Source organism: Pelagibius sp., assembly GCF_028289705.1.
Classification (GTDB): Bacteria; Pseudomonadota; Alphaproteobacteria; order Kiloniellales; family Kiloniellaceae; genus Pelagibius.
On the sequence record NZ_JANQOI010000188.1, the window covers coordinates 1 to 56570 of the forward strand.

At 65.7% G+C, this 56570-nt stretch carries 55 protein-coding genes and 1 tRNA gene (1 of these 56 running past the window's edge); 39 read left to right on the forward strand and 17 right to left on the reverse strand.

All coding sequences use genetic code 11. From position 1 onward, the window contains the following. Positions 1-646 (forward strand): sigma-70 family RNA polymerase sigma factor (locus Q0996_RS24085; protein ID WP_299626263.1); only part of this gene is annotated, 646 nt, incomplete at its 5' end. A 360-nt stretch (positions 647-1006) separates the two neighbouring features. After that, positions 1007-2200: an adenylate/guanylate cyclase domain-containing protein gene (locus Q0996_RS24090; RefSeq protein WP_299626266.1), complete on the forward strand. Its 1194-nt coding sequence runs from the start codon at positions 1007-1009 to the stop codon at positions 2198-2200. A 52-nt stretch (positions 2201-2252) separates the two neighbouring features. On the opposite strand, the gene Q0996_RS24095 is transcribed toward Q0996_RS24090, so the two are convergent. Together Q0996_RS24095 and Q0996_RS24100 are read right to left on the reverse strand one after the other, a co-directional pair. Further along, the gene (locus tag Q0996_RS24095; protein ID WP_299626269.1) at positions 2253-2711 is read right to left on the reverse strand and encodes a septal ring lytic transglycosylase RlpA family protein; all 459 of its coding nucleotides are present in this window, start codon (positions 2709-2711) and stop codon (positions 2253-2255) included. A gap of 61 nt (positions 2712-2772) precedes the next feature. Beyond that, positions 2773-2991 (reverse strand): YMGG-like glycine zipper-containing protein, encoded by a 219-nt coding sequence (locus Q0996_RS24100; protein ID WP_299626272.1) that lies wholly within the window; start codon positions 2989-2991, stop codon positions 2773-2775. 410 nt (positions 2992-3401) lie between these two features. On the opposite strand from Q0996_RS24100, the gene Q0996_RS24105 reads away from it, so the two are divergent. The 23 genes from Q0996_RS24105 to Q0996_RS24215 all read left to right on the forward strand — a co-directional run bounded on the left by Q0996_RS24105 (position 3402) and on the right by Q0996_RS24215 (position 26410). After that, positions 3402-4124, forward strand: a complete 723-nt coding sequence (locus Q0996_RS24105) for a CHAP domain-containing protein (RefSeq protein WP_299626275.1) — start codon at positions 3402-3404, stop codon at positions 4122-4124. Between the two features lie 114 nt (positions 4125-4238). Further along, a tRNA-Ile gene (locus Q0996_RS24110) sits at positions 4239-4314 on the forward strand. Positions 4315-4734: 420 nt separating this feature from the next. Next, positions 4735-6072: an ABC transporter substrate-binding protein gene (locus tag Q0996_RS24115; RefSeq protein WP_299626278.1), complete on the forward strand. Its 1338-nt coding sequence runs from the start codon at positions 4735-4737 to the stop codon at positions 6070-6072. A 34-nt stretch (positions 6073-6106) separates the two neighbouring features. Next, complete coding sequence (locus Q0996_RS24120; protein WP_299626281.1) at positions 6107-7033, forward strand: carbohydrate ABC transporter permease; 927 nt, start codon at positions 6107-6109, stop codon at positions 7031-7033. Positions 7034-7036: 3 nt separating this feature from the next. Continuing rightward, positions 7037-7870, forward strand: a complete 834-nt coding sequence (locus Q0996_RS24125) for a carbohydrate ABC transporter permease (RefSeq protein ID WP_299626284.1) — start codon at positions 7037-7039, stop codon at positions 7868-7870. Then, positions 7870-8931: an ABC transporter ATP-binding protein gene (locus tag Q0996_RS24130; protein ID WP_299626287.1), complete on the forward strand. Its 1062-nt coding sequence runs from the start codon at positions 7870-7872 to the stop codon at positions 8929-8931. Before Q0996_RS24125 ends, Q0996_RS24130 begins: the two co-directional genes overlap by 1 nt. A 56-nt stretch (positions 8932-8987) precedes the next feature. Further along, positions 8988-9974, forward strand: coding sequence for an ester cyclase (locus tag Q0996_RS24135; protein WP_299626289.1), 987 nt, complete (start codon positions 8988-8990; stop codon positions 9972-9974). Then, positions 9971-10996 (forward strand): ester cyclase, encoded by a 1026-nt coding sequence (locus Q0996_RS24140; protein ID WP_299626292.1) that lies wholly within the window; start codon positions 9971-9973, stop codon positions 10994-10996. Before Q0996_RS24135 ends, Q0996_RS24140 begins: the two co-directional genes overlap by 4 nt. 50 nt (positions 10997-11046) lie before the next feature. Continuing rightward, on the forward strand, positions 11047-12024 hold the full coding sequence (locus Q0996_RS24145; protein WP_299626295.1) for an ester cyclase: 978 nt from the start codon (positions 11047-11049) through the stop codon (positions 12022-12024). Positions 12025-12154: 130 nt separating this feature from the next. After that, positions 12155-13210, forward strand: a complete 1056-nt coding sequence (locus Q0996_RS24150) for an ABC transporter ATP-binding protein (RefSeq protein WP_299626298.1) — start codon at positions 12155-12157, stop codon at positions 13208-13210. 49 nt (positions 13211-13259) lie between these two features. Further along, positions 13260-14474: an ABC transporter substrate-binding protein gene (locus Q0996_RS24155; protein WP_299626301.1), complete on the forward strand. Its 1215-nt coding sequence runs from the start codon at positions 13260-13262 to the stop codon at positions 14472-14474. 102 nt (positions 14475-14576) lie between these two features. Next, positions 14577-15599 carry a carbohydrate ABC transporter permease gene (locus Q0996_RS24160; RefSeq protein ID WP_299626304.1) on the forward strand — a complete coding sequence of 341 codons (1023 nt, stop codon included), beginning with the start codon at positions 14577-14579 and terminating at the stop codon, positions 15597-15599. Continuing rightward, positions 15596-16753: a carbohydrate ABC transporter permease gene (locus Q0996_RS24165; RefSeq protein WP_299626308.1), complete on the forward strand. Its 1158-nt coding sequence runs from the start codon at positions 15596-15598 to the stop codon at positions 16751-16753. Before Q0996_RS24160 ends, Q0996_RS24165 begins: the two co-directional genes overlap by 4 nt. A gap of 30 nt (positions 16754-16783) precedes the next feature. After that, a complete protein-coding gene (locus Q0996_RS24170; RefSeq protein WP_299626311.1) occupies positions 16784-17347 on the forward strand; it encodes an ester cyclase in 564 nt (187 codons plus the stop codon). Further along, entirely contained in the window at positions 17341-18654 is a 1314-nt protein-coding gene (gene hisD / locus Q0996_RS24175; RefSeq protein WP_299626314.1) for a histidinol dehydrogenase, read from the forward strand. The genes Q0996_RS24170 and hisD overlap by 7 nt, the downstream gene beginning before the upstream one ends. 62 nt (positions 18655-18716) lie before the next feature. Next, entirely contained in the window at positions 18717-19481 is a 765-nt protein-coding gene (locus Q0996_RS24180) for an SDR family NAD(P)-dependent oxidoreductase (RefSeq protein WP_299626317.1), read from the forward strand. Continuing rightward, positions 19478-20533: a LacI family DNA-binding transcriptional regulator gene (locus Q0996_RS24185; protein WP_299626320.1), complete on the forward strand. Its 1056-nt coding sequence runs from the start codon at positions 19478-19480 to the stop codon at positions 20531-20533. The genes Q0996_RS24180 and Q0996_RS24185 overlap by 4 nt, the downstream gene beginning before the upstream one ends. Further along, complete coding sequence (locus Q0996_RS24190; RefSeq protein ID WP_299626323.1) at positions 20530-21498, forward strand: ester cyclase; 969 nt, start codon at positions 20530-20532, stop codon at positions 21496-21498. Before Q0996_RS24185 ends, Q0996_RS24190 begins: the two co-directional genes overlap by 4 nt. A 10-nt stretch (positions 21499-21508) precedes the next feature. Continuing rightward, positions 21509-22591, forward strand: a complete 1083-nt coding sequence (locus Q0996_RS24195; RefSeq protein ID WP_299626326.1) for a cupin domain-containing protein — start codon at positions 21509-21511, stop codon at positions 22589-22591. A gap of 20 nt (positions 22592-22611) precedes the next feature. Further along, the gene (locus tag Q0996_RS24200; RefSeq protein ID WP_299626329.1) at positions 22612-23757 is read left to right on the forward strand and encodes a cobalamin-independent methionine synthase II family protein; all 1146 of its coding nucleotides are present in this window, start codon (positions 22612-22614) and stop codon (positions 23755-23757) included. Then, positions 23754-24455 carry an alpha/beta fold hydrolase gene (locus Q0996_RS24205; protein ID WP_299626332.1) on the forward strand — a complete coding sequence of 234 codons (702 nt, stop codon included), beginning with the start codon at positions 23754-23756 and terminating at the stop codon, positions 24453-24455. Before Q0996_RS24200 ends, Q0996_RS24205 begins: the two co-directional genes overlap by 4 nt. A 20-nt stretch (positions 24456-24475) precedes the next feature. Then, the gene (locus tag Q0996_RS24210) at positions 24476-25180 is read left to right on the forward strand and encodes an RraA family protein (protein WP_299626335.1); all 705 of its coding nucleotides are present in this window, start codon (positions 24476-24478) and stop codon (positions 25178-25180) included. Positions 25181-25396: 216 nt separating this feature from the next. Beyond that, the gene (locus Q0996_RS24215; RefSeq protein WP_299626337.1) at positions 25397-26410 is read left to right on the forward strand and encodes an arginase family protein; all 1014 of its coding nucleotides are present in this window, start codon (positions 25397-25399) and stop codon (positions 26408-26410) included. A 22-nt stretch (positions 26411-26432) separates the two neighbouring features. Here the strand turns inward: Q0996_RS24215 and Q0996_RS24220 are convergent, their stop codons facing one another. The 6 genes from Q0996_RS24220 to puuE all read right to left on the reverse strand — a co-directional run bounded on the left by Q0996_RS24220 (position 26433) and on the right by puuE (position 32352). Beyond that, complete coding sequence (locus Q0996_RS24220) at positions 26433-26879, reverse strand: Rrf2 family transcriptional regulator (RefSeq protein WP_299626340.1); 447 nt, start codon at positions 26877-26879, stop codon at positions 26433-26435. 143 nt (positions 26880-27022) lie between these two features. Next, positions 27023-28291, reverse strand: coding sequence for a M20/M25/M40 family metallo-hydrolase (locus Q0996_RS24225; RefSeq protein ID WP_299626343.1), 1269 nt, complete (start codon positions 28289-28291; stop codon positions 27023-27025). Positions 28292-28323: 32 nt separating this feature from the next. After that, on the reverse strand, positions 28324-29673 hold the full coding sequence (locus Q0996_RS24230; RefSeq protein WP_299626345.1) for an 8-oxoguanine deaminase: 1350 nt from the start codon (positions 29671-29673) through the stop codon (positions 28324-28326). Beyond that, the gene (locus Q0996_RS24235; protein ID WP_299626348.1) at positions 29670-30944 is read right to left on the reverse strand and encodes an allantoate amidohydrolase; all 1275 of its coding nucleotides are present in this window, start codon (positions 30942-30944) and stop codon (positions 29670-29672) included. Before Q0996_RS24235 ends, Q0996_RS24230 begins: the two co-directional genes overlap by 4 nt. Next, positions 30941-31447 (reverse strand): 2-oxo-4-hydroxy-4-carboxy-5-ureidoimidazoline decarboxylase, encoded by a 507-nt coding sequence (gene uraD, locus Q0996_RS24240; protein ID WP_299626351.1) that lies wholly within the window; start codon positions 31445-31447, stop codon positions 30941-30943. Before uraD ends, Q0996_RS24235 begins: the two co-directional genes overlap by 4 nt. Further along, positions 31444-32352, reverse strand: coding sequence for an allantoinase PuuE (puuE, locus tag Q0996_RS24245; protein ID WP_299626354.1), 909 nt, complete (start codon positions 32350-32352; stop codon positions 31444-31446). Before puuE ends, uraD begins: the two co-directional genes overlap by 4 nt. A gap of 294 nt (positions 32353-32646) precedes the next feature. Here puuE and uraH point away from each other — a divergent pair, with 294 nt between their 5' ends. The 14 genes from uraH to Q0996_RS24315 all read left to right on the forward strand — a co-directional run bounded on the left by uraH (position 32647) and on the right by Q0996_RS24315 (position 49287). Beyond that, positions 32647-33024, forward strand: a complete 378-nt coding sequence (uraH, locus tag Q0996_RS24250) for a hydroxyisourate hydrolase (protein ID WP_299626358.1) — start codon at positions 32647-32649, stop codon at positions 33022-33024. A 4-nt stretch (positions 33025-33028) separates the two neighbouring features. After that, positions 33029-34513 (forward strand): xanthine dehydrogenase small subunit, encoded by a 1485-nt coding sequence (gene xdhA, locus Q0996_RS24255; RefSeq protein WP_299626361.1) that lies wholly within the window; start codon positions 33029-33031, stop codon positions 34511-34513. 64 nt (positions 34514-34577) lie between these two features. Further along, positions 34578-35912 (forward strand): uracil-xanthine permease family protein, encoded by a 1335-nt coding sequence (locus tag Q0996_RS24260; RefSeq protein ID WP_299626364.1) that lies wholly within the window; start codon positions 34578-34580, stop codon positions 35910-35912. Between the two features lie 22 nt (positions 35913-35934). Further along, positions 35935-38271, forward strand: coding sequence for a xanthine dehydrogenase molybdopterin binding subunit (gene xdhB, locus Q0996_RS24265; protein ID WP_299626367.1), 2337 nt, complete (start codon positions 35935-35937; stop codon positions 38269-38271). Then, positions 38268-39125, forward strand: coding sequence for a xanthine dehydrogenase accessory protein XdhC (xdhC, locus tag Q0996_RS24270; RefSeq protein ID WP_299626369.1), 858 nt, complete (start codon positions 38268-38270; stop codon positions 39123-39125). The genes xdhB and xdhC overlap by 4 nt, the downstream gene beginning before the upstream one ends. Next, positions 39122-40693: an ABC transporter ATP-binding protein gene (locus tag Q0996_RS24275; RefSeq protein ID WP_299626372.1), complete on the forward strand. Its 1572-nt coding sequence runs from the start codon at positions 39122-39124 to the stop codon at positions 40691-40693. The genes xdhC and Q0996_RS24275 overlap by 4 nt, the downstream gene beginning before the upstream one ends. Next, entirely contained in the window at positions 40683-41792 is a 1110-nt protein-coding gene (locus Q0996_RS24280) for an ABC transporter permease (protein WP_299626375.1), read from the forward strand. Before Q0996_RS24275 ends, Q0996_RS24280 begins: the two co-directional genes overlap by 11 nt. Before the next feature lie 5 nt (positions 41793-41797). After that, positions 41798-42727: an ABC transporter permease gene (locus Q0996_RS24285; protein WP_299626378.1), complete on the forward strand. Its 930-nt coding sequence runs from the start codon at positions 41798-41800 to the stop codon at positions 42725-42727. Positions 42728-42796: 69 nt separating this feature from the next. Continuing rightward, positions 42797-43879, forward strand: coding sequence for a BMP family ABC transporter substrate-binding protein (locus Q0996_RS24290; protein ID WP_299626381.1), 1083 nt, complete (start codon positions 42797-42799; stop codon positions 43877-43879). Between the two features lie 291 nt (positions 43880-44170). Beyond that, positions 44171-45085, forward strand: a complete 915-nt coding sequence (locus tag Q0996_RS24295) for a retron St85 family effector protein (protein WP_299626384.1) — start codon at positions 44171-44173, stop codon at positions 45083-45085. Beyond that, complete coding sequence (locus Q0996_RS24300) at positions 45075-46025, forward strand: retron St85 family RNA-directed DNA polymerase (protein ID WP_299626387.1); 951 nt, start codon at positions 45075-45077, stop codon at positions 46023-46025. Before Q0996_RS24295 ends, Q0996_RS24300 begins: the two co-directional genes overlap by 11 nt. Before the next feature lie 179 nt (positions 46026-46204). Beyond that, positions 46205-47416, forward strand: coding sequence for an MFS transporter (locus tag Q0996_RS24305; protein ID WP_299626390.1), 1212 nt, complete (start codon positions 46205-46207; stop codon positions 47414-47416). A gap of 78 nt (positions 47417-47494) precedes the next feature. Beyond that, positions 47495-48313, forward strand: coding sequence for an SDR family NAD(P)-dependent oxidoreductase (locus Q0996_RS24310; protein WP_299626393.1), 819 nt, complete (start codon positions 47495-47497; stop codon positions 48311-48313). Between the two features lie 299 nt (positions 48314-48612). Beyond that, positions 48613-49287 (forward strand): cysteine hydrolase family protein, encoded by a 675-nt coding sequence (locus Q0996_RS24315; RefSeq protein ID WP_299626396.1) that lies wholly within the window; start codon positions 48613-48615, stop codon positions 49285-49287. Positions 49288-49337: 50 nt separating this feature from the next. On the opposite strand, the gene Q0996_RS24320 is transcribed toward Q0996_RS24315, so the two are convergent. The 9 genes from Q0996_RS24320 to Q0996_RS24360 form a co-directional block, all read right to left on the reverse strand. Then, on the reverse strand, positions 49338-49973 hold the full coding sequence (locus Q0996_RS24320; RefSeq protein WP_299626399.1) for an ABC-type transport auxiliary lipoprotein family protein: 636 nt from the start codon (positions 49971-49973) through the stop codon (positions 49338-49340). Next, the gene (locus Q0996_RS24325; protein WP_299626402.1) at positions 49970-51004 is read right to left on the reverse strand and encodes an MlaD family protein; all 1035 of its coding nucleotides are present in this window, start codon (positions 51002-51004) and stop codon (positions 49970-49972) included. Before Q0996_RS24325 ends, Q0996_RS24320 begins: the two co-directional genes overlap by 4 nt. A gap of 4 nt (positions 51005-51008) precedes the next feature. Further along, complete coding sequence (locus Q0996_RS24330; protein WP_299626405.1) at positions 51009-51848, reverse strand: ABC transporter ATP-binding protein; 840 nt, start codon at positions 51846-51848, stop codon at positions 51009-51011. Between the two features lie 4 nt (positions 51849-51852). Continuing rightward, positions 51853-52644: an ABC transporter permease gene (locus Q0996_RS24335; RefSeq protein WP_299626410.1), complete on the reverse strand. Its 792-nt coding sequence runs from the start codon at positions 52642-52644 to the stop codon at positions 51853-51855. A gap of 9 nt (positions 52645-52653) precedes the next feature. Continuing rightward, complete coding sequence (locus Q0996_RS24340; RefSeq protein WP_299626413.1) at positions 52654-52986, reverse strand: STAS domain-containing protein; 333 nt, start codon at positions 52984-52986, stop codon at positions 52654-52656. Next, positions 52983-53462, reverse strand: coding sequence for an ATP-binding protein (locus tag Q0996_RS24345; protein WP_299626416.1), 480 nt, complete (start codon positions 53460-53462; stop codon positions 52983-52985). Before Q0996_RS24345 ends, Q0996_RS24340 begins: the two co-directional genes overlap by 4 nt. Beyond that, complete coding sequence (locus Q0996_RS24350) at positions 53459-54523, reverse strand: PP2C family protein-serine/threonine phosphatase (protein ID WP_299626419.1); 1065 nt, start codon at positions 54521-54523, stop codon at positions 53459-53461. The genes Q0996_RS24345 and Q0996_RS24350 overlap by 4 nt, the downstream gene beginning before the upstream one ends. A 489-nt stretch (positions 54524-55012) precedes the next feature. Then, on the reverse strand, positions 55013-55936 hold the full coding sequence (locus tag Q0996_RS24355) for a hypothetical protein (RefSeq protein ID WP_299626422.1): 924 nt from the start codon (positions 55934-55936) through the stop codon (positions 55013-55015). A gap of 378 nt (positions 55937-56314) precedes the next feature. Then, a protein-coding gene (locus Q0996_RS24360; protein WP_299626425.1) for a LysR family transcriptional regulator crosses the window boundary here: on the reverse strand, positions 56315-56570 show its 3' end. Its footprint extends 749 nt past the window's final position; 256 of the gene's 1005 nt are visible here — the last part of the coding sequence; its start codon lies beyond the right edge, outside the window — the gene reads right to left on this strand; it ends in the stop codon at positions 56315-56317.

Consider the following 56570-nt stretch of genomic DNA (forward strand, 5'->3'; position numbering starts at 1 on the left):
GCAGTTCCTCGACCTGATCCAGGAAGGCAACATCGGCCTGATGAAGGCGGTCGACAAGTTCGAGTACCGCCGCGGCTACAAGTTCTCGACCTACGCCACCTGGTGGATCCGCCAGGCGATCACCCGCTCCATCGCCGATCAGGCCCGCACCATCCGCATCCCGGTGCACATGATCGAGACCATCAACAAGCTGGTGCGCACCAGCCGCCAGATGCTCCACGAGATCGGCCGCGAGCCGACGCCGGAGGAACTGGCCGAGCGTCTGGTGATGCCGCTGGAGAAGGTGCGCAAGGTCCTCAAGATCGCCAAGGAGCCGATCTCCCTGGAGACCCCCATCGGCGACGAGGAGGACAGCCACCTCGGCGACTTCATCGAGGACAAGAACGCAGTGATCCCTCTCGACGCGGCGATCCAGGCCAACCTGCGCGAGACCACCACCCGGGTGCTGGCCAGCCTGACCCCGCGCGAGGAGCGCGTCTTGCGCATGCGCTTTGGCATCGGCATGAACACCGACCACACCCTGGAAGAGGTCGGCCAGCAGTTCTCCGTCACCCGCGAGCGCATCCGCCAGATCGAAGCCAAGGCCCTGCGCAAGCTGAAGCACCCCAGCCGCTCGCGCAAACTGCGCTCGTTCCTGGATACCTGAGGCGACATTTATCCGTTCACGGGAAGGGCCGCTCATCCGGGCGGCCCTTTGTCATTGATCGATAGCGTCTGTATCCGGGCCATACCCAAGCTGTCACCCCGGCGAAGGCCGGGGTCCATGGTGCCACCGGGCTCCGTCCCGGCCATGGATCCCGGATCGCGGTCGCTTGCGCTCGCTTGTCCGGGATGACGGGTAGAGGGTCTCGCTCGTCGTGCGAAGAGACTCTTTTTCGTTGCGCGCGGCGGCCTCGCCCATGGTGACGCGCATCTCGGCCTGAGCGCGCTCGTCCGCCGAATCCGTTGATTTGTCCCGCTGTCTCGCCAAGTTTAAGGTCAAGCTTACGAAACGGGGCGACCTCCCATGAGCATCCGGGTGCCATCGCTGGATCAATTGGACCGCGACCTGCTGGCGAAGGCGTTGGCCATCCAGACCTGGCTGATCGGCGAGGCCCGCTTCCTCACCGATCCCGACGATGTCGTCGAGGGCTTCGTCCAGCGCGTGACCGACGCGGGCGTGCCCTTGGACCGCTTCACCAGCGTCATCCCCACTCTCTATGCCGCGCGCCGCGGCCTCGGCCGTCACTGGATCCGCGGCGAGGGGATCAAGCTGCTGGAATTCGGCTGGGGCAACGAAGCGGTCTACCAGTCAAGTCCCTTTGCCGTGGCACACCGCACCCGCGACTGGGTGACCTTTCGCCTCGACGAGGTCGATGACGAGGCTTTCGGCATCGTCGAGGAACTGCGCGCCGGCGGATACAGCCATTACATCTGTGCGCCGGTGTTCTTTCGCGACGGCGGCGAAGGCGGCCTTACTTTCGCGACGCGCCGCCCCGAGGGTTTCAGCCCTTCGGACCTCGCGCTGCTGCGGGCTGTTGAGGCCGCGACCGCCGCTACGCTCGATGTCAACCGCGTGTGGATCCTGCTCAACGAGACCCTGCGCATGTACATCGGCGAGGAGCCGAAGAACCGGGTTCTCTCCGGGCAGGTGCGCCGCGGCGACGTGGTGCCCATGCGCGCGGCCATCGTCTTCGCCGACATGCGGGGCTTCACCGGGCTCTCCGCGGCCATGACTGCCGCGCAGACCGTGGAGTTGCTGAACCGCTACTTCGACTGCGTCGTGCCGCCCGTCGAGGAGGCCGGCGGCGAGGTCCTGAAGTACATCGGCGACGGCGTGCTGGCGATTTTTGGCGCCGGCGACGACGAAACGGCGGCTTGCGCCAAAGCCCTCGGCGCGGCGCAGGCCATCGTCGAGCGGGTCGCGGCGCATCGCGCCGAAGCGCCGGCAGAACAGCGCTTCGACATCAAGATCGCGCTGCATTTCGGCGAAGTGGCCTACGGCAACATCGGCTCCGGTGCGCGCCTCGACTACACCGTGGTGGGCAGCGGCGTGAACCTGGCCAGCCGTCTCGCCGATCTGGCCGGCAACCTGGGTCCCCGCATCCTAGTCTCGGCCGACTTCGCCAAGCTGCTGCCCGGTCATGCCTTCCACGACCGCGGCGAACACGAACTCCGCGGGGTGGCCGAACCGCAGACGGTCTTCGAGCCGAGCCCCTAGAGTGTTTGGTGTTTTGACGGCTGGAACCGATTCGACGTCAGTCGAAGACGCTTTAAGATCCCACCGCGGCGAGCACGTCGATGCGCACGCGAGCGAGACCGGCGTCGATGAACATCAGTTCCTGGGCCGCGGCCCGGGAAAGATCGAGCACCCGTCCCTCGATGAAAGGCCCCCGGTCGTTGACGGTCACCACGATGGAGCGCCGGTTGGTCAGGTTGGTGACCCGCAAGCGGGTGCCGAAGGGCAGGCTGCGGTGGGCGGCGGTCAGCGCCGTCATGTCGTAACGCACGCCGCTGGCGGTCAGGCGGCCGTGAAAGGGCCTGCCGTACCAGGAGGCGATGCCGGTGAAGCTGCGCACCACTTGGCCCGAGGGTAGTGCGGCACCCGGCGCCGGCAGGGACGCATGGACCGTCGGGCCGCTGCAGCCGGCGGCATACCCGAGCGCCAGAAGGCACAGCCCGAGGGCGAGGCCCCGGCAGAGCCGGCCGGTCGTCGATTGCCACGCGTTCACGCCGCCGGGCGCCGCAGGTCAGTCGTCAGATCCAAAGGGTGAGCGGGGCGGCGTCGGGCCGCTAGTCCCAGAGCGGCTTGCCGAGATCGATGTCGTCTTCGTCGGTCAGCACGCCGGTCAGGCCGCCGGCGGCCGCGCCGATCAGCGCCCCTTCGACGACGGTGAGGCCGGTCACTGCGCCGACCACGGCACCGGCGCCGGCGCCGATGCCGGCACCGCTCAGACCGCGGTCGCCGGTGGAGGATCCACAGGCTGACAGGGCAAGGCTAGTCGCAAGCATGACAACTGATAAACGAATCATCTAACTCTCCTCAATCAGCAATCTCAGAGTGCCCCGTGATGTCGCTGTAGTGAGCCCCGTGGAGGGCATATAGGGGTCCGAATCCGAGCCTTGCTATGTCAATTCTGTGCCCTTAGAACCCTTTTGGGGGACAGCGTAATCCCGCTTTGCGTAAAATTCGTCGTCCGCACGGAGAACTGCCCGGCGTCTCGGGTTTTCACTCTCGCGGGCGCCGCAAGCGTTCGCTTCCACCGGAATTCCTGTCGGAAGGGCTTGAGCAAAAAACAATAAGAGCCGTATTGGCGGCTCAGGCAATGAAGGAGGAAGTGTCCGTGCGCCCCCCCGCCGAGGTCTCCTGCCTGCTGTGCTGCCGCTTGTGGCAGCGCCCCGGCCGCTGAGCGGCCCGCGCGATGCTTGTCCGTTGCCTTCTGCTTTGCCTGCTGGCCGCGCTGGCGGCCTGTAGCGCGCCGCAATCTGCCGTCGACCCGGCAACGCCCAAGGGCTCGTCTGTGAGCCAGCCGGGTCTGAACCAGACGGTGAACGCCGTCAGAGGAACCGTCGACCCGGTCGAGCGCAGTTGGGAGCGCGGGCTTGCCATGCGGGACGCAGCGGGCGGTCCCGGTGCCCTCGGCCCGCTGCTCGAAGCCGAACCGGCCAGCCTCGCCAGCCTGCCACGACTGCCGCTGCCGAGCCGTCCGCGCCCGGCGATCCTCTCCGCCGGCCGGCATCTGGAATGCGTGCCCTACACCCGCCGCCTCTCCGGGTTTTCCATCCGCGGCGACGCCTGGACCTGGTGGGCCAAGGCGACGGGGCGCTATGAGCGCGGCCAGACGCCCCAGGCCGGCGCGGTGATGGTGCTGAGCAAGACCCGGCGCCTGCGCTACGGCCATCTGGCCTATGTGGTGGACGTTCTGAACGAGCGGGAAGTCCTGGTGCATCAGGCCAACTGGCTGAACCGCGGGCGCATCCACCGCTATACCCCGGTGCGCGATATCTCCAAGAACAACGACTGGTCCGTGGTCCAGGTCTGGTACACCCCGGGCCGGCGCTACGGCAGCGGCCGCTATCCGATCTACGGCTTCATCTACCCGAAGAGTCCCGACGAGGTGGACCTGCTGCAGGCCGCCAACTGAGGCCGCCCGGCCGTTTCCGCGTGACTACCTGCCGGAACTCCGGGGGCCGGCGTGCGCCCCGGCGGCGCCCGGCAATTCGCTTGATCTGTCGGCGCGCGGCGGCACAATGGCGCCGGGCCCGTAGTTCAGCGGTTAGAACCCACCGCTCATAACGGTGTTGTCGCAGGTTCGAATCCTGCCGGGCCCACCACTCCGACCACGATTTCCCGAAACGTCGGCGGCGAAGGCTATCTGCTCTTGCCACAAGAGCGGCAACTCATTCCGGCGGGTGAGCGCTTCTTCTGTAACGCAGGCCGGCTGCCCACCACTGCGGATCTCTTGCACGAGCCGGCGCGATCGGACAGCCGAACGCAGCAGCCGTGTGACCTTCGTCCTATCGATGCTTTCTCTTGGCAATCACGCGATCAGACGTCGGTAGCCCGCGGCGCCTTGAGCGAGCGCTGTCTGAGAAGCGCATCAATGTCAGTGCTTTGCGCGCGTTTGGCTGAGGTTCTTGAGTTCGAACGCAAATCGTGGTATCCATTTTCTGCATACGTATGCAAAAAGAGGCATTGACCGGCGATGGTGATCGTTGAAACGGCCTTTCGCGGCGATGCACGGGGAGGAAACCATGACACTGTCTAGACGAGATCTCGTCGCAGCGGTTGCCGGGGCGGCCCTTGCGGGCTGCCTGGCCGGCGCCGCAGTGGCGGAGGAACTGCCCTACAATCTCAAGGCCGGAAAGCCCTACGCCGGTACTGAGATCAACATCCTTTCGGTGGTCACGCCGCAGTTCGACGGGCTGATGCTCCGCGACCAGGAGTTCACCGAACTCACCGGCATCGAGACCAACTGGACCTTCATTCCCTTCACCGCGCTACAGGAGAAGGTTGCTTCCGTCGGTGTCGCCGCGGACGGCAGCTTCGACGTGGTGAACTATCTCGATTCCTGGGGGCCGCCCAACGCCCACTGGCTGCAGCCCATCGACGACTGGCTGCAGCGCGACGGGATCTCCATGGAGCGCTACCCCGCCGCCTTCGCCAAGTCGGCCTCCTTCGACGGCAAGGTGCTGGGCTTTCCGCTGCGCGCCCATGCCATGCTGGTGTTCTACCGCAAGGACGTCTTCGACGACCTCGGGCTGGCGGCGCCGCAAAGCTGGGACGATGTGATCGCCGCGGGCGAGAAGATCCGCGCCTCGGGCAAGGATATCGAGCCGCTGGCGCTGTACTACCACAACGACGGCAACCGCCAGAATCTCTTCATCTGGCTGAACTTCCTCTGGTCGGCCGGCGCCACCGTCTTCGACGAGAACATGAAGCCGGCCTGGGCCAGCGACGCCGGCATCAAGGCGACCGAAGACTACATCGCTCTGCACACCAAGCGGAATGTGACCAACCCGGCCTCCCTCTCCTTCGTGGAGCAGGATGCCCGCCAGTCCTTCATGCAGGGCAAGTCGGCGATGATCCCGGTCTGGTGGTGGGCCTATTCGTCGATGATCAATCCCAAGTCCTCGGTGCTCGGCAAGGAACAGGTCGCCTTCACCGGGCTGCCCAGCTACCAGGGCCGTTCGGTCAGCTATGCCATCTCCATGCCGTTTTCGATCTCCAAGTATTCGAAGAACCAGGAAGCCGCCTGGGAGTTCCTGAAGTGGCTGTCCAACCCGGAGATGGACAAGGCCAACGCGACGGTGCGCGAAGTCGGCGGCAAGACCATCATCAACAACGTGGTCACCCATATCGCCAACCTGCAGGACCCCGAGGTCAACGCGGCCAACGACAACATCCAGAAGGCGGCCTGGGAGTCGCTGAAGGAGTCCGACATCATGCCGCAGATCCCGGAGTGGCCGGAGATCGGCGACCTGCTGTCGGCCGCCATCGCCAAGGCCGCGGCCGGGGGTGACGTCAGGGAGTTGATGACGGGTGCCGCCGAGCGGACGGAGAAGATCCTGAAGCGCGCCGGCTACTACTGACCGCAGCGACCCGCCGGGGACCGCTTTTCGAAACTTGAGCTGCCGGGCCCGCTCCTGGGAGCGGGCCGCAGGCGAGGGACGGGATTTCGTGCGCGACCGCCACCTCAAATACCTGCTGGTCCTGCCGGCCGTTGTCGTGGTCTTTGCGACGGCGATCTGGCCGCTGATCCAGTCCCTGATCCTGAGCTTCCGGACCTGGAAACTCTCCAAATCTCACGTGCCCGGGCCCTTTATCGGTTGGGAGAACTATAGCTGGGCGCTGCTGGAGGAGCCGGATTTCTGGAACGCAACGGTGGTGACCACTGTCTACACGGTGCTGACCGTGGGCTGCACCACCCTGATTGCCCTCGGCATCGCATTGCTGCTGGCACCGGGCGGCCGGCTGCGGCTCACGGTGCGTACGCTCTTGATCCTGCCCTTCGCCATGAGCCCGGCCCTCGTAGGCGTGTCCTTCCGCTTCATGTTCAATCCGGAGTTCGGGCTCTTCGATGCCTTCTTCGGCCTACTGATCCCGCCGCTGGCGGAGGTCTCCTGGCTCGCCGATCCGACCCTTGCCTTTGCGGTCTGCGTGATGGCGGACATCTGGGGCTGGATCCCCTTCATCACCCTGGTGCTCATCGGCGGCATCGCGGCCCTGCCCAAAGAGACGGTGGAGGCCGCCTATGTCGACGGGGCTTCCGGCTTCGAAGCCTTCCGCGACGTCATGCTGCCGCAGCTTGCTCCGGTGCTGGCGATCGTCATCATTCTGAAGTCGATCTTCTCCATCAAGACCTTCGACCAGATCTACATGCTGACCAACGGCGGCCCGGGCACCGCGACCCAGACCCTGGCCCACTACGCCTACTTCAACGGCTTCAAGTACTACGACATGGGCTTCGCCGCCTCGGTCGCCTGGATCATGGTCCTCCCGATGATCGTGCTGACCTACTTCTACACCCGCTACGTCTTCCGCAGGGGCTGAGGAATGGCGCTCACCAACAAGCAGAGAAAGCGCCTCTATGGCGCCTTGCACGTGGCGCTGATCCTCATCACCGCGGCGGTGATGATGGTGCCGATCCTCTGGATCTCCATGGCGGCCTTCAAGACTCACGTCGATGTTTATCAGTTGAAGGTGGTCTTCACGCCGACCCTGGAAAACTTCGAGACGGTGTTCCAGTCGCCCTACGACCTGCACCACAAACTCTTCAACAGCACGATCGTGGCCTTCGTCACCGTCCTGATCGCCATTCCGCTGGCGACCATGGCGGCCTACAGCTTCTCGCGCTTCCGTCTGTTCGGGGAGCGCATCATGTTCGTGATGATCCTCGCCACCCAGTTCGTGCCGGCGGTGGTGATCGTGCTGCCGTTCTTCATCATGTTCCGCCAGCTCGGCATCCTCGACACGCGCATCGGCCTCATCATCGTGAACCTCTCCATTGTGATGCCCTTCGCGGTCTGGATGATCAAAGGCTTCATCGACGGCATTCCCATCGACACCGAGGAATCGGCGCTCGTCGACGGCTCCACGCGGTTTCAGGTGATCCGCAACATCGTGCTGCCCATGGCGGCGCCCGGAATCGTCACCGCGGCCATTTTCTGTTTCATCATCGCCTGGAACGACTTCCTCTTTGCGCTGATCCTGACCACCAACAAGGCGGTGACCCTGCCGGTGGGCCTGGCGCTCTTCAAGGCGGAGGAGGGCGACCTCTGGAACCTTCTGGCGGCGGCGGGCATCATCATCATGGTGCCGATGTTCGTTCTGGCGCTGCTCATTCAGAAACACTTCGTGCAGGGTATGACCATGGGGGCGGTGCGCTGATGGCTGGGGTGAGGCTGAAGGACGTCACCAAGCGCTGGGGCGCGGTGATCGGTGTCCACAATCAATCGCTGGAAGTTCGTGACCGTGAGTTCCTGGTGCTGCTGGGCCCCTCGGGCTGCGGCAAGACGACCACGATGCGGATGATCGCCGGTCTGGAGGAGCCCAGTGAAGGCGAGATCTGGATCGGCGACCGCATGGTCAACGACGACCTGCCGAAGGACCGTGACGTGGCCATGGTGTTCCAAAACTACGGCCTCTACCCGCACATGACGGTGCGCGAGAACATCGCCTATCCGCTGAAGGTGCGCAGGGTGCCGAAGAGCGAGTGGGAGGAGCGCATCGACCGCGCCGCCGCCCGCGTTCAGCTCGGCGATCTCCTCGAGCGCAAGCCGCGGGAGCTCTCCGGCGGTCAGCGTCAGCGCGTCGCCTTCGCCCGGGCCACCGTGCGCGAGCCCAAGGTCTTCCTGATGGACGAGCCGCTCTCCAACCTCGATGCCAAGCTGCGGGTCTCGACCCGGGCCGAGCTGAAGCACCTCCAGCACGAACTGGCCACCACCACGATCTACGTGACCCACGACCAGATCGAGGCGATGACCCTGGCGGACCGGGTGGCGGTGATGAGTGACGGCATCATCCAGCAGTTGGCGACACCGGAAGAGATCTACGACAATCCGGCCAACCTCTTCGTCGCCGGCTTCATCGGATCGCCCTCCATGAACCTCATCGCAGGCGAGACCAACAACGGCTCCTTCCTGGCCGCGGACATCGAGCTGCCGGAGGTCGGCGGCGGGTCCCGGAAGGGGGTCGTGCTCGGCATCCGTCCGGAGGACCTGACGGTGGTGGAGGCCGGCAGCGGGCATTTCGATGCGCCGGTCTATGCCACCGAGCTCACCGGGGAAGCCATTCTGGTGACGGTGGTGGTCGGCAGCCAGCACGTCTGTGCCCGCGGACCGCGGCACATGCGCAAGGATATCGGCGAACTGGTCGGCATCCACGCCGACTTCAGCCATGCCCATCTCTTCGATTCGGCGACCGAGGAGCGTATTGCGCGCAGTTCCTGACGCCGGGCAGCCCCTCGGCAGTCCCAGCTCTCCAATTGATGCATCCGGTAGCGACGATGAGTGACCCTCGCAGTATGGCCTATGGCTTTCTGAACCGCATGATCGCGGCGCCGGAGTCGGCTTTGAGCGGCCTTGCCGAGGCCCACCTCACAGCCGATAGCGTTTGGGACCTCGCCTTTCCCATCAACCGGCTGGCGGGCCGCGAGGCTGTGTTGGAAGGCTTCCTGCTGCCGCTGCGCAACGCGCTTGCGGGGGCAAGGCGGCGCGACGAGATTTTCATCGGCGGGGAGAACCGCTGCCAGCCCGGCAGCTGGGTCGCCGCGGTGACTCATTACGTCGGGAATTTCCGGGAGCCCTTGCTGGGGATTGCGCCCAGCGACCGCCTAGCCTTCCTGCGCTCCGGCGAATTCTATCGCCTGGAGGAGGGGCGGATCGCGGAAGCGAAGCTGATTCTCGACTTCCCGGATCTGATGCGCCAAGCCGGCCGCTTTCCGCTGCCGCGCATGCTGGGCACCGAGATGCTGTTTCCCGGCCCGGCCAGCCACGACGGCGTGTTGCCGGCCAACCGGCCTCAGGGCGCGGCCTCCCTCGATCTGGTGGAGGCCATGCTGGGCGACCTGCATCACTACGACCCCGAAACCTTCCAGTCGAAGGACCAGACCGGTGCCGAGGGGTATTGGCACGACGACATGCTGTGGTACGGGCCCGGCGGGATCGGTGCCAACTATACCTGGGCCGGCTTCGCGAAAGATCATCGCCTGGCTTTCCTGAAGGCCTTTCCGGACCGCAAGGGCGGTAACCACTTCTGCCACATCGGCGACGGCGACTATGCGGCGGTGAGCGGCTGGCCCTCCATGACCATGACCCACAGAGGCGACTATCTGGGGGTGCCGGCGACCAACAAGGCGCTCACGCTCCGTGTCATGGACTTCTACCGCTGCGCCGGCGGCAAGATCATGGAGAACTGGGTCCTGCTCGACTACCTCGATCTCTTCGACCAGATGGGCGTCGACCTCATCGCCCGTGCCGGCGAGATGCCATGACGAGCGACCGCCACAGCCGCAACAAGGCGGCCGTGACGCCGTTCCGCCGGGCCCTCTACGACTACGACCCGGCAGGCCTGAAGGCTGTTGTGACCGAGCTCTTCGCCCCCCACTGCCGGATCCGCATGTCTTTTCCCTTCGAGGAGGTGGCGGGACCGGAGGGGCTGCTTGCGGCGGTCTATGGGCCCCTGGCCGAGGCCATCCCCGATCTCGAGCGCCGCGACACCATGGTCATCGCCGGCTCCGACGGGGTGCACGATTGGGTGGGTTGTGGCGGCTACTACACCGGCATCTTCGCCGCGCCCTGGCTGGGCATTCCGCCGACTTGCCAGCAGGTGAGCCTGCGTTTCCACGAGTTCTTCCGGATGCGCGACGGCCGCGTGGCCGAGGTGCAGGCCCTCTGGGACATCCCCGAGGTGATGATGCAGGCCGGCGTCTGGCCGATGTCGCCCAGTCTGGGGCTGGAATGGCATGTCCCGGGTCCGGCGACCCAGGACGGCATCCTTGGCGGCCCCCGCGACGAGGCAAAGAGTAACGCCAGCGCCAAGCTTGTCGAGGACATGCTGGCGGCGCTGAAGCGCCACGCCAGCGGCGGCGTGGCGGCCATGGAACTGGACCGCTACTGGCACCCGAAGATGAACTGGTACGGTCCCGCGGGCATCGGCACCAGCCGCCAGATCGTCGGCTTTCGCAGGGCCCATCAGATCCCTTTTTTGAACGCCATGCCCGACCGCCGTCGCGCCGTCGATGTGCCCTCTCATCTCTTCGGCGACGGTGACTATGTCGGTTTCACGGCCTGGCCCGGCCTGGCAATGACGCTGAGCGGTGACGGCTGGCTGGGCATCGCCCCCGCCGGACAGGAGATCACCATGCGCAGCCTGGACTTCTGGCGCTGCGAAGCGGGCCTGATCCGCGAAAACTGGGTGCTGGTCGACCTGCTCCACGTCTATCACCAGCTTGGCGTCAACGTTTTCCAGCGCATGACCGAGCGCACGCCCGCTTATCGCGATCCCTTCCGCTAGCGCACGGAGCGGCTATGGGCTTCCAAGACGCAAAGGAGCTGGTTTGGCGCTTGTGGCAAAGTCTCGAGGGGCGCCCGCAACCCTTCGTGCCGCCGCGCGAGGCCGCCTTCGATGAGCACGTCACCTTTCACGGACCGTTGCCCATCGGCAGGCTCGTCGGACGCGATGCGCTTTTCGAGCGAGTCTACCTGCCGCTGGCCCGGAGCTTTCCCTTTGCCCAGCGACAGCCCTATCTCTTCCTCGGCGGGCGCTTCGAGGGCGAGGACTGGGTGGCGACCTCAGGCGATTTGGCGGGAGTGATGGTGACGGACTGGCTTGGCCTGCCGGCACCGCAGAGGCCGGTGCGGCTGCGCTTCGGCGAGTTCTACCGCGTGGCGGAGGGCCGCATCGTCGAGATCCGCTGCCTCTTCGACATCCTCGGCCTGGCCGCGCAGGCCGGCTATCCCTTGCTGCCGCCCTTCGAGGGTGGAGCGGTGACGCCACCAGGACCTTGCGCCGGCAACGGGCTCTGCCTCCACCTGCAAGACGCCGACGAGACAAGGCGGACCCTCAATCTTGTCGAGGCGATGATCGACGGGTGCAACCGGCTCGACCGGCGGGGCCTGGACAGCATGGGCATGGAGGCCTTCTGGCACCCGGACATGGTCTGGCACGGGCCCTGGGGCATTGGTTCCTGCTATGGCTTTCGGGAGTTTCAGAACTATGCCCAGGGCCCTTCCGTTGCCAGCTTTCCGGACCGCACCGGCGGGCATCACCGCGCGCGCATTGCCGAAGGGGTTACGGCGGCCTTCACCGGCTGGCCGAGCCTCAAGGGCAGTTTCACGGGGGCGGCATTCCATGGGCTGGCGCCGACCGGCAAACCCATCGGCATGAATCTCATGGACTTCTACGTCCGCCGTGGCGCCCGTCTGCATGAGAACTGGGTGTTGATCGATCTCATCGACTTCTGGGCGCAGTGCGGGGTCGATCTTTTGGGCCGGATTCCGCGCCTCAAAGCGGCAGAGAGAGGCGGTCTCGCGGCAAATTGAATTCGTATGCAAAATGTCGTTGCATACGAATGCAAAACACCCTATCGTGACGCAAGTGCTCTGGCACTGGGAGGATCGCCGGTTTCATCCGGCATCCCAAGAAAACACAAGAAACAAGGGGGCATGCGGCATGGCCCAGGTTTCCCTCGCGAAGGTCACGAAGCGCTGGGGCTCCTTCGTGGGCGTTCACGAATTCGATCTCGAGATTGCGGACCGCGAGTTCCTGGTGCTGCTCGGTCCCTCGGGCTGCGGCAAGACCACGACCATGCGCATGGTTGCCGGCCTGGAGGACCCGACGTCGGGTCAGATCCGCATCGGCGAGCGCGTCGTGAACGATCTCGAACCCAAGGACCGGGACGTCGCCATGGTCTTTCAGAGCTATGGCCTCTATCCCAACATGAACGTCTACGAGAACATCCGCTTCCCGCTGAAGGTCCGCAAGGTGGCGGCCTCCGAGCACGATACGCGCGTGCGGCGGGCCGCGGAAATGGTGGAACTCACCGACTTCATGGACCGCAAGCCGAAGGAGCTTTCCGGCGGCCAGCGCCAGCGCGTGGCCCTGGCCCGCGCCATCGTGCGCGAGCCCACCGTCTTTCTGATGGACGAGCCGCTGTCGAACCTCGATGCGAAGCTCAGGGTCTCCATGCGCGCGCAACTGAAGCACCTGCAGCACGAGCTGGCGGTCACCACGATCTATGTCACCCACGACCAGATCGAGGCGATGACCCTGGCCGACCGGGTGGTGGTGATGCGCCAGGGCGTCGTCCAGCAGGTCGGCACGCCCGAGGAGGTCTACAACGAGCCCGCCAACCTCTTCGTCGCCGGCTTCATCGGATCGCCGGCGATGAACCTCGTGCCCGGCTGGCTGGAGGAGGGCACCTTCATCGCCGACGGGGTCAGGGTCGGTGGCTTCGGCAATGCGACCCGTGACAACGTCGTGCTCGGCGTTCGTGCCGAAGACCTGCAGATCGTCGACGCCGAGGGCGCGCCTTTCAGTGCGCCGGTCTTTTCCATGGAGCTGCTGGGCGATGCCACGCAGGTCACCATGAAGGCCGGCAGGACCATGGTGGCTGCCCGCGGCGCCAAGGACCTTCGGGCCGAGATCAACTCCATGGTCGGCTTCACCGCCGCGCCCTCGAGTTTCTATCTGTTCGACGGCGACAGCGAAGCCCGCATCTATCTGTAAGGAAATGAAAAACGCGGCCCCTGTCCGGGGGCGCACCAGGGAGGAACCCATGAAACCACTTGCCAAAGCCGTGCTCGCCGCGGTTCTGCTGTTTGTCCCGAGTGCCGCAAGCTCCGCCTGTGAGTTCGACAACGAGGTCCCCGTCAAATCGATCAGCGCCGGCTTCGAAGCCTGGAAAGCGGTGACGGCCGCCATGGCGGAATGCGGCAACTTCGAAGCGGAGCTCGATCAGGAGTTCCGCAAGAAGCAGCCCGCCGCCTTCGCGGCAACGCCCTCGCTCTATCAGATCGGCGGGGTCGCGAATTCGACGATCGTTCCGCTGCTCAACGAGGGAACGATCCGTCCGCTGGACGACCTGGTCGCCAAGTACGGACAGAACCTCACCTCGAACCAGCTCATCAAGGTCGACGGCCAGGTGATGTCGATCGCGATGATGGTGAATGCGCAGCACCTGATGTACCGCAAGGACATCCTGGACGACCTCGGCATCGCGCCGCCGAAGAGCTATGACGAGATGCTGGCGGCGGCCGAGAAGATCAAGCAGGCCGGGGTGGTCGACTATCCCATCGGGGCGACCATGAAGACCGGTTGGAACGTCGGCATGGAGTTCGTGAACATGTTCCTCGGCATGGGCGGCGAATTCTTCACGGACGGCGTCCAGCCAAACGTGAACAACGAGACCGGCATCAAGGCGCTCAACATGATGAAGGCGCTGACCGAATACATGGACCCGGAGTTCCTGGTCTCCGACTCGACCTATGTGCAGCAGCAGTTCCAGCAGAACAAGATCGCCATGGCCAATCTCTGGGCTTCGCGTGCCGGGGCCATGGATGACGAGGCCGAGAGCCAGGTGGTGGGCAAGATCGAGATGGCCGCGGCCCCGGCCGCCGTGCCGGGCGGCAAGCCGGCGACCACCATCTGGTGGGACGGAATCGTCATCGCCAAGAACATTTCCGACGAAGAGGCGGACGCGGCGTTCCGCGTCGCCATGGAGGGGCTGGACAGCGACATGGTGCAAGCCAACAGCGATATCGCCGTTTGGCTCATCAAGGGCTACCAGCCGGGCCGCCTCGCCGTCGGTGCCATCGAGTCCCTTCAGGGCGGCGCGCCCAGCTTCCCCGCCTCGACGGCCATGGGCCTGATGCATACCGCCCTTGGCAACAACGTCGCCGATTTCCTGACCGGTGCAAAGACCGCCGAGCAGGCGCTCGCCGATGTGGAGGCGGAGTACACCACCTCTGCCAAGGAAACCGGCCTCTTCTAGGCCGCTTCTCCGGCCGGGGGCCTTTGCCCTCGGCCGACCCGGCCCGCCGGCCGTGGCCAAGGGCATGCATCGAATGACAGGAACCAGGGGAGGGGGAGCAGCATGAAAGGACGCACCTTCATCGCCTTTGTCGGGCCGTCGCTCTTCCTCATGCTGCTGTTCATCGCAGCACCTCTGGTGAGCGTCCTCTGGCAGAGCTTCGAGGTCACTCAGCAGGTCTTCGAGACGGTCGAAGTCGAGACCTGCACGCCGGGCTTCCCCGAGCAGACCTGCGTAACCGAAACCCGCTCGCGCCCCGTTCTCATGGAAAGCGGCCTGCCGCTCACCGAGACCCGCTTTGTCGGCCTTGAGAGTTATCGCAATGTGCTGGAGCCGGAGCGTGCCGCGGCGGCCCTGCGGAACGGCAACATTGGCGAGCTGCTCAACATCGATTTCTGGAAGGCCCTGCGGTTCACGCTGACCTTCACCCTGATCACCCTGCCGCTGATCCTCGGCGTCGGACTCGTCCTTGCTCTGGCGGTGAACAACGCAGTCCGCTCGATCCGCGGGCCGGTGATCTTCGTCTCCCTATTGCCCTTCATCATCACCCCGGTGATCGGCGCCCTGTCCATCCGCTGGCTCTTCGTCGGCGACGGCATCATGACGGCCTTCCTCGAATGGTGGCTCCAGCAGGACATTGCGATGTTCGCCCAGGGCTGGACCATCGAGATCCTGATGCTGTTCTACCGCGTCTGGCACGTTGCGCCCTTTGCCTTCGTGATCTTCTACGCGGCGCTGCAGACCCTGAACATGGACACCATGGAAAGCGCCATCATCGACGGCGCCTCCCGCTTCGAGCGGCTGCGCTACGTGATCGTTCCCCATCTCATGCCGCTGATCATCTTCGTCTCCCTCATCCACCTGATGGATGCCTACCGGGTGTTCGAGGAAGTCATCGGCTTCCGCAGCGAGGCCCATGTCATTTCGCTGCAGTGGCTGACCTACGACTTCCTCACCCCCGACGACAGCGGCAACCGATCGATCTCGCGAGCCTCGGCGTCTTCGATGCTGACCATGATCGGAATCGTGATCCTGCTCATCCCCTTACTGATGCGGACCTGGCGCGACCATAGGGGGAGCTCATGAGCACGCCCAACGCCCTGCGCCAGCCGCTGGCGCTGCGGCTCACCTCCGCCGGATTCCTCTGCTTCTGGTGCCTGATCGCCGCCCTGCCGCTGTTCTGGATCGCGGTGATGAGCTTCAAGAAGCCGGTCGACGCCTTCGCCAGCAATCCGCTGGACGTCATCTTCGGGCCGGCAACGCGGCTGGAGGGCAAGGGCCTCTCGGTCTTCGGCATCTTGTTCGCGATTGCGCTCCTGGTGTTTGTTTATGTGTTTGCGACCCGCCACCTGGCACCGCTTGCCCAACGGCTGACCGTCGACAGGCAGATCTGGCTTGGCTGGCTCTCAGCGGTCGCGCTGTTCGGGTGCGCCGTGATCTTCGCCTTCGTCTACGTCTATCCGGCGGTCACCGGCATACTCGATCCTCTGCTCGGGTTCCTGGGCGACCCGATCATCGGGGCGACTGTCGAGCACTATCGCGCGGTCTGGTTCGAGAACGAGTTCTACCGCAACTTCATCAATTCGCTGATCGTCACCACCGGCGTGGTCGTGGTGTCCCTGACCGTCGGCACCTTGGCCGGTTACGGCCTGGCCCGCTCCGACAGCAATCTCGCCTTTTGGCTTCTGGTGGCGGCGCTGATCTTCCGCGCGCTGCCCCATTCGGTGCTGGTGACCGGCTATCTGCCGCCTTTCATCAATTCCGCGGAGATCCTCCGGCCGGTCTTCGGCGAGGCCGCGCCGACACTCTACGGCCAGCCCTGGGCGGTGATCGCCGTGCTGGTATCGATCAATCAGCCCTTCACCATCTGGATGCTGCGCTCTTTCTTCCAGAACATCCCGCGGGAGCTGGACGAGGCGGCGCGGGTCGACGGCTGCTCGCACTTCCAGGCTTTTCGCCGGGTCATCATGCCGGTGATGTGGCCCGGTGTGATCACCACGGGGCTGTTCAGTTTCCTGCTGGCCTACAACGACTACCTGGTGACCTCCCTGTTGCTGGACGCGCAGAACCAGACCATGGTCCCGGCCATCGCCAGCTACTTCAATCGAGAGACGACGACCACGGACCAGATCGAGGCGGTGGCGGCGGCGGTTTCCATCACCGCACCGCTGTTCGTGCTGGTCATGGTGTTTCAGAGACAGATTGTTTCCGGTCTGACCCAGGGCGCGGTCAAAGGCTAGCGGGACTTACGGGAGAAAGGACGAGATGAGATGAAAGGTGCGCGGCCGGACCAGGCCCGTTTGACCCGGGACAACGACCTCTCCAAGACCGCGGAGACACAGCGCGTCATCGAGGCCATGGTCGACGGTCTCAACGACCACCGCATCGACGATATCGGCGAGTTCTTCGCCGAGGGCTTTTCCTGGATGGGCAATGCCGGCTGCGGCACCAAGCGGGGACTGCAGGAGTTCCAGGACAACTGGCAGCGGCCCTTCCAGGCGGCTTTCTCCGACAAGATCTGCACCGACGAGGCCCGCATCTTTCAAGGCCAGTGGGGTGCCTGCTTCGGCCGGCAGGAGGCGACCCACTCCGGGGAGTTCATGGGCATCCCGCCCACCGGCAAGCGGGTGGAAATCCCTTACATGGACTTCTGGAAGGTCGAGGATGGCCGCATCGTCGACAACTGGGTGATGGTCGACTTCCCGCACGTCATGCGCCAGCTCGGGGTGGACCCCTTCGATGGCCATGGCTGGGAGGCCTACGACAGCGGCCGCAAGGCGCCGCCGCGTCCGGACGGGGCAGAGAGCGTTAGCAAGGAAACAGGGACATGGTGACATACCTGAAGCAGGGCCGCGATGCCGAGGCCGTGGCGGCGGCCGACGCCGAGGTCCGGGCTATCGTCGAGGCCGCCTTGTCCGACATTGCGGCACGCGGCGACCAGGCGGTGCGCGAGATGTCGATCAAGTTCGACGGTTGGGATCGCGAGAGCTATCGGCTTTCTGAGGCGGAGGTCCAGGCCTGCCTCGACCAGCTCACCGAAAAGCAGCTTGCCGACCTCGAATTCGCACAGACTCAGGTGCGCAACTTCGCCGAGATCCAAAAGGCGGCCTTGCAGGACGTGGAGCGGGAAACCCTGCCGGGGGTCATACTTGGGCACAAGAACATCCCGATGAATTCCGTCGGTTGCTACGTGCCCGGGGGCAAGTACCCGCTGCTGGCCTCGGCCCATATGTCGGTGCTCACCGCCAAGGTGGCCGGGGTGAAACGCATCGCCACCTGCGCGCCGCCCTTCGAGGGCAAGCCGGCCCCGGCGATCGTCGCCGCGCAGCACATGGCCGGTGCCGACGAGATCTACGTGCTCGGCGGCATCCAAGCGATTGGCGCCATGGCCCTGGGGACGGAGACGATCGAGTCGGTCGATATGCTGGTCGGGCCCGGCAACGCCTTCGTTGCCGAGGCCAAGCGGCAACTCTATGGCCGGGTCGGCATCGATCTCTTCGCCGGGCCCACCGAAACCCTGGTGATCGCCGACGAGACCGTCGACGGCGAACTCTGCGCCGTCGACCTGCTGGGCCAGGCCGAGCACGGCCCGAATTCGCCGGCGGTGTTGCTCACCAACTCGGAGAAGCTGGCCCGGGATACCATGGCCGAGGTCGAACGGCTGCTGCCGCAGATGCCCACCGGAGAGGTCGCCGCCCGGGCCTGGGAGGACTACGGCCAGGTGATCGTCGCCGAGGACTATGAGGAAATGCTGCGGGTGGCCGACGAGATCGCCTCGGAGCATGTCCAGGTCATGACCGAGCGCGACGACTGGTTCCTCGAGCGGATGACCAACTACGGCGCGCTGTTCCTGGGGCCGCGGACCAACGTCAGCTACGGTGACAAGGTCATCGGCACCAACCATACCCTGCCGACCAAGAAGGCGGCGCGCTATACCGGCGGTCTCTGGGTCGGGAAGTTCCTGAAGACCTGCACCTATCAGAAGGTGCTGACCGACGAGGCCAGCACGCTGGTGGGCGAATACTGCTCGCGGCTCTGCGCGCTGGAGGGCTTTGCCGGCCACGGCGAGCAGGCGAACATCCGTGTGCGCCGCTACGGCCGGCGCAATGTAAAACCCTACAGCGCTGTAGACGCGGCCTGAGCCGAATCCAAAGGCACTGGTATCATTGAGCCGGGTATCATTCAGGAGGAATGAGCGAAGCGATGGATTTGCCCAAGACGCCGAGCTTCAGACTGGACGGGCGTAAGGCCCTGGTGACGGGAGCCGGGCGCGGCCTTGGCCTTGCCATGGCCGCCGCGTTGGCGGAGGCCGGTGCGGAGGTGCTGTTGACGGCGCGCACGGCCTCGGAGATCGAGGCGGCGGCCGAGGCGATCCGCGCTGGCGGTGGATCGGCTTTGGCTGTGGCCCTGGATGTGACCGATGTGGCTGCCGTCGAAGCGGTGGTCGGCGAGCACGGTCCTTTCCAGGTTCTGGTGAATAATGCCGGCATGAACCGCCCGGCCCATCTGGTCGACGTTACGGAGGAAAACTATGACGCTGTCGCGGGGGTCAACATCCGCGCCGCCCTCTTCGTCGCCAAGGCCGTGGCGACGAATCTCATTGCGGCCGGGCTTCCCGGTTCTATCATTCACATCGGCTCCCAGATGGGTCACGTCGGCGGCGCCAAGCGGTCGGTTTACTGTGCCACCAAGCACGCGATAGAGGGCATGTCCAAGTCCATGGCCTGGGAACTCGGGCCGCATGACATTCGCGTCAATACGATCTGTCCGACCTTCATCGAAACGGCGTTGACCAGACCCTCTCTCGATGACCCGGACTTCATGGCGGAGGTGAACTCCAAGATCGCGCTCGGACGCATCGGACGAACCGAAGACGTCATGGGGGCCGTGATCTTTCTGGCCTCGGATGCTTCGGCCCTGGTGACCGGTTCTGCCCTGATGGTCGACGGCGGCTGGACGGCGGCATGAGCGGAAAGATGGTCAAGGAAACCGTTACCTCCACCGATGTCGCGCGCCACGCGGGCGTCTCCCAGTCGGCGGTCAGCCGGGTCTTCACCCCCGGCGCCAGCGTCTCCACCACCATGCGCGAAAGGGTCATGAAATCGGCTGAAGCGCTGGGCTACCGGCCCAACGCGCTGGCCCGCTCGCTGATCAGCGGACGTTCGCGCATTATCGGCGTGGTCGTGGCCTACCTCGACAACCAGTTCTATCCCGTTGCCCTGGAGAAGCTGTCCAATGCGCTGCAGGCCCAGGGCTACCACATCCTGGTGTTCATGGCCTCACAGACCCGCGGGAACCTGGACCACGTCCTGCAAGAGATCCTCGACTACCAGGTCGACGGCCTGGTGATGGCCTCGGTGGCCATGTCCTCCGACCTCGCCGCCCAGTGTGATGCCGCCGGGGTTCCTGTTGTTCTGTTCAACCGCTCCCAGGACGACCAGCGGCTATCGGCGGTGACCTCCGACAACCTGAGAGGTGGCCGCGACGTGGCCCGCTTTCTGGTTGCCGGCGGTCATCGGCGGATCGCCTATATCGCCGGCTGGGAGGGGGCGTCGACCAACCGCGACCGCGAGGCCGGCTTCCTCAAGGGGCTCGAAGAAGCGGGGATTCCCCTGTTCGATCGGGCCGTGGGCGACTACGACTTCGAGCACGCCAAGCAGGCCACGCGCCAGCTCTTCGACCGTCCTGCAGGGGATCGCCCGGACGCTGTCTTCGTGGCCAACGACCACATGGCAATTGCCGTGCTCGACGTGCTGCGGCACGTGCTGGGCATCCGGGTGCCTGAGGACGTGTCTGTGGTCGGCTACGACGACGTGCCCGAGGCGGCCTGGTCCAGCTACGATCTCACCACCGTCCGCCAGCCCACGAACCGGATGGTCGATGCCACCGTGCGTATCCTCATGGACCGAATCGAGGAAGGTCAGGTCATGCCTCAGCGCATCGCTATTGGAGGCCCCTTGATGCTCCGCGGTTCCGCGCGACGGCCGGACGGCCAAGAGGACGCCGAGGTCTGGCCATGAGGGGGTTCGACCAGAAGTACCAGGATCTGCCGGATTACATCATCGCGGTGACCAAGGAGATCTGGGAAGACCGTGGTATCGCCACGCTGCGCAAACACTACAGCGAAACGATTCCCGTGCGTACCCCGTCCTCCATTGTGGTCGGCAACGAGGCCGTCATCGCGGCGACCATGGCGACTTTGGCGGAGTTCCCGGACCGTACGCTGCTGGGCGAGGACGTGATCTGGAGCGGGGACGAGGAGGAGGGCTATCTTTCGTCCCACCGCTTGCTGTCCACCGCCACCCATCTCGGCAATGGGGTCTATGGCGCGGCCACTGGGAAGACCCTGCGCTATCGCATCCTCGCCGATTGCGCGGCAAAAGATGGCCAGATCTACGATGAATGGATGGTTCGCGATCAGGGCGCCGTTGTGCGCCAGCTCGGCATCGAACCCAAGCGCTTTGCGGCGGACCGCATTACCAAGGAAGGTGGGCCGGATCACTGCACCCGCCCCCTGACACCCGAAACCGACGTCGCAGGCCGCTACCGGGGCAACGGCAACGGCAACGACTTCGGCCGGCGCTATGCCGATCTGCTGACCCGGATCATGGCCGCCGACATGGCGGCAATCCCGCAGGTCTACGACCGCGCCGCCGAGCTTCAGATGCCCGGCGGCATCGCCGGTCATGGCTGGGACGCCGCAGACCGCTTCTGGATGGGCCTGCGCTCGGCCTTTCCCTCGGCGGCCTTCGAAATTCAACACGCCATCGGCCGCGAGGATCCCTTGATGCCGCCGCGGGCCGCCCTGCGCTGGAGCCTGCATGGCAAGCACGACGGTTTCGGGGCCTTCGGCGAGCCCACCGGCGCCATGGTTTACGTGATGGGCATCAGCCATGCCGAGTTCGGACCCTGGGGCCTGCGCCGCGAGTGGGTGTTGTTCGATGAAACCGCGATCTGGAAACAGATCCTGATGCAAACGGGGTGAGAGCCAGAGGATGACCCTGATCGTTGAAGACATGCAGAGGCGGCTTGTCCGCTATGCCGAGCTGGTTCCCTGTACGACTGCCTTCGTCGACACCCGGACGCCGGGCTCCGACAAGAAGGAGAACTTCACCATCATCGGGCCGGGGGTTTCGGAAAGCCCGGACCAGCATGTGCACATCGCCGAGCCCCATGGCTTTAACATCGGCGGCGCACGCCAGCCGGGCGGCTGCGTCAACTCCCAGCACAGCCACGACACCGCGGAGGTCTTCGTCGTGCACAGCGGGCGCTGGCGCCTGATCTTCGGCCCGGACGGCAAAGACGGACACCTGGATGTGGCCCCGGGGGACGTCGCCTCGGTGCCGATCCACATGTTCCGCGGCTTCAAGAAGCTCGACGAGGATGTCGGCTTTCTCTGGGTGGTCCTGGGCGGCGACGATCCCGGCAAAGTGACCTGGGCACCCAACGTCTTCGACATGGCTGCCAGCTACGGCCTCAAGCTTCTCAAAGGCGGACGGCTGATCGACACAGCCGCCGGCGAGACCCTGCCGGAAGGCGCCGCACTCGAACAGCCGCCGTCCGAGGCCGAGCTGAAGGCGCTCGCGACACCGCCCGCCGAGAAGCTTGCGGACTGTGTCCTCACGTCAGCGCAGATGCGTGGAGAGCCGAATTCGCCGCTGGCGCGCGAGGGTGTCGAGGAATGCCCGGTGATCACGACGGCGCCGACCGGCGACGGCTTCCGGCCCGGACCCATCGTCGGCTGGTGGCCCCACGGTTTTGCGTTGCGCTGCCTGAAGATGCGCAGCGGCGCGCGTGTGCCCCGTCACATCCGCGACGAAGAGGAGGTCATCTTTGTCCACCGCGGCGCCCTCACAGTAGGCTGGGACGGCAGTGAGGTCGTCGTCGGCGCCGGCGACACCCTGACGGTGCCGAAGGGCCTGGCGCGGGCCTTCCAGGCCGGCATCTCCGGCGACACCGTTGCCTTCGTCGTGCGCGGCGGCGACGCGCCGGGCGCACCGCGCTTCGTCGAACCGGATGCGCCGGGGGCGGGAGCCTCTTCGGTCAGCTCCGGCGCGGCCTTACGGAGTGCTGGGTAAACCACGGAGGAGTGGCATCGATGAGCGATCGTATCCTGACGACCCACGTCGGCTCCCTGCCGCGGCCGGAGGACGTGACCGAGGTCGTCTTTGCCCGCGAGCGCGGCGAGACTGTCGAAGAGAGCAGGTTCGATGGGGTCATTGGCGCCGGCGTCGAGCGCGTCATGACCCGCCAGCGCGAGGCTGGCATCGATCTTCCCTCGGACGGCGAGATGTCGAAGATCTCCTATGCCACCTACATCAAGGACCGGCTGACCGGCTTCGAGGGCGACAGCCCGCGGCGCCCGCCCGCCGACCTGAAGGCCTATCCGAGCTTCCTGGAGAAGCTCGCCAAGGCCGGCGGCACGCCCAGCTACAAGCGCCCGAAATGCGTCGGCCCCATCGCGGTCAAGGACCTTCAGCCCCTGCACGACGACATTGCCCGCATGAAGGCGGCCATGGCGAAGACCGGCTATGCGGAAGGCTTCATGAACTCGGCGACGCCTGGGGTGATCGCGTTGTTCCAACCCTCCGAACACCACGCCAGCCACGAGGCCTACCTCGAAGAGGTCGCCGAGGCCATGCGCCAGGAGTACGAGGCCATCGTCGAGTCGGGGCTGCTGCTGCAGCTCGACAGCCCCGACCTCGGCCTCGGGCGCCATATGATGTTTCCCGATCTCTCGGACGAGGACTTCATCAAGACCGCCGAGCGCCACGTCGAAATCCTGAACCACGCGCTGCGCAACGTTCCCGGCGAGCGGGTGCGCATCCACATCTGCTGGGGCAATTACGAGGGCCCGCACCACTGCGACATCGCCCTCGCCAAGGTCCTGCCTACGGTCCTGAAAGCGAAACCGCGGGCGCTGCTGTTCGAGTCCTCCAACCCGCGCCATGCCCACGAATGGACCGTTTGGGAGGATACCAAGCTGCCGGAGGACTACCGGCTGATCCCCGGCGTCATCGACTCGACCACCAACTTCGTCGAGCACCCGGAGCTGGTGGCCCAGCGGATCGAGCGTTTCGCCGGCCTCGTCGGCCGCGACCGGGTGATCGCCGGCACCGACTGCGGCTTCGCCACCTTCGCCGGCTTCGGCGCCGTCGACGGCGAGATCGCCTGGGCCAAGCTCGCGGCTCTGGCCGAGGGCGCGGCCATCGCCACCGGCCGGCTCTGGGGCCGCGCGGCGTGAGTCGGCAGCCGCTCCTGCTGCTGCCGGGCATGATGTGCGATGCGCGGCTCTTCGCCCCGCAGATCTCGGATCTCGACGATATCGCGGAGATCCGGGTGGGCGACCTGGGCGGCGCCGAGACGATATCGGAGATCGCCCGGCAGGTGCTCGAGGCCGCGCCCTGGCCGCGTTTTGCCCTCGCCGGCCTGTCCATGGGCGGGATCGTGGCCATGGAAGTAATGCGCCAGGCACCCGAGCGGGTGGAGCGCCTCGCGCTCCTGGACACCAACCACCGTGCCGAGGCGCCGGACCGCCAGGCCCTGCGGCAGCCGCAGATCGAGCGGGCGGTGGGCGGGGCCCTGCGGCGTGTCCTGATCGAGGAGATGAAGCCGCTCTACCTCGCCCCGCAAAGCCGGGACGACGAGACGATCCTCAACACCGTGCTCGACATGGCCCTCGATCTCGGCGCCGAGGTCTTCGTGCGCCAATCCACGGCGCTGCGGGACCGGCCGGACCAGAGCGCGACCCTGCGTGCCGCCGAGGTGCCGACCCTGGTGCTCTGCGGGGCCTGCGACAATCTCTGTCCGGTCGAGCGGCACCTGGAGATCGCTGCCCTACTGCCGCGGGCCCGTCTCGAGATTATCCCTGAGGCCGGTCACCTGCCGACCTTGGAGCGCCCGGCGGAAACCTCCGCCGCCCTGCGCCGCTGGCTGAACTGACTCCGACCCCGGGACCGACCATGACAGACCTGACCGAAGCCTTCTTCGAGACCCTTCGCCGCGTCGACACGCCGACGGTCTGCAACGCCATCGAGGTGGCACAGGGCCGGCGCGGCTTCGATGCCTTCACCAGGCGCACGATGCAGGTGGCCGACCCGGCGCTGCAGCCGATTGTCGGCTATGCCAAGACCGCCAGGATCAAGGCGAGCGCCCCAGCGGCAGAGCCCCCCGAAACCATCAAGGCCCGGCGCATGGCCTACTACCGCTACATGTCCGAGCCGCCGCGCCCCGCCGTCGTGGTGATCGAAGACGTCGACGAGCCGGATTGCGTCGGCGCCTATTGGGGCGAGATCAATGCCGCGGTCCACAAGGGCTTCGGCCTCGCGGGCGCCGTGACCAACGGCGTGATGCGGGACCTCGATGCCTTGGCGCCGGGCTTTCAGATCCTGGCCGGCTCGGTCGGCCCCTCCCACGGTTTCGTCCATGTCCTGGACTTCGACCAGCCGGTCTCGGTTCTGGGGATGGACGTCGCCCCGGGTGCGCTGATCCATGCCGACCGCCACGGCGCCGTCTGCATACCGGACGATGTTGTTTCTGCCCTGCCGGCGGCCATTGAGACCCTCATGGCATCGGAAAAGTTGGTGTTGGACCCGGCGGGGCGGCCGGGGTTCGACTTCGAAGCCTTCGAGAAAGCCTGGCAAGCCTTCGAGGCGGCCAGAACGTGAAGCCTCGCACGCACCGCCCGCCGGACGCCTCTGCGCGTTTCAGCAGTCACCACAAAGCTTGAGTGACTGGTGTAGGGCCTCGAACGAATGCAACCCGGTCTTCCGATCGCCGGGAACACTTGCCGGAGCGGGCGCTTTGGTTCGATAGTCTCTCCCCGGCGAGGGGCCGCGCCCGCGCGCCGCTTGGGTCAGCATGAACCGCAGAGGAGGGGAGAGATGGCACCGGACGACAGCGCACCGCAGGCCGAGCGTGACCAGAGGGTTTTCATGGATGCGCTCTATTGGTGGGGCGTGCCCACCTTGTTTCGCGCACCCCACAACCCCGATCCCACGGCCTGCGACATCGCCCTGGTGGGGGTGCCGCACTCGACCGGCAACGGCACCACCGAGCGCGATCAGCACCTGGGGCCGCGGGCGGTGCGCGACATCTCCGCCAACGGCCGGCGGGTCCACATGCACTTCGAACTCGACCCCTGGAATGCCTGCCGCATCCACGACCTGGGCGACGTGCCGCTTCCGGAGGCCAACAACAACGAACGCTGTATCGAACGCATCACGGCCTTCTACGAGAAGGTCGACGCCGCCGGCACGCGGCCGGTCTCCGTCGGCGGCGATCACTCGATCACCGGCGGCATCCTGCAGGCCCTGGGCGGTCCCCAATCGAAACTGACCGGCGGCAAGAAGGCGGCGCTGCTCCACTTCGATGCCCACACCGATGCCTTTTCCAACATGAAGCACTTCCTGGGTGCCGAGAAGTCGGCGGCCCACTGGGCGGCCTACCTTGTGCAGGACGGCCATGTCGATGCCGAACGCAGCGTTCAGGTGGGCATCCGCGGCAACGCGCGCACCCTGGACTGGCTGAAGCCCAGCTACGACCTGGGTTACGAGGTCATCACCATGGACCGCTACAAGGAGATCGGGCTGCAGCGCGCCATCGAGATCATCCAGCAGCGCATCGGCGACCATCCGGTCTACATCACCTTCGACCTCGACTGCCTCGACCCCATGGTGGCGCCGGGCTGCGCCAACATCGAGGCCGGCTGTAACGGCTTCATGATCGACGAGGCCATGGCTCTGCTGCGCGCGGTGCGCGGCTTCAACATCGTCGGCGGCGACGTCGCCTGCCTGATGCCCACCAAGGACAGCCCCAACAAGATCACCGCCATGGTCACCATGGCGGTGATGTTCGAGATGCTGAGCCTGATCGCCGACAGCCACTTCCGGGAGTAGGTGGCGGGGCGTCAGCCGCCGCTCACCGAGCTGCCGTGCCCAGGGCCAGCAGAGAACGCAGATTGCGCTGGGGTTTGATCAGGTCGGCCAGGGTGTAGCCGTCCAGCACCTCCAGAAAGGCGGTGAGGGCCTCGTCGAGGGCGCCGGCAAGCAGACAGCTTCCCGCGATCCGGCAGCCGGAGGGCGCCGTGCCAAAGCACTCGACCACCTGAAAGTCCGGCTCGGCGCGCCGGACGATGTCGCCGATGCGGATCTCCTCCGGCGCCTTGGCCAGATGCAGGCCGCCGCTCTTGCCGCGGATGGTTTCGATCACCCCGTCGCGGCCCAGGTCCTGGACGATTTTCATCAGATGGTTTCGGGAAATGCCGTAGCAGTCCGAGATTTCCTTGATGGTGGCGCGCTCGCCGCCCTTCAGGCCCAGGTACATCAGCACCCGCAGGGTATAGTCGGTATAGACCGTCAGACGCATGCAGGCTCTCCCCGATCCCCGGGCCAGGAAAAAGTTCCGGGCCGCGGCAGATCATAACAAGCATAGTATATGCATGTTATGGATGGGTTCCAAGCCCTTCGATGTCGGGCGGTCCGGCCGTCAGCGCACCACCCCGAACTCTTTCACCGCTGTGAGAGCAGGTCATAGAGCGTCAGCGCCACCACCTCGGTGGCCTTGGTGAGGTCGCTGAGAGGCAGGCGTTCGTCGGCGCGGTGGGCGTTGGCCTCCTCGATGGAGTGGGGGCCGGCGCCGAAGAGCACGGTGGGGATGCCGGCGGCCGTGTAGTGGCGCGCGTCGGTGTAGAGCGGCACGCCCTTGGCGGCCACCGGCTCGCCCATGATCTCAGAGGCGCGGGCCGCCAGCCGCTCGGTCAGGCGCTCGCCGCCGGCAAGCGGCATCAGGGGCGCGGCCAGCAGGACGCGGCGGATGCTGACGCCGATGCCGGGGAAGGGCTTGGCGGCGCCTTCGATCAGGCCGCGCAATTCGGCCTCCACGGCTTCCGGCTGTTCCTCCGGGATCATGCGGCGGTCGAGGCGGAAGGTGACGCGGTCCGGCACCACATTGGTGTTGATGCCGCCCTCGATGAGACCCACGGTCAACTGCGGGCTGCCGATGCCCTCGATCTCCGAGACCTTGGCGGAAAGTCCCTTGCGCCAGTCGTAGAGCGCGGTGAGGACGGCGTTGGCGGCCTCCAGGGCGTCGTGGCCGGTGAACGGCATGGCCGCATGGGCCGACTTGCCGTCGATAGTCACTTCCAGGTGCAGGCAGCCATTGTGGGCGGTCACCACGTTGTAGGAAAAGCCGGCGCCGATGGAGAGATCGGGCTTGGAGATGCCCTCGGCGATCAGCCACTGCGGGCCGATCTCGCCGCCCACCTCCTCGTCGTAAGTGAAGTGCAGCTCGACGCTGCCGCCCAGGCGCGCGCCGGCCTCCGCCGCCTTCTCAAGGGCGATCAGGGCATAGGTGTAGGTGGCGAAGTCGGACTTGGAGACCGCGACGCCGCGGCCGTACATCCAGCCTTCGTCGACCTCGGCGCCGTAGGGGTCCTTGGTCCAGCCCTCGCCCGGCGGCACCACGTCGCCGTGGGCGTTGAGGGCGATCACCGGGCCACTATCTCCCTGGGCCCCGAACGTCTTCCGCACCACTAGGTTGGTGGCGCTGATCATGCCGGCGGCCTTCACGGTGGCCTCGGGCACGGGGTGGCGCTCCACCTCGAAGCCAAGCTCTTCCAGCAAGACGGCGGCGCGTTCGGCATGGGCCCGGCAGTCGCCCGGCGGGTTGTCGGAGGGCACTTTCACCAGTTCCGCCAGGAAGCGGGTCTGTGCGTCGCGCTCGCGCTCCAGAAGGCCGTGGATCAGCGTTTGTACGGTGTCTGTGGTGGTGTCGCTCATGGCTGGGTGTCTCTTGCAGAAAAAGGCGGATGTCAGTGGAGGAGAGCGCGGGCGGCGGCCTGATGCTGGTGGCGCAAGGCGTCGAGGTCGAGGCCGGGCAGGGCGCCGTCCTCGACGATCCAGCAGCCCTGCACCATCACCCGGTCGGCCTTGGCGCCGCCGCAGAGCACCAGGGCGGCCAGGGGATCGCCGGCGCCGGAATAGCGCAACTCGTCCAGCCGGCAGAGGGTGAGGTCGGCTTCGCAGCCGACTGCGATGCGGCCGATGTCCCGGCGTCCCAGGCAGGCGGCGGAGCCCGCCGTCGCCCAGCGCAGGGCATCGCGGTGGGAGACCTGTTCGGCGCCATGGGCGAGGCGCTGCAGCAGAAAGGCCTGGCGCACCTCGCCCAGCAGGTCGGAGCCGTCGTTACTGGCCGAGCCGTCGACACCGAGGCCGACCTTGAGGCCGGCCGCCTCCAGCGCCGGCACCCGGCAGGTGCCCGACGCGAGGATCATGTTGGAGGAGGGGCAGTGGCAGACGCCGACCCGGTGTTTGCCGAGGCGCGCGATCTCCGCCTCCGAAAACCAGATGCCGTGGGCCAGCCAGGCGCGGTCGTTGAGCCAGCCCACGTCTTCCAGGTAGTCCACGGGGGTGCAGCCGAATTGGTCGCGACACCAGTCCTCCTCGTCGCGGGTTTCGGCGAGGTGGGTGTGCAGCAGGATATCGTGCCTTGCGGCCAGATCGGCGGAGGCGCGCATCACCTCCCGCGTCACTGAGAAAGGCGAGCAGGGCGCCAGCGCGATCTGGATGCGCGCGCCGGGGCCGCTCTGGTGATAGCGGGCCACCAGCCGCTCGCTGTCCGCCATGATGGCGTCCTCGCGCTGGACCACCTGGCGCGGCGGCAGGCCGCCGTCGTCCTCCGAGAGCGACATGGAACCGCGAGTGAAAACGGCGCGCAGGCCCAGCGCCTCGGCCTCCTCCACCTGGATGTCGATGGCCTCTTCCAGGCCCGGCGGAAAGACGTAGTGGTGGTCGGCGACGGTGGTGGCGCCGGAGAGCGCCAGTTCCGCCAGCGCGAGGCGGGTGGCCAGGCGGTGCGCCTCCGGCGTCAGTTTCGCCCAGATGGGATAGAGCGCCTGCAGCCAGGGAAACAGCGGCTTGTCGAGGGCCGGCGGGCAGGCGCGGGTCAGGGTCTGGTAGAAGTGGTGATGGGTGTTGATGAGCCCGGGCAGCACCACGTGTTCAGAGGCGTCGAAAGTCTCTACCTCAAGCGTCTGCGGACGCGCGCCCACGGGCACCAGCTCGGCGATCCTGCCGCCGCGCACGACGAGCCCGCCGCCGGCCGCCGCTTCGCTGAAGACGGCCAGGGGGTTCCTGATCCAGAGGGCGGACCCTTCGGTCATCGCGCCAGGCTGTCCGGATCGAGGTGCTCGAGGAAGTCGAGGAACACCTGGGCGGCGGCCTCCGCATCCTCGGCGGTGATGCTTTCCAGCGGATTGTGACTGATGCCGCCGCCGCAGCGCACGAACAGCATGGCGATGGGGCAGAGGGCGCCGAGCGCCATGGCGTCGTGGCCGGCGCCGCTGGGCAGGCGCAGGGGCCGCAGGCCCTGGCGGGCGATGGCGGCGTCGAGCTGGTCCATCAGGGCCGCGTCGCAGGCGACCGCGCCTTCGTCGTAAAGCCGTTCCATCGAAAGTGTGAGGCCCCGCCGTTCGGCGATCTCCGCACAGCGCTTGTCCAGGTCGGCGATGGCGGCTTCGCGCTGACCGTCCTGTGGTGCGCGGATGTCCAGGGTGAAGCCGACACGCCCTGGGATGACGTTCACCGCGCCGGGGGCCGCCTCGATGCGTCCCACCGTGGCCACCAGGCCTTCGTCGGTGCGGCCGCGCTCCTCGATGGCCAGGATCATTTCCGCCGCACCGGCCAGCGCGTCCTTGCGCAGGCGCATGGGCACCGTGCCGGCATGACCGGCCATGCCCTCCAGCGTGAGGGCGAAGCGGCTGGCGCCATTGATGGCGGTCACCGTGCCGACCGGCAGGGCTTCGGCCTCCAGCACCGGCCCCTGCTCGATATGGACCTCGACGAAAGCCAGCACCTCGTCGGAATTGCGCGCTTCACCGGCAATGCCGTCGGGGTCGCAGCCGAAATGGCGCAGGGCCTCGGCCAGGCTGGTGCCCTCCGCGTCTTGGACGTCGAGGGCGGCCGGATCGAAGCTGCCGGCGATGCTGCGCGATCCCGACAGCGTGGTGGGAAAGCGCACGCCCTCTTCGTCGCCGAAGGCGATGATTTCGACGGCGAAGGGCAGGCGCTTGCCGCGAGCGTTCAAATCGGCGATGCAGGCGATCGGCAGGGCGACGCCCAGGTTCCCGTCATAGGCCCCGGCATCGCGCACGGTATCGATATGCGATCCGGTGATCAGGGTCTTCGCATCGGGCGTCGCGCCCTCGTAGCGGCCCACCACGTTGCCGACGGCATCGATGCGCGCCGTCATGCCGGCCGCTTCCATGGCCGCGACGACCGACTCGGTGCAGGCCTTGTGCTCCGGGCTCAGAAAGACGCGGGTCAGCTTGCCCTCGTCCTCGCTGAAGCGAGCCCAGTCGTCGACCATGCCCTTGATGTCCGGGCCGGCGCCCGCCAGGGGCTTGGCGTTCACAGCTTTCGTCGCCAGGGTCATGGCAGCATGTCCTTCAGTCTCAGGAGCGCAATGCGTTCGATCTCCGCGAGGGCGGTGGCGAACTCCTGCGCCGGGTCGTGGGTCAGGCGCGTGCGGAAGGCGGCCAGGATCTCGTCCTTGCTGCGGCCCTTCACGGCCATGATGAACGGCATGGCGAACTTCGCCTTGTAGGCATCGTTGAGTTCGGTGAAGAGGCTGCGTTCCGCGTCGGTCAGTTGGTCTAGCCCGGCGGAGGCCTGTTCCTTGGTGGAGTCCGCCGTCAGCTGTCCGGCCCGGGCGAGGCGGCCCGCCAGGTCGGGGTGGGCGTTGATCAGGGCGCGCTGCCGCTCTTCGGTTCCCGCCCTGAGGGCGGCGACGAGTTGCCCGTGCAGCCCATCCGCGGTCGCGGTTCCGGCGGCGATGCCGGCGTCGTAGGCGGCCTCGGCCACCCAGGGCGAATGCTCGAAGACGCCGCCGAAGCGTTCGACGAAGGCCTGCCGGTCCAGGGCGCTGAGATCGCTCATGGCCGGTGCCTTTCGTGCCAGTGGCGGGCGATGTCGATGCGCCGCGGCGTCCAGACCGCTTTGTGGGACTTCACGTAGTCGAGGAAGCGCCTGAGGGCCGCCGCCCGCCCGGGGCGCCCCACCAGCCGGCAATGCAGGCCCACCGACAGCATCTTGGGGGCGCCGGCCTCGCCCTCGGTGTAGAGGACGTCGAAGGAGTCCTTGAGATAGGCGAAGAACTGGTCGCCGGCGTTGAAGCCCTGGGGCGTGGCGAAGCGCATGTCGTTGCTGTCCAGGGTGTAGGGGACGATGAGATGCGGGCCCTTGGGACCGTCGACCCAATAGGGCAGGTCGTCGGCATAGGAGTCCGAGGAATAAAGAAAGCCGCCTTCTTCCATCACCAGGGCCAGGGTGTTTTCCGAGCAGCGTCCGGTGTACCAGCCCAGCGGGCGTTCGCCGGTAACCTCGGTATGAATGCGTATGGCTTCGTCGAGATGGGCCTTCTCGTCGTCTTTGGAGAAGTCCTTGTATTCGATCCACTTCAGGCCGTGGGAGGCGATCTCCCAGTCCGCGCGCCGCATGGCGGCCACCGCGGCGGGGTTGCGCTCCAGGGCCGTTGCCACGCCATAGACCGTGACCGGTATCGCCGTCTCCCGGAACATGCGGTAGAGCCGCCAGAAGCCGGCGCGGCTGCCGTATTCGTAGATGGACTCCATGTTCAGGTGCCGCTGGCCGGGCCAGGCCTGGGCGCCGACGATTTCCGAGAGGAAGGCCTCGGAGGCGGCATCGCCGTGGAGGACGCAGTTCTCGCCGCCTTCTTCGTAGTTGATGACGAACTGCACGGCGATCCTGGCATCCCCGGGCCACTGCGGGTCCGGCGGGCTTTCGCCATAGCCGATCAGATCGCGCGGATAGTCGTCGGTCATCGGTTCGTCTTCCCCCTGTCCTTGGCGGATTTCTGTCCTTGGAGCACGTCGTTCGCACGCGAGCGCCCGCATCATAGTAGTGCAGATTATCCTATGATGACTTACTGGTTTTTTTTGAAACTGCTTTCGCGGGGAAGCGTCTTCTGTTTACGGTCGTGTCCGGGGAGAATGGGCTGACTCAGCAGGTCAGCGAGAACGAAAGGACCCACGCAGGATGTGGGTCCGCTCCGGAGGGCGCAGAGGCGCCGCGCCGGGGTCAGAACAAAGGCGAGGCTGATCAGGAGGGGGATCGAGATGACTGGCACTGAGGCCAGCGGGTCAGGACGGCTGACCACCCATGTGCTCGACACTGCGAACGGACGGCCGGCATCCGGCATCCGCATCGAGCTCTTTCGCCTGGCCGACGGCCGGCGCGAGCCCCTGGTCACCACCGAAACCAATGAAGACGGCCGCTGCGATCAGCCGTTGCTGAGCGGTGAAGACTTTTCCGCCGGGTCCTACGAGCTGCTGTTCCACGTGGCGGATTATTTTCAGGCCAACGGCGCGGCGCAACCGGAACCGGCCTTTCTTAATGTCGTGCCGATCCGCTTCGGCGTGTCCCGCGCCGGCGAGCACTATCACGTGCCGCTGCTGATCTCTCCCTACGGCTACTCCACCTACCGAGGAAGCTGAGACCATGCGCGGCGAAATTCGCTTTCTGCTCGACGGGGCGCCCCGCCACCTCTCCCAGGTCGATCCGACCATGACGGTGCTGGACTACCTGCGCCAGGTCGAGGGCCTGGTGGGCACCAAGGAGGGCTGCAACGAGGGCGACTGCGGCGCCTGCACCGTGGTGGTCGCCCGTCCTCAGAACGGCGCGCTGCGCTACGAGGCCGTCAACGCCTGCATTCAGTTCGTCGGCACCCTGGACGGCTGTCAGTTGTTGACCGTCGAACATCTGGCCAAGAACGGCAGCCTGCATCCGGTGCAGCAGGCCCTGGTGGACTGCCACGCCTCCCAGTGCGGCTTCTGCACGCCGGGCTTCGTCATGTCGCTTTTCGCCATGACCCGCCACCACGAGGAGACGCCCGACGAGGCGACCATCGACGATGTGCTGGCGGGCAACCTCTGCCGCTGCACGGGCTACGCGCCCATCGTGCGCGCCGCCAAGCAGACCTACGAGATGGGTCCGCGCGACGATGGCTTTGCCCGCGGCGAAGCGGCGACCCTGCAGTCGCTGGCCGCGCTCGACGACGGCGAGACGGTTGCCGTCGACGACGCGCAGGGCGCGCGCCACTTCTACGCGCCGTCGAACGCCGACGACCTCGCCGAGCTCTATGAGCGCTATCCCGAGGCAACCCTGACCGCCGGCTCCACCGATGTCGGTCTTTGGGTCACCAAGGAGATGCGCCGGCCCGAGACGGTGATCTACCTCGGCAAGGTGGCGGAGCTCAATCGAATCGAAGAGACCGAAGACGCCGTCGAGATCGGCGCGGGGGTCAGCTACAGCGAGGCCATGGCGGTGATCGCCAAGCACTACCCGGACATGGGCGAGGTGATCCGGCGCATCGGCTCGGTGCAGATCCGCAATGCCGGGACCATCGGCGGCAATGTCGCCAACGGCTCGCCCATCGGCGACTCGCCGCCGCTGCTGATCGCCGCCGGCGCCACCCTGCATCTGCGCAAGGGTGCAGGCCGCCGCTCCCTGCCCATCGAGGAGTTCTTCCTCGCCTACGGAAAGCAGGACCGCGAAGCCGGCGAATTCGTGGAAGGCATCACGCTGCCCTTGCCGGAGGAGGCGACGCAGTTCCGCGCCTACAAGATTTCCAAGCGCTTCGACCAGGACATCTCGGCCCTGCTCGGCGCCTACAGCCTCAGGATCGAGGGCGGCCAGGTGGTCTCGGCGCGGATCGCCTACGGCGGTTTGGCGGCGATCCCGAAACGCGCGGCCAGCGCGGAAGCCGCCCTCATCGGTGCGGCCTGGAACGAGACCACGGTGGAGCGCGCCATGACGGCGCTGGAGCAGGACTTCAGCCCCATCACCGATTGGCGCGCCTCGGCCGGCTACCGCATGCAGGTGGCGAAGAACCTGCTTCAACGCTGCTTCATCGAGACCACGGATCACACGAGCGCGACGCGGCTCGTGGGCGCCGGGGCGCTCGATCTAGGAGGGGCGATCTAGGGGGGCTTGCCCAAGGCTGACCAACAAGGCCAGGCAGGCGGAGCGCAAATGGGAGACGACGGGAATGGTAGATACGACGGCGACGGGGTCTAAGCTCCAACAGGAGCTGCTGCGCGATCCGGATTACACACCGCCGCTGGCGGTGGCGGTGCCGCTGGGCATCCAGCATGTCCTGGCCATGTTCGTGTCCAACGTGACACCGGCCTTCATCATCGCCGGGGCGGCGGGGCTCGCCGGGGCCGACCTGGTCTATCTGGTGCAGATGGCCATGGTCTTCTCAGGCATCGCAACCCTCATCCAGACCGTCGGCGTCGGCCCGGTGGGCGCGCGCCTGCCGGTGGTGCAGGGTACTTCCTTCGCCTTCATTCCGGTGATGATCCCGGTGGTCAAGACCGCCGGCCTGGGCGCGCTCTTTGGCGGTATCGTCCTGGGCGGGATCTTCCACTTCCTGCTGGGCAGCATCATCGGCCGCATCCGCAACCTGCTGCCGCCGCTGATCACCGGCTTGGTGGTCATGTCCATCGGGCTGGCGCTGATCCCCGTGGGCATCAAGTACGCCGCCGGCGGCGTGCCGCTGATGGGCAAGCCGGAGTTCGGCACCTTCGTCCACTGGTTCCTCGCCCTGATCGTGATCTTCGTCACCCTGGGCATCAAGTTCTTCTTCCGCGGGTTTTTGAGCGCGGCGGCGGTCCTCATCGGCATCCTCGCCGGCTATCTCGCCGCCATGGTCATGGGTATGGTCGACTTCGGGCGCGTCGGCGCGGCGGCCTGGTTCGCCCTGCCGTCACCCCTCGCTTTCGGCTTCGAGATCAATGCCGCGGCGGTGATCGGCATGTGCCTCATGGCGGTGGTCTCGGCCATCGAAACCGTGGGCGACATCTCCGGCATCACCAAGGGCGGTGCCGGGCGCGAGGCCACGGACAAGGAGATCGCCGGCGGCACCATGGCCGACGGCGTGGGCACGGCGGTGGCCGGCCTCTTCGGCGCCTTCCCTAACACCTCCTTCAGCCAGAACGTCGGGCTGGTGGCCATGACCGGCGTGATGAGCCGCCATGTGGTGACCATCGGCGCGGTCTTCCTGATCGCCGCCGGGCTGATTCCCAAGTTCGGCGCGGTGATCGCCGCCATGCCCATCGCGGTGCTCGGCGGCGGCGTGATCGTGATGTTCGGGATGGTGGTCTCCGCCGGGCTCAACATGCTCTCCGAGGTCACCTTCAACCGGCGCAACATGATCATCATCGCCGTGGCGCTCTCGGTGGGGCTGGGCCTGCAGGCCGTCCCCTCGGCCCTGCAGCACCTGCCGGACACCCTGCAACTGCTGCTGAAGACCGGGTTGTTGCCGGTGGCCTTCCTTGCGATCCTCCTGAACGTGATTCTTCCGCAAGAGTCGGACAGCTAAGGCAAAGCGGAGGATCAGGGAGATGTCTGAAGCGATGATCACAGGCGGCGTGCACAGGCCCCAGCGTCACGACAGCGGGCACAAGCATGTCTCCGGCACGGCGGCCTATATCGACGACCTGCCGGAGCCGCAGGGCCTGCTGCACGTCTACCTCGGCATCTCCAGCGTGGCTCATGCGCGTATCCGTGACATGAATCTGGATGCGGTGCGCGCGGCGGAGGGGGTGGTGCTGGTGCTGACGGCCGAGGACATCCCCGGCGTCAACGACGTCAGCCCGACCCACCGTCACGACGAGCCGATCCTGGCCGAGGAGCTGGTGGAGTATGCCGGCCAGGCGATCTTCGCCGTTGCCGCCAAGACCCGCGATCAGGCGCGCCGCGCGGCGCAACTCGCCGAGATCGACTACGAGCCGCTGGAGCCGGTGCTGGACTTCGCCGAGGCCAGGCAGCGCGGTGTCATGGTGACCGACCCCATGACCCTCTCCCGCGGCGACGCGGCCAAGGCCCTCGCCGAGGCGCCGCGCCGCATCAAGGGGCAGATGGAAATCGGCGGCCAGGACCACTTCTATCTCGAAGGGCAGATCGCGCTTTCGATCCCCGGGGAGGACGACGAGGTCACAGTGATCTCCTCGACCCAGCATCCGACGGAAATCCAGGGCATGGTGGCCGGTGCCCTGAACGTGCCCGCCAACGCCGTCACCACCGAGGTGCGGCGCATGGGCGGGGCCTTCGGCGGCAAGGAAACCCAGGGCAACCTCTTCGCCGTGGTGACAGCCCTGGTGGCCAAGAAGACCGGCCGTGCCGCCAAGATCCGCCCGGACCGCGACGACGACATGATCATCACCGGCAAGCGCCACGACTTCCTGGTGGACTACGAGGCCGGCTTCGACGAGGAGGGGCGTATCCAGGCCGTCGAGATGACCTATGCCGGGCGCTGCGGCTGGTCGTCCGATCTCTCCGGGCCGGTGACCGACCGCGCCCTCTTCCATGCCGACAACTGCTACTACCTGCCCAACGCGCACTTGGTCTCGGAGCCTTTGAAGACCAACACCGTCTCCAACACCGCCTTCCGCGGTTTCGGCGGCCCCCAGGGCATGGTGGGCGGCGAGCGGCTGATCGAGGAGATCGCCTTCGCCACCGGCAAGGACCCGCTGGAGATCCGCAAGCTGAACCTCTACGGCGCGGGCGGCCGCGACGTGACGCCCTATCACCAGCGCGTCGAGGACAACATCGCCCCGGAGATCATCGAGAAGCTAGAGGCGAGCAGCGACTACTGGGCGCGGCGCGCGGCCATCCGCGACTTCAACGAGACCTCCCGCGTGATCAAGCGCGGATTGGCGCTGACGCCGGTGAAGTTCGGCATCTCCTTCACGCTCACCGCCTACAACCAGGCCGGCGCGCTGGTGCACATCTACCGCGACGGCTCGGTCCACCTGAACCACGGCGGCACCGAGATGGGCCAGGGCCTCTACACCAAGGTCGCCCAGGTGGTGGCCCAGGAGTTCCAGGTCGACATCGAGCGCGTGCGCATCACCGCGACCACGACAGGCAAGGTGCCCAACACCTCGGCCACCGCCGCTTCCTCCGGTTCCGACATCAACGGGATGGCCGCGCTCTCGGCCTGCCGTGCCATCAAGGCGCGGCTCACCGACTTCGCCCGAGACAAGTGGGAGGTGCCGGAAGATCAGATCGAGTTCCTGCCCGGCGAGGTGCGCGTCGGCAACCAGAAGATCGCCTTCGCCGAGTTCATCGAGGCGGCCTATCAGGCCCGTGTCTCGCTTTCCTCCACCGGCTTCTACAAGACGCCGAAGATCCACTGGGATCGCGCGGCGGGCAGGGGCCGGCCCTTCTATTACTTCGCCTACGGCGCCTCGGTCAGCGAGGTGGCGGTGGATACCCTGACCGGCGAATACCGGGTGGAGCGGGTCGACATCCTGCACGACGTCGGCGACTCCCTGAACCCGGCCATCGACCTGGGGCAGATCGAAGGCGGCTTCGTCCAGGGCATGGGCTGGCTCACCACCGAGGAACTCTGGTGGGACAAGGAGGGGCGGCTGCGCACCCATGCGCCCTCCACCTACAAGATCCCGGCCTGCGGCGACCGGCCTCGCGTCTTCAACGTCGACATCCTGCAGGGCCACCGCAACCGCGAGGAAACGATCTACCGTTCCAAGGCCGTGGGCGAGCCGCCGCTGATGCTGGCGATCTCGGTCCTGCACGCGATCTCCGATGCCATCGCCAGCCTGGCGGACCACCGCCTCTGTCCGCGTTTGGATGCGCCGGCGACGCCGGAGCGGGTTTTGGCCACCATCGAACGGCTGCGCCGCGAAGCGGCGGCAACGAAGGGACGGGCGGCATGACGCGGAATCTTGCAGCCTGGGTCTCGCGGCGGCTGGCCGCGGAGGAACCGGTGATCCTCGTCACCGTCGAACAGGCGCGCGGCTCCACCCCGCGGGAGGCCGGCACGGTGATGGCGGTGAGCGCGGGCGAGACCGCCGGCACCATCGGCGGCGGCCGCCTGGAATACGACGCCATCGCCCGGGCGCGGGAGATGATCGGCGAGGGCCGGGACTTCGACCGCCTCGACCTGCCGCTGGGGCCCGCCGTGGGCCAGTGCTGCGGCGGCCATGTGCTGCTGTCCCTGGCGCGTGCCGATGCCGCCGCCCTGGCGCGCCTCGAAGACGACGAAGCGCGCGCGGCGGCCGGCGACCCGCAGGTCATCGTTTTCGGCGCAGGCCATGTCGGCCAGTCGCTGATCGCGGCCTTGCGGCCGCTGCCGCTGCGGCTGGTCTGGTGCGACGCACGCAGCGAGCTCTTTCCCGAAGACACCGGCGTCCCCATCGAAACCGGCGACCCGCTCGCCGTGGTGGAGGCGGCGGAGCCCGGCGCGGCGGTCTTCGTCATGACCCATTCCCATGCATTGGACTATGCGATCACCGAGGCGGCCCTGAAGCGCGACGACCTGGCCTATGTCGGCCTCATCGGCTCGCGCACCAAGGCCCGGCGCTTCGAGCGCTGGTTCGTCGCCCGCGGCAACGACGCGCGCCGGCTCGACGATCTGGTCTGTCCCATCGGCGACTATGGCACGCTGGACAAGCGCCCGGCGGTCATCGCCGCCCTGGCGGTCGCCGAGGTGCTGACGGCGCTCGCAGACCATCGCAGCGAAACACAGAATGAAAGTCTGGCCGGAACCAGGGGAGGGCTTGTCCGATGACGGCTGAAGCGAACGCGGGCGTGCCGCGGCTGGAGGTGCGCGGGGTGACCAAGCGGTTCCCCGGCGTGCTGGCCAACGATCATGTCAACTTCGCCGTCGACCCCGGCGAGGTGCATGCCCTGCTCGGCGAGAACGGCGCCGGCAAGTCGACCCTGGTGAAAATGATCTACGGCGTCTTGCATCCAGACGAGGGCAGGCTGCTGTGGAACGGCGAGGCCATGGACATCACCGACCCCCACGCCGCAAGAGCGCTGGGCATCGGCATGGTGTTCCAGCACTTCTCCCTCTTCGAGGCGATGACGGTGCTGGAGAACATCGCCCTGGGCATGGACGAGCCCGGCGACATGGCGAGCCTCTCGCGGCGCGTCGTCGAGGTTTCCCAGGCCTACGGCCTGCCCCTGGACCCGGACCGCAACGTCTATACCCTTTCGGTGGGCGAGCGCCAGCGCATCGAGATCGTGCGCTGCCTGCTGCAGAACCCCAAGCTGCTGATCATGGACGAGCCCACCTCGGTGCTGACGCCGCAGGAGGTGGAGCGGCTCTTCGAGACCCTGCGCAAGCTCTCCGCCGAGGGCGTGTCCATTCTCTACATCAGCCACAAGCTGGACGAGATCAAGGCGCTCTGCGACCGCGCCACCATCCTGCGCGGCGGCCGCGTTGTAGGCGAGTGCGATCCCTCTGTGGAGACCGCCAAGTCCATGGCCCAGATGATGATCGGCGAGGAGTTGAAGAGCGTTACCCGCCGCAGCGCCGGCACCCACGGCGAGGCACGCCTGGCGGTCGAGGGGCTCACCATGCCGTCGGAGGAGATCCACGGCATCGACCTGAAGAACGTCTCCTTCTCGGTGAAGGCGGGGGAGGTCTTCGGCATCGCCGGGGTCGCCGGCAACGGCCAGAACGAGCTGCTGCTGGGTCTCTCCGGCGAGCGCTTGGCCCACCACGACACCATCGTGCGTATCGACGGCGAGCCGGTGGGCCGCCGCGACGCCGGCGCCCGCCGCCGCCTTGGGATCTGTGTGGTGCCGGAGGAGCGCAACGGCCACGGCGCCGTGCCGGGCATGAGCCTGGTGGAGAACGGGGTGCTCAGCGGCCATCACCGCATGGACCTGCTCTCCAACGTCTTTATCCGCTTCGGCGCGGCGGCGCGCTTTGCCAGCGAGATCGTCGAGGCCTTCGACGTGCGCACGCCGGGGATCGCCGCCTCCGCCGGCAGTCTCTCCGGCGGCAACCTGCAGAAGTTCATCGTTGGGCGGGAGATCCTGCAGAAGCCCAAGGTGCTCATCGTCTCCCAGCCCACCTGGGGCGTCGATGCCGGCGCCGCGGCGACCATCCACCAGGCCCTGGCCGATCTGGCCGCCGAAGGCGTGGCCGTGGTCGTCGTCTCCCAGGACCTGGACGAACTGCTGGCCATCTCCGACCGGCTCGCGGTGATCAACGTCGGCGTGCTGTCCAGCGCCATGGTCACCAAAGAGGCCTCGGTGGAGGAAATCGGCCTGCTGATGGGCGGCGTGCATGGCCTGGAACCGGCGCCCGAGCGCGCGCCAGAGGAGGCAGCCAATGTCGCTTAGCACCAGTTTCAAGATCGAGCCGCGGCGCGAGATCCCGCGCAGCCTGCTCTACGCGACGCCGCTGCTGGCCGTCGTGCTGACCGTCGTCGCCGGCTTCTTCATCTTCCTCTTCATGGGCTACGACCCCTTCCTGTCGCTCTATCACTTCTTCGTCTCGCCGCTCTTGACCTTCTACGGTCTCAGCGAGCTGATGGTGAAGGCGGCGCCGCTGATCATGATCGGCGTGGGCCTGGCCATCGGCTTCCGCGCCAACGTCTGGAACATCGGCGCCGAAGGACAGCTCACCCTGGGCGCCATCACCGGCGGCGTGGTGGCGCTGGCCTTCTGGAACCAGGAGGGCATTTGGATCCTGCCGCTGATGTGCATCGCCGGCATCCTCGGCGGCATGGCCTACGCGGCGATCCCGGCCTTTCTGAAGACCCACCTCAACGTGAACGAAATCCTGACGAGCCTGATGCTGACCTATGTCGCCACGCTCTTCCTCTCGACCCTGGTCTACGGCCCGCTGAAGGACCCCATGGGCTTCAACTTCCCGCAGTCGCGCATGTTCGGCGATTCCGCCCTGCTGCCGATCCTGCTGGAGGGCACGCGCATGCACCTGGGCACCGTCCTGGCCCTGCTCATCGCCGTGGCCGGCTGGGTGCTGATGACCTTCACCATCGTCGGCTTCCAGATCCGCGTGCTCGGCCAGGCGCCGGCCGCCGCCCGTTTCGCCGGCTTCAGCCGCACCAAGCTGATCTGGCTCTGCCTGATGATCAGCGGCGGTCTCGCCGGTCTCGCCGGCACCTTCGAGGTGTCGGGCCCCATCGGCCAGCTCATCCCGGTGATCACCCCGGGTTACGGCTTCACCGCCATTATCGTCGCCTTCCTCGGGCGGCTGCATCCCCTGGGGATCATCCTCTCCGGGCTGTTGATGGCGCTCTCCTACATCGGCGGCGAGAACGCCCAGGTGGAGGTCGGCCTGCCCCAGGCGGTGACCGGCGTCTTTCAGGGCCTGCTGCTGTTCTTCCTGCTCGCCTCCGACTTCCTGGTGCGTTACCGCATCCGCCGCCGCGCGGCGGTTCCCCAGGCCGTGGGCGCGGCCCAACCGGCGGAGTAAGCGTCATGGCTCCCGATGCTGCAGTCCTCGTCATTCTCACCGTCGTCGGTGCCGCCACGCCGCTGCTCTTCGCCGCCCTGGGCGAGCTGGTGGTGGAGAAGTCCGGCGTCCTCAACCTCGGCGTCGAGGGCATGATGATCCTGGGCGCGGTCTCCGCCTTTGCGGTCGCCGTCTCCACCGGCTCCGGCGCCCTGGGGGTCGTCGCCGGCATGCTGGCCGGCATGGCCATGGCCTTCATCTTCGGCGTGCTGACCCTGACCCTGGCCGCCAACCAGGTGGCGACGGGCCTCGCGCTGACCATCTTCGGGCTCGGGCTCTCCTCCCTCATGGGCGCCAGCTTCATCGGCATTCCGGTGGAGCCCCTGGCCAAGCTCTCGATCCCGGGCATCAGCCAGATCCCCATCATCGGCCCGCTGTTCTTCGGCCATGACGCCCTGGTCTATCTCTCCTTCGCCGCGGTGGTCGCCATCGCCTGGTTCCTCAAGAAGTCCCGCGCCGGCATGATCCTGCGCGCGGTGGGCGAGTCCGACATCTCGGCACACTCCATCGGCTACAACGTGATCGCCGTGCGCTACCGCGCGGTGCTGTTCGGCGGCGCCATGGCGGGCCTGGGCGGCGCCTTCCTCTCGCTCTCCTACACGCCGCTGTGGAACGAGGGCATGACCGCGGGGCGCGGCTGGATCGCCCTGGCCCTGGTGGTCTTCTCCTCCTGGCGGCCCTGGCGCCTGCTGGTCGGCGCCTACCTCTTCGGCGGCGTGACCATTCTGCAGCTTTATACCCAGGGCGCCGGCGGCCTCGGCATTCCGGCCCAGGTCATGTCCATGCTGCCCTATCTGGCGACCATCCTGGTGCTGGCGGTTATCGCCGCCGGCCCCTGGAAGGGCCGCCTCGACGCCCCGGCTTGCCTTGGAAAGCCATTTAGGCCATCAACGTAGGCAATAAAGATTCGGGGCGGGAACCCTCAAGCAACGATGACCCATAAGAATCATGTCAAGGAGGCTCAGATGATCAAACCCCATTCCCGCAGGCACTTCCTGGCGGGCAGCGGCGCCGCCGCCGGCGCCCTTGCCCTGGGCGGCCCCGCCGCCTTCGCCGCCGATCCGTTGAAAGTCGGCTTCGTCTATGTCGGCCCCGTCGGCGACTTCGGCTGGACCCACGGCCACGACCTCGGCCGCAAGGCCATCGAGAAGGAATTCGGCGACAAGGTGAAGACCACCTTCGTCGAGAGCGTGGCCGAGGGCCCGGATGCCGAGCGCGTCATCCGCCAGCTCGCCGCCGCCGGCAACAAGCTGATCTTCACCACCTCCTTCGGCTTCATGAACCAGACCGTTCGTGTCGCCAAGCAGTTCCCCAAGGTGATGTTCGAGCACGCCACCGGCTATCAGACCGCCAAGAACGTCTCGGCCTACAACGCGCGCTTCTACGAGGGCCGCGATGTCATCGGCACCATCGCCGGGCATATGACCAAGACCGGCAAGTTCGGCTACATCGCCTCCTTCCCCATCCCCGAAGTGGTGATGGGCATCAACGCCTTCATCCTGGCCGCCCGCAAGGTGCGCCCCGATGCCGAGATCAAGGTGGTCTGGGTGAACTCCTGGTTCGATCCGGGCAAGGAGGCCGATGCCACCAAGGCGCTGATCGACCAGGGCTGCGACGTGATTACCCAGCACACCGACAGCCCGGCGCCGATCCAGACCTCCGGCAGCCGCGGCGTCTGGTGCTTCGGCCAGGCCTCCGACATGTCCAGCTTCGCGCCGGATCAGCACCTGACCGCCATCCTCGACGTCTGGGGCCCCTACTATGTGGAGCGCACCCGCGCGGTGCTGGATGGCACCTGGCAGACCTCCAACGTCTGGCAGGGCTTCAAGGAAGGCATGGTGGAGATGTCGCCCTACAACAAGAACCTGCCGGCCGAGGTGGTCGCTGCCGCGGAGAAGATCCGCAAGGGCATCATCGACGGCAGCCACCACTCCTTCACCGGCCCCATCAAAGACCAGGATGGCAAGGAGCGGGTCGCCGCCGGCGAGCGCATGAGCGACGAAGCCCTGCTCACCATGGACTGGTACGTGGAGGGCGTGACGGCCTAAGCGTTACCGGCAAAGGACAACGAAAGCGGCGGGGAGCGATCCCCGCCGTTTCTTTTGGATCGCAACTAATCCTTTGCCGCTGTACTACTTTCTCTTTGCGAGAAAGCTTGCTAGTATTGTTCGCCTCTTAGCTGGGTGCCTCGTCTGATGCACTCTACGCCGGGTGATTCGCCAGGCTGAATTTGATTGAGCGAGTTTGGGCGCCGACTTCGAACAATTTTGTCGGCCCCGGTCGCTGCCTCGGCGCCGACAAAATTATTCGAAGTCGGACGCTCAAAGTAAGAGGAAGTGTTGGATCACCCGCTTCTAGACGGTCGTAGCAAAGACATCAGGAAGCGGGTGATCCACTTTCTGGAATCTTCCTACCTAATCCAACGTCAAAGCAACATTGTATTCGTTTGTGGTGGCAGCAAACCGGGAGACATGCGTAAGCGTTTCCAGGACTACTTTAGATTCAATCTTTCAGAATTTGAGTTTTTTGAACCTGAATTTGCAATGAATAATTATTTTTCCGGAATAGATGTTGAGCCTTTTGATATTGCTGATTTCGAGGAGCTGGTTGGAGATCTATCTCATTCGATCGTATTGTTTCCTGAAGCGCCAGGATCGTTTGCAGAGGCGGGGTACTTCTCTGCTGTTCCTGCCTTGGCAGAAAAGACCATTTTGGCAATGAATTCTTCTAAACAGAAACGTGATAGCTTTATCTCCCTTGGCCCTGCAAAAAAGATTCAAGAACAATCGCGCTTCCACCCCAACATTCAAATAGATTACGAAAATCCTGATTTTGGAATGCTGGCAGAAAGGATTCGAAGGTATCCGGTAAACAAGAAGAAGAAAGCTCTCGACATACTTCCCTTTGGAAAAATGCCTGCCTTTGAATTGTTCGCTCTGATTCGTGAGATTGTATCGTTGCTAACAGTGGCAACTGTTGAGGATTTGGAATTTACACTGCGTAGCCTGTTTTCTGGACATATCTCGTCTAGCCGGATCAGGAAAATCACTTCAATTCTCGTAGGGTCTGGACATTTGTTTGAATTGGGTGACTTCGGTCACTTAGCGGTTCGGTCATCGCGGAGTTCGTTTATGGAGATACGTGAAGGCACCAAGGGGTCTCGTGATGAGTTGTTGCTGACAGTAGCATCATTGTATCCGGATGCGGCGCCGGAGTTTGTGCAACTCGTATCGGATGCGCGTGATGCTGCGTAAAAGACTTGCGAAACAATCTGGTGTTGAGGAAGGCAGGCTGGAGCTGATCGAAAAGACTGCGAGCAAACGATACAAGGTTTATGAGATACCGAAAATGTCTGGTGGGATCAGAGTCATTGAACACCCGAGTCGTGAGCTGAAGGCAATTCAGAGGTGGATTGTCAAGACTATACTCAGACACCTCCCGATCCATGATTGTGCGACCGCATACAAAGAGGGTGCGAGCATTAAGTATAATGCAGAAAGACACCGACGCACAAATTTTACAACAAGGTTTGATTTTTTGGGATTTTTCCCTTCATTCCGCCAGGAGAGAATCGAGCTGTTTCTGGAACAACAAAGCGCCGACTTTGATCTCGGGCTTTCCGATGGTGATATTTCGTTTATCGGAAATATACTTTGTAGGCATGGGAGGCTTACTATTGGTGCACCAAGCTCGCCAGCAGTGACTAATGTTATGATGTATTCTTTTGATAGACAGTTTGCGGCTCTCTGTTCAGAGAGAAAGTTGGTGTACACAAGGTACGCGGATGATCTATTTGTTTCATCTAGGGAGCCAAACTCATTAGGTGGTCTGGAAGATGAGATAAGGAGAGTTAATCGAGGTATTGATCATTTGGCACTTAGAATTAATCATCGGAAAACAGCGTTCTTGTCTCGTAAGTACGCACGGAGAATTGCAGGGGTAATAGTTACTCCAGATCGACGGCTCTCCATCGGTAGGGATAGAAAAAGAGAGATTAAATCTCTTGTTTATATGTATTTGAATGGTCGTCTCCCGAGCGAGCGACTTTCTTATCTTCGTGGTCTTTTGGCATTTGCATGCGATGTTGAGCCAGATTTTGAGTCTCGTCTAAGGCGAAAATATGGAGATTCGGTGATTCAGCAAGTATTACATAGCCCCAACCTGGATTCTTTGAGTTCGATGAGACGGAGCTAGGCGGACCTCAACGCTGCGCGGGCTGTTAGCGAGAGACGCGGGTCTATATCGCAGAGTGTGGCTTTGAGAGAGTAGTCTGTAGCCTCTGGGCCACTCCCAACTGTCTGCCGTCAACCTTCGGCACCGCGCGTCCCGCGTGGCATCCACAACGCGCCACCACCGTTCCTGGATAACGTTCCATGACGCCTCCCACCAGCGGTCCTCAATCGACGGGCCAGATCAATCTGCCGCTGCTGGTGCTGGCGCGGGTCTGTACGACGGTCATCTTCATGACCTATCCGGCCTGCCTCAGCGTGTTGCTGGTGGAATGGCAGATGACGGCGACCCGGGGCGGCATCGTCCAGGGCGTTTTCACCGCGGCCTTCGCGGTCTCGCTGCTGGTGGCGTCCTTCCTTTGCGACCGCATCGGCGCCAGGCGCATCTTCGCCCTGGCGAACCTGCTCTCCGCCGCCGCGGCGCTGCTCTTCGCGCTCTTTGCGCGGTCGTTCGAGAGCGCGCTGGTCTGCGTCGCCCTCATGGGGCTTGCCCAGGGCGGCACCTATACGCCGGCCATCATGCTGGTCTCCGCCAACACCGCGGCCCAGAAGAAGGCCTCGGCCATCGGCTGGGTGCTGGCGGGCATGTCGGCGGGCTATGTGATCTCGATCTTCCTCTCGACGGCGCTGCTCTCGCTCTACGGCTATGAGACGGCGTTCCTCTGGACCGCCCTGGCGACGGTCCTCGGCTGGGGCCTCGGGTACGTTGCGGTGCGGCAGGCGCAGGATCAGGTATCGGCCGGCGGCGCGACGGGCGGCGCCTTCGATCTGGCGCGGCGCCGCCGCTCCCGCCTGCTCACCCTGGGTTACATCGGTCACTGCTGGGAGCTCTTCGGCGCCTGGGCCTGGATCCCGGCCTTCCTGGCCGCCGCCGTGCTCTCCCGCGGCACCATGTCGGCCATCGAGCTGGGGCTCTGGACCGCGCTGGCGCTCCACCTCTCGGGCTTTTTCGCCTCCTTCCTCTCGGGCTACGCGGCGGACCGCTTCGGCGCCCGCGCGGTGCTCATCGCCTTCGCCGTCCTGGGGGCGCTTTGCTCGCTCTCCATCGGCTGGCTGAGCGGGGCGGGCGTGACCCTGCTGCTGGTGATCGCCGCTGTCTACGGCTTCGCCACCATCGGCGATTCCTCGGTGCTCTCCTCGGCCATGACCGATGCCGTGCCGCCCGAGCAGTTGGGCCGGGTGCTGGGCCTGCGCTCGGTGCTGGGGGTCGGGGCGGGGGCGCTCTCCCCCGCCGTCTTCGGCCTCGCCCTCGATCTCACGCCGGGCCCCTCCGCCTGGGGTTACGCCTTCACGACCCTGGCGGTCGGCGGCGCCGTCGCGATCCTCTGTGCCGTGCTGCTGCCGAGGAAATCTTAGTTTTTTCGGTTTGCGCCGACGCCTGGCTTTGCAAGAGTCGGCGTTCTCGCGCAACCAAACCAGCAGGGGACCTCGCAGATGACCCAAGCCTTTCTTCAGCCCGGCCGCGTGGCCGTCGTCACCGGGGCCGCCTCCGGCATCGGTCTGGCCGCCTGCAAGCGCTTCGCCGAGATGGGCCTCAAGACCGTGCTGGCGGACGTCGCGGCCGGCGACCTCGAGGCCGCGGCGGGCGAGGTGGCGGCGCTGGCGCGCGATGGCGAGGCGGATGTGCTTCCGGTCGTTGCCAATGTCGGCAACGAAGGGTCGTTGGACGCGCTCTGCGCGGCGGTTTACGAGCGCTTCGGACGGACCGACATCCTGATGAACAACGCCGCCGCGCGTGTTTCCGGCGGCACCGACGAGGGGCTGGACGACTGGCACCACACCATGGCAGTGAACTTCTGGGCCGCGGTGATGGCCGAGCGCGCCTTTCTGCCGCGCATGCGGGCGCAAGCCAGTCCGGCCGCCATCGTCAACACCGGCTCCAAGCAGGGCATCACCAACCCGCCGGGCAACGCGATCTACAACGTCACCAAGTCGGCGCTGAAGACCTACACCGAGCAACTGCAGCACCAGCTCCGTAACACCGAGGGCTGCCAGGTGAGCGCCCATCTGCTGGTGCCCGGCTGGACCACCACCGGCAAGCGCGAGCACCAGCCCGGCGCCTGGCTGCCGGACCAGGTGGTCGCGGTGCTGATCGAAGCGCTGGAGCGCGGCGACTTCTACATCATCTGTCCGGACAACGAGGTGACCAACGAGATGGACCACCGGCGCATGCTCTGGGGCGTCGGTGATATCATCGAGAACCGCCCGCCGCTGTCGCGCTGGCACAAGGACTGGGCGGAGAAGTTTCAGTAGGCCAGGAAAGATGTGCGCCCAACAGAGCGGCACGCCGGTCCGGCGGCTTTGGCGCATCCTTCGAGACGGGCTCCACTCGAGATCCTGGGGGCTTCCCCCGGGTAAGGCGAGGCGTTAGGACGATTGACCTCATACTGAATACTGAGGAGGCTGCGCAGCGGCCGCCTCGAAGCACAAGGTCAATTGCGGAACTGCCTTGTTAATCAGTTTGCTATCGAAGGGTCGCACTTGGCGTTGACTCCCTCCGCTGCGCCGGTGCTCTATCGTGGTCGCCATGTTACTGGAGAGACGATCGACCCATGCCAGCCGGCGCTATCCTGACCCGTGATCTCCCCCTCGACCCGCAGCAGTCGGCCCTGCTGATCGTCGACGTGCAGAACTACTGCGTGCGCCGCGACGGCGGCGAACTGACCCATCTTTCGCCCGAGCAGCTCGAAGCGGACTACGGGGCCTATTTCCGGCGGATGGAAAGCGTCACGATTCCCAAGATGCAAAGGCTGCGATCCGCCTGCCGCGGCGCCGAAGTGGAGGTGCTCTACACCACTATCGAAAGCCTGACCCGGGACGGGCGCGACCGCAGCCTCGACTACAAGATCAGCGGTTTCAACATCCCCAAGGGATCCTGGGAGGGCAGGGTGGTCGACGCGCTGATGCCGGCCGAGGACGAGATCGTACTGCCGAAGTCCTCTTCCTCGGTTTTCATCTCGACGAACATCGACTACGTCTTGCGCAATCTCGGCATCAAGCAGCTGGCGATCTGTGGCATCAGGACCGACCACTGCGTCCAAAGCGCGGTGCGCGACGCCTGCGACCTGGGCTATCTGGTGACCCTGGTCACCGACGCCTGCACCGCGTTTACCGAGGATCGCCACGAATCCGCGCTCGACATGCTGAAGGGTTATTGCCGCCAGGTCACGACCAGCGGCCTTTTGGCGGAGCTGCGGGCCGAGGTGCCGGCGAAAGCGGCACGATAGGCGCCGCCGACTAGTTTTGTCCGCCGACTAGTTTTGCCCGCCGGCTCGCTCTACCCGCCGACCCGCTGTTCCAGGGCCATGCGGTCGGCGGTGGCGCGGACCTGGACGAGGAAGCGCTCGAAGACCCGGGCGGTGGCGCGGTTGAGGGCGACGATGGCGGCCTCCACGCTCTCGTCCTCGGCCGGCTCCTCGGCGCCGTAGCTGTCCACCACCAGCAGGGTCTCGTCGGAAACCCGCAGCAGCGCCAGTTCGATCTCGACGAAGACCCGCGGCGGCCCGCCGCCCAGCAGGCGCTCCAGTCGCTTGGCCTTGCCGCTCACCTGATAGTCGGCGCGCACCCGCATGTCGGGGCTAACCACCAGGCGCGCCACGCCGCTGCGCCGCAGATAGGCGACCATCTGGTCCTGCAGCATGCGCGGCGGCGCGTCGGTCCAGTAGTGGTAGTTGTGCTGCTGCAGCTCGTAGGACTCGCCGCTCTCGCTGTACAGCAATGGGCGCTCGCGCAGCAGACCGTCGGCCTGCAGCAGTTCCACCGTCATTACCCCGGGCAAGAGGCTCGCCTCGGCGCTCTGCGCGGGGGTCGGCACCAGCAGGCGATAGTAGTGATCGCGCGGCACCGGCGGGGCCGAGCCCAGGCAGCCGGCCAAGAGCGGCGCGACGAGAAACAGGGGCAGACAGCGTTTCATCGGTTTTCCCTCTGACTCACGGAGGGCGAGGGCCGGCCATCGACGCTCACCTCCTCGGGCGCCGAGCCGCCCAGCAGCAGCCCGGGGTTCTGCCGGATTAGGCGGCTGAACTCGTTCATGTTGCGGGTGGTGCCCGCCAGGTTGTGGTTGATGGTGTCGATGTTCTGCGCGATGGAGCGCAGGGTGTAGCGGGTGTCGTCCAGGGCCGCGTTGACGTTGCCCTCGTTGCGTTCCACCAGGCCCTGCAGGTCGCTGACGATGCTGTCGAGCTGGCCGAGGGTGCCCTGCACCGACTGGCTCATGGTGACGAAATCCCGGGACACGGTTTCGATGTTCCGCACCGTCTGTTCGACATCGGCGACGTTCCGCTCGGAGAGCAGGGCCTGGACGGAGGTGAGGGTGACGTTGAGCTCCTCGGTGAAGGACAGCAACTCCCCGGTAATCTCCGGAATGCGCCCGCGGGTGTCGGTCGCCACGGCGTTGAGGGAGCCCAGCAGCGGCGCGACGTCGTCGTCCAGCAGCCTGTTGGCATTGGTCACCAGGTCGCTGAGGTGGGCCATCAGCGGCTTCCGGCTGTCGCGCGACAGCTCGTTCACCTGGCCGGCGACGCTGGCCATGGCGGCGAACATGTCGGCGGCCGGGGCGCTGGGAATCCGCGCGCCGGGATCGAGCGCGGTGGCCGAGCGGCCCCGGGTGATCTCCACGGTCTTGGCGCCGAGGAACTTGGAGCTCTGGATGCGGGCGATGCTGTCTTTCGGGATCACCCAGCCCTCGCGCACCGAGACATCGAGGTGAAAGCGCGTGGTGCCGTCTTCGGCCAGCGGCTCGATGGCCTCGACTTGCCCCACGGGAAAGCCCTCGTAGCGGACCTGGGTGCCGAACTTCACGTCGGCCACGTTGTCGAAGACGACGCTGTAGCGGTCGTGAGCGCCGGCCCCGCCGGTCAGCAGCACCGCCGAGGCCACGGCGGCCACCAGCATGGCGATCACGAAGGCGCCGACGAGCGCGTAGTTCAGTCCTTGATGTCGCATGGTGCTAACTCGCTTCACCGGTCAGGCGCTGCAGATAGGCGCGGGCGTCCACCTCCGAGTCGTCCGAGCGCCGGTTCAAGAGGTTCTGGATGCGCGCGTTGTCGGAGCGGCGGATGCCGGCCACGTCATCGACCATCAGGATCCGGCCCTGGTCCAGCACGGTGATGCGGTCGGCGATCTTGAAGGCGCTTTCCAGTTCGTGGGTGACCACGACGATGCTCATGTTCATGGCCTCGCGCAGCTTCAGGATCAGGTCGTCCAGCGCCGAGGAGACCACCGGGTCGAGGCCGGCGGAGGGTTCGTCGAAGAACAGCAGCTTGGGGTCCATGACGATGGCCCGCGCCACCGCCGCGCGCTTCAGCATGCCGCCGGAAAGCTGGGCCGGCATCAGCGCGTCAGCACCGGCCAGGTTCACCACCTCCAGCTTCAGGCGCGCCATGATTTCCATGGTCTTGCGGTCCAGCCGGGTGTGCTCGCGCAGCGGCAGCATGATGTTCTCGAGCACGGACATGGAGCTGAACAGGGCGCCGCCCTGGAAGGCAACGCCGATCCGCCGGCGCAGGCCCAGCATCTCCATGGCGCCGGCGCGGGTGATGTCGAGGCCCAGCAGCTCGATCCCGCCCTCGGTCGGTCGTGTCAGCCCCACCAGGTGGCGCAGCAGGGTGGACTTGCCGGAGCCGCTGCCGCCCATGATCACCATGATCTCCCCCGGCGCCACCGTGAGGTCGACGTCGTGGAGCACCTGGGTCGCGCCGTAGTGCGCCTGCAGCCCCTCGACGCGGATCACCGGCGCATCGGCGGACTCCGTGGTCGGGGGCGGGGCGGCTTGGGCGGCTACGGCCATGGTCTCACCCGCTGGTCACGATGAAGGCGAAGATCATGTCGACCATGATGATCGCCGCGATGGATTGCACGACCGCGCGGGTGGTCCGCTGCCCCACGCCCTCGGCGCCGCCGTCGGCCAGCGCGCCGTTGACGGCGGAGACCAGGGCGACCAGGGCGGCGAAGAGCACGCTCTTGCCGAGGCCGTGCATCAGGTCGTTGACCGACAGGATGGCGATCACATCGGCGAAGTAGGCGGCCATGGAGAGCTGCAGGCTCGCGGTGACGAAAAGGCCCCCCGCCGTCAGCGCCACGAGCATCGCCCACATGGTAAGCGCCGGCACCATGATCATCATGGCGATCAGCGAGGGGGCGACGAGGAAGCGCACCGGCGAGATGCCCATGACCTTGAGGGCGTCCACCTCCTGATTGATCATCATGGTGCTGAAGCGCGCCGCCAGGGCGGAGCCGGAGCGCCCGGCGATCAGGATGGCGACGATCAGCGGCGCGAACTCCCGCACCACGGCCAGGGCGATGCCCACCGTGGCGAAGGATTCGGCGCCGAAGAGGCTGAGGCTGTAGAGGCTTTGGATCGCCAGCATCAGGCCGATGGTGGCCGCCAGCACCGTGGCGATGGGCAGGGCCCCGACGCCGATCTGCATCATCTGGGTGACCACCGCCGGCAGGCGCACGGGCTGGCGCCGCGCCGGGCCGAAGACCGCCCAGAGCAGGGACTCGACGAAGAGGGCGCCGGCGAAGCCGACCTCCTCGGCGCCGCGCACCACGCTCCGTCCGATCCCTTCGGCGACCCGCAGCATGACGCGCCCCTAGCCTGCCGCCGCCAGGGCGCTGCCCAGGTCGGAATGAATGGCGAAGACCTTGTCGAGCCGGGCCAGTTCGAAGACCCGCAGGGCCTCGGCGGAGACCGAGACCAGGCCCAGGCCGAGGCCCGCCCGGTCGGCGCGCTGCAGCGCCTCCACCAGGCTGGCGATCCCGGAGCTGTCGATGTAGGTCACCTGGGAGAGGTCGACCAGCAGGTCGCGCCCGCGCCCGACACAGTCGAGCAGCAGCTTGCGCACCTCCGGTGCCCGGTCGAGGTCGATCTCGCCGCCCAGTTCGATCACCAGCCGGCCCTGCTCCTCGCGGACGGCTTCACTCATGGCTCCATACCTCTCTTCATGGTCTTCCCGGTCTTCCCGGTCTTCCCGGTCTTTTGCGTCTTCTTGGTCATCTGCAGGACGTTGCCCATGCCGTCGGGCGAGGGCCCGAAGTCGGCGCTGTCCATCAGTTCCTGGATGAAGTGGGTGCCCAGGCCGCCGGGCCTGAGGTCCTGCAGGTTCCGCGGCTTGATCTTGGAGGGATCGACGGTCTCGCCGTAGTCGGTGACGCGCAGCACCAGGCTGTCGGCGCTGCGCAGGATGCCCAGCACGATCTGGCCGACGTTGCGGTTGTCGTAGGCGTGCAGGATGGCGTTCTGGCAGGCTTCGCCCACGGCAAGCACGATGTCCCGGGTGGTCAGCTCGTCGAAGCCGCAGTAGCGCGCCGCCGTGCGCACCGTCTCGCGCACCAGCACCATGCGGTCGGGGCGCGCCGGAAAGCGCAGCTCGATCAGGCATTCGGCGCCGGGGGTGCTCATGGGATCACCCGCAGCCGGTGCTCGACGGCCGCGTCGCCGTGCACCCAGGAATCGTCGATGGCCAGCACCGTCAGGTCGTCGCGGGCTTCCCAGCCGGCGTCCTGGTCCAGGGTCTCCAACAGCGTCTGCAGGCGCTGCGCCAGAGGCGCCTCGGCCAGGGCCTCGATGAGCTGGATCAGCCCGCTGACCTCCAGCTGCTCGCCGCTGGTGTAGCGGTATTCGGTGAGGCCGTCGGTGAAGAGGTAAAGCTCGCCGCCGTCCAGGTCGACGGGCTCGTCGCGCAGCCGGATTGACGGCAGGATGCCCAGCGGCGGCGCCGAGGCCGGCAGGGAGGTGTAGCTGCGGTCGCGCCCGCGCAGCAGCGGCGGCTGGTGCCCGGCGTTGGCCAGGCAGACCGTGCCGTTGGCGGTCTGATAGTGGCCGGCCACCATGGTGACGAACATGCCCCGGGTCGCGGTCTCGCAAAGCTCGGCATTGATCGCTTCCAGCAGCCTCGCCGGGGTCTCGATGCGCTTGCCCAGGCAGCGGAACAGGCTGATGGTCTTGGCCATCAGAAGGGCGGCGTTCATGCCCTTGCCGGAGACGTCGCCCAAGGCGAAGGCGATGCGGGTCTCGTCCAGGCGGTAGAAGTCGAAGAAGTCGCCGGAGACCTTGCGGGCCGGCAGGTTGACGCCCCAGATCGGCAACTGCCCGGGCGCGCAGGCCGGCTGCAGGCTCTGCTGCAGGTCGGCCGCCATCTCCAGGCTGTCGCCGACCCTGAGCTGGTCGTCCAGGCGCTTCTTCAAGGCCGCGTTTTCCCGGGCCAGCTCGGCGAGCCCGGAGACGGCGCGCAGGAAGGCAGCGTCATCGCCCTCGGCCGAGCCGCGCTCAGCCCCGATCTCCGGGAACTGCGTCTCCAGCAGCGCGCTGGGATTCTCGGCACCCGCCAGCCGGCGGCTCAGATCCGCAAGGAAGGTCAGCCGCTCCGCCAGGCTGCTGCCGATGGTCTCGGCCGCCTTTTTCTGCTGCTGGTCCGGCATCGCGTGGCGCGCAAAGCTCCCCTGGGGTGCAAGGCCCACCATTTTATTGGCAAAAGGTTAACCATCCCTTGGGCCGGGATGGAGACGCTTTGCGAGGTTTGTTAACGATTTACGGTCAACCCGGCACGACGCCGATACCACAGCCCAGGCGCTCTTTCGTCCCAGTCTGATCGGAATGCGAGGCTTGACTCACCCGGCCAACACCGATCATTCCAAATGAGCGGCACCAATCGCCCAATCAACATCTTCCCGCCCATGCTGGCGTTGTGGGTGTCCCTTGGCGTCTTTCGCACAAGGTCCGCTTCTGGAGCACGGACCGCAGTTCGACTAAGCGACCTAAAGTTTCCGGTCTTAACCCCAAATGGTCATTCGGTTGGATCGAGCAACTACGGCACGAATCGGCCACAAGCGGCCATTTCTGAAGGGCGCCACAATGACCGGAAAGAGCCCAATTCGGCGGTTTTGCGCAAACAGGGCGCGGACGCTTTCCAAGTCTTGCCTCAAATACAAGTGGGAAGCGGCCGCCGTGAGTCACTCACCTGACTTCACTAGGGATACTTGGCACCTGTCGTCATTTAGCCCGATCTTTCGAGAGTTCTCGACGATCAACGAGATGCCTGATCTAATCTCAAAGACCTTATTGCTTTCCTTGTGGAAAATTAGCCTAATTTGCCCATCTTCAGTCTGCCCGTCATAAAAGAACTTCCCAGTTGACCAGTTGGGATAATCTGGGTCGATCACATCCAATTCGGTTTCTGAAATTGGGTTTGCAATGAGCGCGACTGTCGTAGATCTCACGGTGCCGCATGTCGATCTTCCAATCCAACGACCTGACAAGACACGAATGTCCGGGCTAGCAGTGTTTGGCTCGCGGATCTCCGCACGGGCAGATTCTGAAATTGCGCCTACTAAGTCAGATTGATGTTTCGAGACGATTGTTTGAGCAATTTCCTCTACCGAATATGTACTGCGGGTTTCTGCTATGCTATCTCGAAGTATATCTGCGTGGTCTTTTGCGATTTTTGTAGCAAGTTGGTCGAGGGCAATTGGCTGAGCATCTGCGCCTGGTTGCCCATCTTGACCTCTGAGGACGTCAGCATACTCAGAAACTAAGTGATCAGCCAATTCGCTAACCGAAATCGACGAGCCGTCGATTCCTGGTTTACCATTCAAACCTGGCTCGCCCTTGGGTCCAGCGGGTCCCTGTATTCCGGGAGGACCAGGTGGCAGTACGTCTTGATGTTCACTAGCGATAATTGCTGCAATCTCTGACATAGCGCTTCGCGAGAGCTCGTGCATTTGAGGTCTGCATTGCTCGTCTTTCGCTGGCAGTAATGTGCCTCCGCACACAATTGGGCGGCCAGCTATAACCTGATAAGCTACCGCTACGGCGAGTAGCAATGACGCGAGGGCGAAGAGCCAATTGGGAATTCTCGAAAGAAGCTGTTCGGTCATATATGTTGTGTCTCCGCTTCCCACTAGCGTGCGCTAATCGTCAAAACCTATGATCAAAACGGGAACCTAGCCGGCGAGATTCAACCATTGTCATCGCTACCTTAACCGTGAAGGCTCCGTTTGTCCCGCCTAGCTGTTGTTCATGTCATCACAGCCGAGTAGCCGCGCCGGGTCAGCCTCTGCCGTTGAGAGGGCACAACTCGCATCCTTAAATCGAACGGTTTTGGTGCTTCCCGGCCCAACTGCAAGCCGCAGGTGTTCGGTTGTTTGCGGACCTAAATTCGGATGTTGGCAGAGAGGCTCGAGACGGTCGGGTTGATCTGCTTCCGGTCTGGTTGTGCCGACGTTTCAACCGCCCTGGCCTCGCCTTTGTCCGCGTCAGCCTTTGGTGCTGGCCGCTTCTTTTCTCTTGCGGCCACCCGCCGTCTTCTTCGCCGGCTCCGCCGCTGCCTGCCGCAGGCTCTCCAGGCTGAGGCCGTCGAGGTGTTTGGCGACTTCCTCGGCGAAGCGGGAGACGGCGAAGTCGGCGAAGACCTTGACCTTGGCGGGCAGGAGCCGGCGGTGGGGGTAGAGCATGGAAAGGCTGGCGGGCTCGGGCGGGTGGTCGAGCAGCAAGGGGACCAGGCGGCCGTCG

Excerpts from the sequence above, each read along its gene's own strand:
- Q0996_RS24090 (WP_299626266.1), top strand. The coding sequence starts at position 1,007 with ATGAGCATCCGGGTGCCATCGCTGGATCAATTGGACCGCGACCTGCTG.
- Q0996_RS24100 (WP_299626272.1), bottom strand. The coding sequence starts at position 2,991 with ATGCTTGCGACTAGCCTTGCCCTGTCAGCCTGTGGATCCTCCACCGGC.
- Q0996_RS24105 (WP_299626275.1), top strand. The coding sequence starts at position 3,402 with ATGCTTGTCCGTTGCCTTCTGCTTTGCCTGCTGGCCGCGCTGGCGGCC.
- Q0996_RS24115 (WP_299626278.1), top strand. The coding sequence starts at position 4,735 with ATGACACTGTCTAGACGAGATCTCGTCGCAGCGGTTGCCGGGGCGGCC.
- Q0996_RS24125 (WP_299626284.1), top strand. The coding sequence starts at position 7,037 with ATGGCGCTCACCAACAAGCAGAGAAAGCGCCTCTATGGCGCCTTGCAC.
- Q0996_RS24130 (WP_299626287.1), top strand. The coding sequence starts at position 7,870 with ATGGCTGGGGTGAGGCTGAAGGACGTCACCAAGCGCTGGGGCGCGGTG.
- Q0996_RS24135 (WP_299626289.1), top strand. The coding sequence starts at position 8,988 with ATGAGTGACCCTCGCAGTATGGCCTATGGCTTTCTGAACCGCATGATC.
- Q0996_RS24140 (WP_299626292.1), top strand. The coding sequence starts at position 9,971 with ATGACGAGCGACCGCCACAGCCGCAACAAGGCGGCCGTGACGCCGTTC.
- Q0996_RS24150 (WP_299626298.1), top strand. The coding sequence starts at position 12,155 with ATGGCCCAGGTTTCCCTCGCGAAGGTCACGAAGCGCTGGGGCTCCTTC.
- Q0996_RS24155 (WP_299626301.1), top strand. The coding sequence starts at position 13,260 with ATGAAACCACTTGCCAAAGCCGTGCTCGCCGCGGTTCTGCTGTTTGTC.
- Q0996_RS24160 (WP_299626304.1), top strand. The coding sequence starts at position 14,577 with ATGAAAGGACGCACCTTCATCGCCTTTGTCGGGCCGTCGCTCTTCCTC.
- Q0996_RS24165 (WP_299626308.1), top strand. The coding sequence starts at position 15,596 with ATGAGCACGCCCAACGCCCTGCGCCAGCCGCTGGCGCTGCGGCTCACC.
- Q0996_RS24170 (WP_299626311.1), top strand. The coding sequence starts at position 16,784 with ATGAAAGGTGCGCGGCCGGACCAGGCCCGTTTGACCCGGGACAACGAC.
- hisD (WP_299626314.1), top strand. The coding sequence starts at position 17,341 with ATGGTGACATACCTGAAGCAGGGCCGCGATGCCGAGGCCGTGGCGGCG.
- Q0996_RS24180 (WP_299626317.1), top strand. The coding sequence starts at position 18,717 with ATGGATTTGCCCAAGACGCCGAGCTTCAGACTGGACGGGCGTAAGGCC.
- Q0996_RS24185 (WP_299626320.1), top strand. The coding sequence starts at position 19,478 with ATGAGCGGAAAGATGGTCAAGGAAACCGTTACCTCCACCGATGTCGCG.
- Q0996_RS24190 (WP_299626323.1), top strand. The coding sequence starts at position 20,530 with ATGAGGGGGTTCGACCAGAAGTACCAGGATCTGCCGGATTACATCATC.
- Q0996_RS24195 (WP_299626326.1), top strand. The coding sequence starts at position 21,509 with ATGACCCTGATCGTTGAAGACATGCAGAGGCGGCTTGTCCGCTATGCC.
- Q0996_RS24200 (WP_299626329.1), top strand. The coding sequence starts at position 22,612 with ATGAGCGATCGTATCCTGACGACCCACGTCGGCTCCCTGCCGCGGCCG.
- Q0996_RS24210 (WP_299626335.1), top strand. The coding sequence starts at position 24,476 with ATGACAGACCTGACCGAAGCCTTCTTCGAGACCCTTCGCCGCGTCGAC.
- Q0996_RS24215 (WP_299626337.1), top strand. The coding sequence starts at position 25,397 with ATGGCACCGGACGACAGCGCACCGCAGGCCGAGCGTGACCAGAGGGTT.
- Q0996_RS24220 (WP_299626340.1), bottom strand. The coding sequence starts at position 26,879 with ATGCGTCTGACGGTCTATACCGACTATACCCTGCGGGTGCTGATGTAC.
- Q0996_RS24225 (WP_299626343.1), bottom strand. The coding sequence starts at position 28,291 with ATGAGCGACACCACCACAGACACCGTACAAACGCTGATCCACGGCCTT.
- Q0996_RS24230 (WP_299626345.1), bottom strand. The coding sequence starts at position 29,673 with ATGACCGAAGGGTCCGCCCTCTGGATCAGGAACCCCCTGGCCGTCTTC.
- Q0996_RS24235 (WP_299626348.1), bottom strand. The coding sequence starts at position 30,944 with ATGACCCTGGCGACGAAAGCTGTGAACGCCAAGCCCCTGGCGGGCGCC.
- uraD (WP_299626351.1), bottom strand. The coding sequence starts at position 31,447 with ATGAGCGATCTCAGCGCCCTGGACCGGCAGGCCTTCGTCGAACGCTTC.
- puuE (WP_299626354.1), bottom strand. The coding sequence starts at position 32,352 with ATGACCGACGACTATCCGCGCGATCTGATCGGCTATGGCGAAAGCCCG.
- uraH (WP_299626358.1), top strand. The coding sequence starts at position 32,647 with ATGACTGGCACTGAGGCCAGCGGGTCAGGACGGCTGACCACCCATGTG.
- xdhA (WP_299626361.1), top strand. The coding sequence starts at position 33,029 with ATGCGCGGCGAAATTCGCTTTCTGCTCGACGGGGCGCCCCGCCACCTC.
- Q0996_RS24260 (WP_299626364.1), top strand. The coding sequence starts at position 34,578 with ATGGTAGATACGACGGCGACGGGGTCTAAGCTCCAACAGGAGCTGCTG.
- xdhB (WP_299626367.1), top strand. The coding sequence starts at position 35,935 with ATGTCTGAAGCGATGATCACAGGCGGCGTGCACAGGCCCCAGCGTCAC.
- xdhC (WP_299626369.1), top strand. The coding sequence starts at position 38,268 with ATGACGCGGAATCTTGCAGCCTGGGTCTCGCGGCGGCTGGCCGCGGAG.
- Q0996_RS24275 (WP_299626372.1), top strand. The coding sequence starts at position 39,122 with ATGACGGCTGAAGCGAACGCGGGCGTGCCGCGGCTGGAGGTGCGCGGG.
- Q0996_RS24280 (WP_299626375.1), top strand. The coding sequence starts at position 40,683 with ATGTCGCTTAGCACCAGTTTCAAGATCGAGCCGCGGCGCGAGATCCCG.
- Q0996_RS24285 (WP_299626378.1), top strand. The coding sequence starts at position 41,798 with ATGGCTCCCGATGCTGCAGTCCTCGTCATTCTCACCGTCGTCGGTGCC.
- Q0996_RS24290 (WP_299626381.1), top strand. The coding sequence starts at position 42,797 with ATGATCAAACCCCATTCCCGCAGGCACTTCCTGGCGGGCAGCGGCGCC.
- Q0996_RS24300 (WP_299626387.1), top strand. The coding sequence starts at position 45,075 with ATGCTGCGTAAAAGACTTGCGAAACAATCTGGTGTTGAGGAAGGCAGG.
- Q0996_RS24305 (WP_299626390.1), top strand. The coding sequence starts at position 46,205 with ATGACGCCTCCCACCAGCGGTCCTCAATCGACGGGCCAGATCAATCTG.
- Q0996_RS24310 (WP_299626393.1), top strand. The coding sequence starts at position 47,495 with ATGACCCAAGCCTTTCTTCAGCCCGGCCGCGTGGCCGTCGTCACCGGG.
- Q0996_RS24315 (WP_299626396.1), top strand. The coding sequence starts at position 48,613 with ATGCCAGCCGGCGCTATCCTGACCCGTGATCTCCCCCTCGACCCGCAG.
- Q0996_RS24320 (WP_299626399.1), bottom strand. The coding sequence starts at position 49,973 with ATGAAACGCTGTCTGCCCCTGTTTCTCGTCGCGCCGCTCTTGGCCGGC.
- Q0996_RS24325 (WP_299626402.1), bottom strand. The coding sequence starts at position 51,004 with ATGCGACATCAAGGACTGAACTACGCGCTCGTCGGCGCCTTCGTGATC.
- Q0996_RS24330 (WP_299626405.1), bottom strand. The coding sequence starts at position 51,848 with ATGGCCGTAGCCGCCCAAGCCGCCCCGCCCCCGACCACGGAGTCCGCC.
- Q0996_RS24335 (WP_299626410.1), bottom strand. The coding sequence starts at position 52,644 with ATGCTGCGGGTCGCCGAAGGGATCGGACGGAGCGTGGTGCGCGGCGCC.
- Q0996_RS24340 (WP_299626413.1), bottom strand. The coding sequence starts at position 52,986 with ATGAGTGAAGCCGTCCGCGAGGAGCAGGGCCGGCTGGTGATCGAACTG.
- Q0996_RS24345 (WP_299626416.1), bottom strand. The coding sequence starts at position 53,462 with ATGAGCACCCCCGGCGCCGAATGCCTGATCGAGCTGCGCTTTCCGGCG.
- Q0996_RS24350 (WP_299626419.1), bottom strand. The coding sequence starts at position 54,523 with ATGGTGGGCCTTGCACCCCAGGGGAGCTTTGCGCGCCACGCGATGCCG.
- Q0996_RS24355 (WP_299626422.1), bottom strand. The coding sequence starts at position 55,936 with ATGACCGAACAGCTTCTTTCGAGAATTCCCAATTGGCTCTTCGCCCTC.